This is a genomic window from Haladaptatus halobius (assembly GCF_020618475.1).
GTDB lineage: Archaea > Halobacteriota > Halobacteria > Halobacteriales > Haladaptataceae > Haladaptatus > Haladaptatus halobius.
On sequence record NZ_CP085335.1, the window covers coordinates 2134827 to 2189024 of the forward strand.

The 54198-nt window shown below is 63.3% G+C and carries 64 protein-coding genes, 2 tRNA genes and 2 pseudogenes (2 of these 68 running past the window's edge); 32 read left to right on the forward strand and 36 right to left on the reverse strand.

Features of this window, described 5'->3' with window-relative positions:
• The 3 genes in view from LIW51_RS12465 to trpG are tightly spaced (each overlapping or abutting the next) and all read left to right on the forward strand, a layout consistent with a single transcriptional unit that may run on beyond the window.
• Positions 1–576 carry the 3' portion of a phosphoribosylanthranilate isomerase gene (locus LIW51_RS12465; protein ID WP_227374444.1) on the forward strand. It extends 60 nt beyond the left edge of the window, so 576 of the gene's 636 nt are visible here — the last part of the coding sequence; its start codon lies off the left edge, out of view; its stop codon occupies positions 574–576.
• On the forward strand, positions 576–2135 hold the full coding sequence (gene trpE / locus LIW51_RS12470; protein WP_227374445.1) for an anthranilate synthase component I: 1560 nt from the start codon (positions 576–578) through the stop codon (positions 2133–2135). Before LIW51_RS12465 ends, trpE begins: the two co-directional genes overlap by 1 nt.
• Positions 2132–2776, forward strand: a complete 645-nt coding sequence (gene trpG, locus LIW51_RS12475) for an anthranilate synthase component II (RefSeq protein WP_227374446.1) — start codon at positions 2132–2134, stop codon at positions 2774–2776. Before trpE ends, trpG begins: the two co-directional genes overlap by 4 nt.
• Here the strand turns inward: trpG and LIW51_RS12480 are convergent.
• Positions 2752–2913 (reverse strand): hypothetical protein, encoded by a 162-nt coding sequence (locus tag LIW51_RS12480; protein ID WP_227374447.1) that lies wholly within the window; start codon positions 2911–2913, stop codon positions 2752–2754. The genes trpG and LIW51_RS12480 overlap by 25 nt on opposite strands.
• A 382-nt stretch (positions 2914–3295) precedes the next feature.
• Between LIW51_RS12480 and LIW51_RS12485 the strand changes: the two genes are divergently transcribed.
• The 3 genes from LIW51_RS12485 (at position 3296) to LIW51_RS38535 (ending at position 7892) form a co-directional block, all read left to right on the forward strand.
• Entirely contained in the window at positions 3296–6373 is a 3078-nt protein-coding gene (locus LIW51_RS12485) for an adenosylcobalamin-dependent ribonucleoside-diphosphate reductase (protein ID WP_227374448.1), read from the forward strand.
• 103 nt (positions 6374–6476) lie between these two features.
• Positions 6477–7724: an aryl-sulfate sulfotransferase gene (locus LIW51_RS12490; RefSeq protein ID WP_227374449.1), complete on the forward strand. Its 1248-nt coding sequence runs from the start codon at positions 6477–6479 to the stop codon at positions 7722–7724.
• A gap of 45 nt (positions 7725–7769) precedes the next feature.
• Complete coding sequence (locus LIW51_RS38535) at positions 7770–7892, forward strand: HVO_2523 family zinc finger protein (protein ID WP_255766667.1); 123 nt, start codon at positions 7770–7772, stop codon at positions 7890–7892.
• On the opposite strand, the gene LIW51_RS12495 is transcribed toward LIW51_RS38535, so the two are convergent.
• A complete protein-coding gene (locus tag LIW51_RS12495; protein WP_227374450.1) occupies positions 7893–8537 on the reverse strand; it encodes a TVP38/TMEM64 family protein in 645 nt (214 codons plus the stop codon).
• Between the two features lie 86 nt (positions 8538–8623).
• Between LIW51_RS12495 and LIW51_RS12500 the strand changes: the two genes are divergently transcribed.
• Positions 8624–8986 (forward strand): DUF5830 family protein, encoded by a 363-nt coding sequence (locus LIW51_RS12500; protein ID WP_227374451.1) that lies wholly within the window; start codon positions 8624–8626, stop codon positions 8984–8986.
• Here LIW51_RS12500 and LIW51_RS39915 read toward each other — a convergent pair.
• Positions 8970–10027: pseudogene (locus LIW51_RS39915) on the reverse strand (DUF7115 domain-containing protein). The gene LIW51_RS12500 and the pseudogene LIW51_RS39915 sit on opposite strands and share 17 nt — an antisense overlap.
• A 217-nt stretch (positions 10028–10244) precedes the next feature.
• Here LIW51_RS39915 and LIW51_RS12515 point away from each other — a divergent pair.
• From LIW51_RS12515 to LIW51_RS12560, 10 genes are all read left to right on the forward strand, one after another.
• A tRNA-Met gene (locus LIW51_RS12515) sits at positions 10245–10393 on the forward strand.
• A 556-nt stretch (positions 10394–10949) separates the two neighbouring features.
• Positions 10950–11036, forward strand: a complete 87-nt coding sequence (locus LIW51_RS40420) for a DUF8028 family protein (RefSeq protein ID WP_497007392.1) — start codon at positions 10950–10952, stop codon at positions 11034–11036.
• Positions 11037–11178: 142 nt separating this feature from the next.
• Positions 11179–11985 carry a ZIP family metal transporter gene (locus LIW51_RS12525; protein ID WP_227374455.1) on the forward strand — a complete coding sequence of 269 codons (807 nt, stop codon included), beginning with the start codon at positions 11179–11181 and terminating at the stop codon, positions 11983–11985.
• Between the two features lie 215 nt (positions 11986–12200).
• Positions 12201–12479, forward strand: coding sequence for a DUF8028 family protein (locus LIW51_RS12530; protein ID WP_227374456.1), 279 nt, complete (start codon positions 12201–12203; stop codon positions 12477–12479).
• A gap of 46 nt (positions 12480–12525) precedes the next feature.
• A complete protein-coding gene (locus tag LIW51_RS12535) occupies positions 12526–13491 on the forward strand; it encodes an aldo/keto reductase (RefSeq protein WP_227374457.1) in 966 nt (321 codons plus the stop codon).
• Positions 13492–13536: 45 nt separating this feature from the next.
• Positions 13537–13920, forward strand: coding sequence for a DUF7971 family protein (locus tag LIW51_RS12540; RefSeq protein WP_227374458.1), 384 nt, complete (start codon positions 13537–13539; stop codon positions 13918–13920).
• Positions 13917–14369, forward strand: a complete 453-nt coding sequence (locus LIW51_RS12545) for a hypothetical protein (RefSeq protein ID WP_227374459.1) — start codon at positions 13917–13919, stop codon at positions 14367–14369. Before LIW51_RS12540 ends, LIW51_RS12545 begins: the two co-directional genes overlap by 4 nt.
• A gap of 88 nt (positions 14370–14457) precedes the next feature.
• The gene (locus LIW51_RS12550; RefSeq protein ID WP_227374460.1) at positions 14458–14727 is read left to right on the forward strand and encodes a ubiquitin-like small modifier protein 1; all 270 of its coding nucleotides are present in this window, start codon (positions 14458–14460) and stop codon (positions 14725–14727) included.
• Positions 14728–14982: a MoaD-like domain-containing protein gene (locus LIW51_RS12555; protein ID WP_227374461.1), complete on the forward strand. Its 255-nt coding sequence runs from the start codon at positions 14728–14730 to the stop codon at positions 14980–14982.
• Positions 14983–15008: 26 nt separating this feature from the next.
• The gene (locus LIW51_RS12560; protein WP_227374462.1) at positions 15009–15383 is read left to right on the forward strand and encodes a DUF8048 family protein; all 375 of its coding nucleotides are present in this window, start codon (positions 15009–15011) and stop codon (positions 15381–15383) included.
• Between the two features lie 448 nt (positions 15384–15831).
• Here LIW51_RS12560 and LIW51_RS12565 read toward each other — a convergent pair whose 3' ends face one another.
• The 5 genes and pseudogenes from LIW51_RS12565 to LIW51_RS39165 all read right to left on the reverse strand — a co-directional run.
• Positions 15832–17064: a trans-sulfuration enzyme family protein gene (locus LIW51_RS12565; protein WP_368411737.1), complete on the reverse strand. Its 1233-nt coding sequence runs from the start codon at positions 17062–17064 to the stop codon at positions 15832–15834.
• Positions 17065–17369: 305 nt separating this feature from the next.
• Complete coding sequence (locus LIW51_RS12570; RefSeq protein ID WP_227374463.1) at positions 17370–19301, reverse strand: aldehyde ferredoxin oxidoreductase family protein; 1932 nt, start codon at positions 19299–19301, stop codon at positions 17370–17372.
• Positions 19302–19403: 102 nt separating this feature from the next.
• Positions 19404–19955 carry an outer membrane protein assembly factor BamB family protein gene (locus LIW51_RS39155; protein WP_438267339.1) on the reverse strand — a complete coding sequence of 184 codons (552 nt, stop codon included), beginning with the start codon at positions 19953–19955 and terminating at the stop codon, positions 19404–19406.
• Between the two features lie 135 nt (positions 19956–20090).
• Entirely contained in the window at positions 20091–20531 is a 441-nt protein-coding gene (locus LIW51_RS39160; protein WP_368411792.1) for an outer membrane protein assembly factor BamB family protein, read from the reverse strand.
• Positions 20525–21208, reverse strand: a pseudogene (locus tag LIW51_RS39165) (outer membrane protein assembly factor BamB family protein); the annotation flags it as partial. The gene LIW51_RS39160 and the pseudogene LIW51_RS39165, both read right to left, overlap by 7 nt.
• A gap of 113 nt (positions 21209–21321) precedes the next feature.
• Between LIW51_RS39165 and LIW51_RS12595 the strand changes: the two are divergent.
• The 4 genes from LIW51_RS12595 to LIW51_RS38545 all read left to right on the forward strand — a co-directional run bounded on the left by LIW51_RS12595 (position 21322) and on the right by LIW51_RS38545 (position 23642).
• Complete coding sequence (locus tag LIW51_RS12595; RefSeq protein WP_227374465.1) at positions 21322–21825, forward strand: VanZ family protein; 504 nt, start codon at positions 21322–21324, stop codon at positions 21823–21825.
• Between the two features lie 15 nt (positions 21826–21840).
• Complete coding sequence (locus LIW51_RS12600; RefSeq protein ID WP_227374466.1) at positions 21841–22911, forward strand: archaeosine biosynthesis radical SAM protein RaSEA; 1071 nt, start codon at positions 21841–21843, stop codon at positions 22909–22911.
• 76 nt (positions 22912–22987) lie between these two features.
• Positions 22988–23335, forward strand: coding sequence for a hypothetical protein (locus LIW51_RS12605; RefSeq protein ID WP_227374467.1), 348 nt, complete (start codon positions 22988–22990; stop codon positions 23333–23335).
• Positions 23336–23519: 184 nt separating this feature from the next.
• Positions 23520–23642, forward strand: coding sequence for a hypothetical protein (locus LIW51_RS38545; RefSeq protein ID WP_255766670.1), 123 nt, complete (start codon positions 23520–23522; stop codon positions 23640–23642).
• A 181-nt stretch (positions 23643–23823) separates the two neighbouring features.
• Here the strand turns inward: LIW51_RS38545 and LIW51_RS12610 are convergent, their stop codons facing one another.
• Together LIW51_RS12610 and arcS are read right to left on the reverse strand one after the other, a co-directional pair.
• The gene (locus LIW51_RS12610; protein WP_227374468.1) at positions 23824–24648 is read right to left on the reverse strand and encodes a GNAT family N-acetyltransferase; all 825 of its coding nucleotides are present in this window, start codon (positions 24646–24648) and stop codon (positions 23824–23826) included.
• A 64-nt stretch (positions 24649–24712) separates the two neighbouring features.
• Positions 24713–26464 (reverse strand): archaeosine synthase subunit alpha, encoded by a 1752-nt coding sequence (gene arcS / locus LIW51_RS12615; RefSeq protein WP_227374469.1) that lies wholly within the window; start codon positions 26462–26464, stop codon positions 24713–24715.
• 409 nt (positions 26465–26873) lie between these two features.
• Here arcS and LIW51_RS12620 point away from each other — a divergent pair, with 409 nt between their 5' ends.
• Both LIW51_RS12620 and LIW51_RS12625 read left to right on the forward strand, forming a co-directional pair.
• A complete protein-coding gene (locus LIW51_RS12620; protein ID WP_227374470.1) occupies positions 26874–27257 on the forward strand; it encodes an outer membrane protein assembly factor BamB family protein in 384 nt (127 codons plus the stop codon).
• 74 nt (positions 27258–27331) lie between these two features.
• A complete protein-coding gene (locus LIW51_RS12625; protein WP_227374471.1) occupies positions 27332–27745 on the forward strand; it encodes an outer membrane protein assembly factor BamB family protein in 414 nt (137 codons plus the stop codon).
• An 8-nt stretch (positions 27746–27753) separates the two neighbouring features.
• Here LIW51_RS12625 and LIW51_RS12630 read toward each other — a convergent pair whose 3' ends face one another.
• From LIW51_RS12630 to LIW51_RS12645, 4 genes are all read right to left on the reverse strand, one after another.
• Entirely contained in the window at positions 27754–27921 is a 168-nt protein-coding gene (locus LIW51_RS12630) for a hypothetical protein (protein ID WP_227374472.1), read from the reverse strand.
• On the reverse strand, positions 27911–29383 hold the full coding sequence (gene tgtA / locus LIW51_RS12635; RefSeq protein WP_227374473.1) for a tRNA guanosine(15) transglycosylase TgtA: 1473 nt from the start codon (positions 29381–29383) through the stop codon (positions 27911–27913). The genes LIW51_RS12630 and tgtA overlap by 11 nt, the downstream gene beginning before the upstream one ends.
• A 41-nt stretch (positions 29384–29424) precedes the next feature.
• Positions 29425–30840 (reverse strand): GntP family permease, encoded by a 1416-nt coding sequence (locus LIW51_RS12640; protein WP_227374474.1) that lies wholly within the window; start codon positions 30838–30840, stop codon positions 29425–29427.
• A gap of 138 nt (positions 30841–30978) precedes the next feature.
• Positions 30979–31530 (reverse strand): NUDIX hydrolase, encoded by a 552-nt coding sequence (locus LIW51_RS12645; RefSeq protein WP_227376803.1) that lies wholly within the window; start codon positions 31528–31530, stop codon positions 30979–30981.
• Positions 31531–31697: 167 nt separating this feature from the next.
• Here LIW51_RS12645 and LIW51_RS12650 point away from each other — a divergent pair, with 167 nt between their 5' ends.
• Positions 31698–33503 carry a hypothetical protein gene (locus tag LIW51_RS12650; protein WP_227374475.1) on the forward strand — a complete coding sequence of 602 codons (1806 nt, stop codon included), beginning with the start codon at positions 31698–31700 and terminating at the stop codon, positions 33501–33503.
• An 82-nt stretch (positions 33504–33585) separates the two neighbouring features.
• On the opposite strand, the gene LIW51_RS12655 is transcribed toward LIW51_RS12650, so the two are convergent.
• The 3 genes from LIW51_RS12655 to LIW51_RS12665 all read right to left on the reverse strand — a co-directional run bounded on the left by LIW51_RS12655 (position 33586) and on the right by LIW51_RS12665 (position 35338).
• Entirely contained in the window at positions 33586–33957 is a 372-nt protein-coding gene (locus LIW51_RS12655) for a VOC family protein (protein ID WP_227374476.1), read from the reverse strand.
• Between the two features lie 142 nt (positions 33958–34099).
• On the reverse strand, positions 34100–34552 hold the full coding sequence (locus tag LIW51_RS12660; protein ID WP_227374477.1) for a DUF2243 domain-containing protein: 453 nt from the start codon (positions 34550–34552) through the stop codon (positions 34100–34102).
• Between the two features lie 63 nt (positions 34553–34615).
• On the reverse strand, positions 34616–35338 hold the full coding sequence (locus LIW51_RS12665; protein ID WP_227374478.1) for a profilin-fold protein: 723 nt from the start codon (positions 35336–35338) through the stop codon (positions 34616–34618).
• A gap of 123 nt (positions 35339–35461) precedes the next feature.
• Between LIW51_RS12665 and LIW51_RS12670 the strand changes: the two genes are divergently transcribed.
• The gene (locus LIW51_RS12670; protein WP_227374479.1) at positions 35462–35689 is read left to right on the forward strand and encodes a hypothetical protein; all 228 of its coding nucleotides are present in this window, start codon (positions 35462–35464) and stop codon (positions 35687–35689) included.
• Between the two features lie 140 nt (positions 35690–35829).
• Positions 35830–36546 carry a class I SAM-dependent methyltransferase gene (locus LIW51_RS12675; protein WP_227374480.1) on the forward strand — a complete coding sequence of 239 codons (717 nt, stop codon included), beginning with the start codon at positions 35830–35832 and terminating at the stop codon, positions 36544–36546.
• Between the two features lie 147 nt (positions 36547–36693).
• On the opposite strand, the gene LIW51_RS12680 is transcribed toward LIW51_RS12675, so the two are convergent.
• Both LIW51_RS12680 and trmY read right to left on the reverse strand, forming a co-directional pair.
• A tRNA-Pro gene (locus tag LIW51_RS12680) sits at positions 36694–36766 on the reverse strand.
• Between the two features lie 50 nt (positions 36767–36816).
• Positions 36817–37413 carry a tRNA (pseudouridine(54)-N(1))-methyltransferase TrmY gene (gene trmY / locus LIW51_RS12685; RefSeq protein WP_227374481.1) on the reverse strand — a complete coding sequence of 199 codons (597 nt, stop codon included), beginning with the start codon at positions 37411–37413 and terminating at the stop codon, positions 36817–36819.
• A 122-nt stretch (positions 37414–37535) separates the two neighbouring features.
• Here trmY and LIW51_RS12690 point away from each other — a divergent pair, with 122 nt between their 5' ends.
• A complete protein-coding gene (locus tag LIW51_RS12690; RefSeq protein WP_227374482.1) occupies positions 37536–38120 on the forward strand; it encodes a hypothetical protein in 585 nt (194 codons plus the stop codon).
• Here LIW51_RS12690 and LIW51_RS12695 read toward each other — a convergent pair whose 3' ends face one another.
• On the reverse strand, positions 38121–39032 hold the full coding sequence (locus tag LIW51_RS12695) for a glycosyltransferase family 2 protein (protein WP_227374483.1): 912 nt from the start codon (positions 39030–39032) through the stop codon (positions 38121–38123).
• A gap of 292 nt (positions 39033–39324) precedes the next feature.
• Positions 39325–40536: a sugar phosphate nucleotidyltransferase gene (locus LIW51_RS12700; RefSeq protein WP_227374484.1), complete on the reverse strand. Its 1212-nt coding sequence runs from the start codon at positions 40534–40536 to the stop codon at positions 39325–39327.
• A gap of 59 nt (positions 40537–40595) precedes the next feature.
• On the opposite strand from LIW51_RS12700, the gene LIW51_RS12705 reads away from it, so the two are divergent.
• The 3 genes from LIW51_RS12705 to LIW51_RS12715 all read left to right on the forward strand — a co-directional run bounded on the left by LIW51_RS12705 (position 40596) and on the right by LIW51_RS12715 (position 43304).
• Positions 40596–40796 (forward strand): hypothetical protein, encoded by a 201-nt coding sequence (locus LIW51_RS12705; RefSeq protein ID WP_227374485.1) that lies wholly within the window; start codon positions 40596–40598, stop codon positions 40794–40796.
• Between the two features lie 429 nt (positions 40797–41225).
• On the forward strand, positions 41226–41942 hold the full coding sequence (locus LIW51_RS12710) for an outer membrane protein assembly factor BamB family protein (RefSeq protein ID WP_368411738.1): 717 nt from the start codon (positions 41226–41228) through the stop codon (positions 41940–41942).
• A 66-nt stretch (positions 41943–42008) separates the two neighbouring features.
• Entirely contained in the window at positions 42009–43304 is a 1296-nt protein-coding gene (locus LIW51_RS12715) for a tRNA pseudouridine(54/55) synthase Pus10 (RefSeq protein WP_227374486.1), read from the forward strand.
• A gap of 20 nt (positions 43305–43324) precedes the next feature.
• Here LIW51_RS12715 and LIW51_RS12720 read toward each other — a convergent pair whose 3' ends face one another.
• From LIW51_RS12720 to LIW51_RS12730, 3 genes are all read right to left on the reverse strand, one after another.
• Complete coding sequence (locus LIW51_RS12720) at positions 43325–43888, reverse strand: YciE/YciF ferroxidase family protein (RefSeq protein WP_227374487.1); 564 nt, start codon at positions 43886–43888, stop codon at positions 43325–43327.
• Between the two features lie 113 nt (positions 43889–44001).
• Positions 44002–44328, reverse strand: a complete 327-nt coding sequence (locus tag LIW51_RS12725) for a DUF5789 family protein (protein ID WP_227374488.1) — start codon at positions 44326–44328, stop codon at positions 44002–44004.
• Positions 44329–44466: 138 nt separating this feature from the next.
• A complete protein-coding gene (locus tag LIW51_RS12730; RefSeq protein ID WP_227374489.1) occupies positions 44467–44670 on the reverse strand; it encodes a hypothetical protein in 204 nt (67 codons plus the stop codon).
• A gap of 47 nt (positions 44671–44717) precedes the next feature.
• On the opposite strand from LIW51_RS12730, the gene LIW51_RS12735 reads away from it, so the two are divergent.
• The gene (locus tag LIW51_RS12735) at positions 44718–45482 is read left to right on the forward strand and encodes a WD40/YVTN/BNR-like repeat-containing protein (protein WP_227374490.1); all 765 of its coding nucleotides are present in this window, start codon (positions 44718–44720) and stop codon (positions 45480–45482) included.
• A 76-nt stretch (positions 45483–45558) separates the two neighbouring features.
• Here LIW51_RS12735 and LIW51_RS12740 read toward each other — a convergent pair whose 3' ends face one another.
• Positions 45559–46221: a helix-hairpin-helix domain-containing protein gene (locus tag LIW51_RS12740; protein WP_227374491.1), complete on the reverse strand. Its 663-nt coding sequence runs from the start codon at positions 46219–46221 to the stop codon at positions 45559–45561.
• 39 nt (positions 46222–46260) lie between these two features.
• On the opposite strand from LIW51_RS12740, the gene rnhB reads away from it, so the two are divergent.
• Entirely contained in the window at positions 46261–46926 is a 666-nt protein-coding gene (gene rnhB, locus LIW51_RS12745) for a ribonuclease HII (RefSeq protein WP_227374492.1), read from the forward strand.
• A 213-nt stretch (positions 46927–47139) separates the two neighbouring features.
• On the opposite strand, the gene LIW51_RS12750 is transcribed toward rnhB, so the two are convergent.
• The 11 genes from LIW51_RS12750 to LIW51_RS12800 all read right to left on the reverse strand — a co-directional run.
• Positions 47140–47334 (reverse strand): hypothetical protein, encoded by a 195-nt coding sequence (locus LIW51_RS12750; RefSeq protein WP_227374493.1) that lies wholly within the window; start codon positions 47332–47334, stop codon positions 47140–47142.
• A 21-nt stretch (positions 47335–47355) separates the two neighbouring features.
• Complete coding sequence (locus LIW51_RS12755; RefSeq protein ID WP_227374494.1) at positions 47356–47859, reverse strand: hypothetical protein; 504 nt, start codon at positions 47857–47859, stop codon at positions 47356–47358.
• A 5-nt stretch (positions 47860–47864) separates the two neighbouring features.
• The gene (locus LIW51_RS12760; protein ID WP_227374495.1) at positions 47865–48632 is read right to left on the reverse strand and encodes a methyltransferase domain-containing protein; all 768 of its coding nucleotides are present in this window, start codon (positions 48630–48632) and stop codon (positions 47865–47867) included.
• Positions 48633–48646: 14 nt separating this feature from the next.
• Positions 48647–49252 (reverse strand): OsmC family protein, encoded by a 606-nt coding sequence (locus LIW51_RS12765; protein ID WP_227374496.1) that lies wholly within the window; start codon positions 49250–49252, stop codon positions 48647–48649.
• 3 nt (positions 49253–49255) lie between these two features.
• Complete coding sequence (locus LIW51_RS12770; RefSeq protein ID WP_227374497.1) at positions 49256–49429, reverse strand: DUF1059 domain-containing protein; 174 nt, start codon at positions 49427–49429, stop codon at positions 49256–49258.
• A 281-nt stretch (positions 49430–49710) separates the two neighbouring features.
• Entirely contained in the window at positions 49711–50517 is an 807-nt protein-coding gene (locus LIW51_RS12775) for a helix-turn-helix transcriptional regulator (protein WP_227374498.1), read from the reverse strand.
• 208 nt (positions 50518–50725) lie between these two features.
• Positions 50726–51919 (reverse strand): carboxylate--amine ligase, encoded by a 1194-nt coding sequence (locus tag LIW51_RS12780; protein WP_227374499.1) that lies wholly within the window; start codon positions 51917–51919, stop codon positions 50726–50728.
• Complete coding sequence (locus tag LIW51_RS12785) at positions 51916–52488, reverse strand: arsenate reductase/protein-tyrosine-phosphatase family protein (RefSeq protein ID WP_227374500.1); 573 nt, start codon at positions 52486–52488, stop codon at positions 51916–51918. The genes LIW51_RS12780 and LIW51_RS12785 overlap by 4 nt, the downstream gene beginning before the upstream one ends.
• Positions 52489–52665: 177 nt before the next feature.
• Positions 52666–53037: a TrkA C-terminal domain-containing protein gene (locus tag LIW51_RS12790; RefSeq protein WP_368411793.1), complete on the reverse strand. Its 372-nt coding sequence runs from the start codon at positions 53035–53037 to the stop codon at positions 52666–52668.
• A gap of 24 nt (positions 53038–53061) precedes the next feature.
• Positions 53062–53493, reverse strand: coding sequence for a hypothetical protein (locus tag LIW51_RS12795; protein ID WP_227374501.1), 432 nt, complete (start codon positions 53491–53493; stop codon positions 53062–53064).
• A 64-nt stretch (positions 53494–53557) separates the two neighbouring features.
• On the reverse strand, positions 53558–54198 hold the end of the coding sequence (locus LIW51_RS12800; protein WP_227374502.1) for a preprotein translocase subunit SecD. 922 nt of this gene lie beyond the right edge of the window; 641 of the gene's 1563 nt are visible here — the last part of the coding sequence; the start codon falls outside the window, past its right edge — the gene reads right to left on this strand; it ends in the stop codon at positions 53558–53560.

The following is a 54198-nucleotide window of genomic DNA, read 5'->3' on the forward strand; positions in this document are numbered from 1 at the left end:
GCTGGAGCCGATGCGGTCGGCCTCCTCGTGGACGTACCGGTCGATTCGCCGCGCGAGATCGACCGGAACCGGGCCGCCGAACTCGCCCGAAAAGTGCCGCCGTTCGTGACCACCGTGCTGGTGACGATGCCTGAACGACCCGAGCGTGCCGTCGACCTCGCTCGAACCGTCGAACCCGATGCAGTACAGGTTCACGGGATGAGCGTCGGCGACCTCGCCTATCTCACGGCGAACGTGGACGCGAACGTCGTCCGAGCCATCGACGCGACGAGGGAACAACCGGAACGCTACGACGGCGTCGCCGACGCACTCCTGCTCGACGCCGGTAAGGCGGGCGGGACGGGACAGACCCACGACTGGGAACGCGCCCGGCGAGTCGTCGACTCGCTTGAAACGCCGGTCGTGCTCGCCGGCGGGCTGACGCCGGAGAACGTCTCGGAGGCGGTCGGGACGGTCGAACCGTTCGCCGTCGACGTGGCGAGCGGCGTCGAATCGAACGGCGGGGAGAAAGACGCCGCCGCCGTCGAGTCGTTCGTCGGAAATGCGAAGTCAGCGCGGAGACCGGTCGTGCAATGATGAACCGCGACGAGTTCGAGACGCTCGCCGAGAGCGACCGGTCCGTCGTCGTCCACGCGGCGACCGACCTCGACGTGTCGGTCGATCCGCTGGCGGCGTACTCGGCGCTCAGCGGTGACGAGTACGACTTCCTGCTCGAAAGCGCGGAGAAGGTTGCATCCAGCGACCCGGACGGCGCGTTCGACTCGGAGGCGACGGACGATCGTCGGGCGCGCTACTCGTTCGTCGGATACGACCCCAAGGCGGTCGTCGCGGTCGGGCCGGACGAAACCGACGTTCGGACGCTGGACGACAGGTGGAGCGACGACCGCGTGTCACCTATCCCCGCAACCCCCGAGGAAGGGGACGTACTCAACCGACTCCGGGGGGTGTTCCCCAACGTTCCGCGCCGAGGATTTCCGGACGATGGGGCGTTCTCCGGCGGTCTGGTCGGCTTTCTCGCCTACGACGCGGTGTACGACCTCTGGCTGGAAGAGCAGGGGATAGAGCGCCCCGAGACGCGACTGCCGGACGCACAGTTCGTCCTGAACACGAAGACGCTCGTCTTCGACCACGTCGCGGGAACGCTCTCGCTCGCGTTCACCCCCCTCGTTTCGCCGGCCGACGATCCCGGCGAACTGTACGACGAACTGGTCGCCGAAGCGGAGCGAGTCGCCGACGCGCTCGAATCGGCCGACGACCCCGAGTTCGGGGAGTACGTACCGAGAGACGAGACGGCGGAGCCGCGAGCAGCGTACGAGGACGCGGTCGAGCGGGCGAAAGAACACGTCGAAGCGGGCGACATCTATCAGGGCGTCGTCTCGCGCAAGCGGGAGATAGACGCCGAGATCGATTCGCTCGGATTTTACGCCGCCCTGCGCGAGGTGAACCCCTCGCCGTACATGTACCTCCTCGGCTACGACGACCTGACCGTCGTCGGCGCGAGTCCGGAGACACTGGTCTCGGTTCACGACGACCAGATCGTCTCGAATCCCATCGCCGGAACGTGTTCGCGCGGCGGAAGTCCGATGGAAGATCGGCGACTCGCCGGCGAACTGCTGGCGGACGAAAAGGAGCGGTCGGAACACGCGATGCTCGTCGACCTTGCCCGGAACGACGTGCGCCGGGTCGCCGAATCGGGGAGCGTGCGCGTCAAGGAGTTCATGAACGTCATCAAGTACAGCCATGTCCAGCACATCGAGAGCACCGTGACGGGGACGCTGGCCGAGGACAGCGACGCTTTCGACGCAGTGCGCGCCACCTTCCCCGCCGGGACGCTGACGGGCGCGCCGAAGATTCGAGCGATGGAGATACTCCACGACCTCGAAGGGAGTCCTCGCGGCGTCTACGGCGGCGGCGTCGGCTACGTCTCGTGGACGGGCGACGCTGACTTCGCCATCGTCATCCGGACGGCGACGGTGAAGTCGAACGATTCGGAGGAAATCACGGTGCAGGCCGGCGCGGGAATCGTCGCAGACAGCGACCCGACCGCCGAGTTCGAGGAGACCGAACAGAAGATGGGCGGCGTGCTGGCGGCGCTGGAGGCGATGGAACGCGAACTCGCGGAGGTGCCGCGATGACCCGCGTGCTGTTCGTGGACAACTTCGACTCGTTCACGTACAACCTCGTGGAGTACACCGAGGAGGCGCTTCGGGTCGCGGCCGAGCACTCGGCCGTGACCGCACCCGAAGCGACGTTCGACACCGTTGTCGTGAAGAACACCGCGTCGCTGGCCGATATCCGCGACGCGGAACCGGACGCCATCGTCATCAGCCCCGGCCCGGGCCATCCCGAGAACGAGCGGGACGTGGGCGTTACGAGCAGGGTGTTCAGCGAACTCTCGCCCGAGATTCCGACACTCGGCGTCTGTCTCGGGTTGGAGGCGGCGGTACACGTGTACGGCGGCGAGATCGGTCGCGCTCCGGAGCCGGTTCACGGGAAGGCGTTTCCGGTCAAACACGACGGAATCGGTGTGTTCGGCGGGCTGGAACAGGGGTTCCGCGCGGGGCGGTATCACTCGCTCGTCTCGACGACGGTGCCCGACTGCTTCGACGTGAGCGCGACGACCACCCACCGAGGCGAAGAACTCGTGATGGGAGTCCGCCACCGCGAGCATCCCATCGAATGCGTTCAGTTCCACCCTGAAAGCGTGCTCACGGCGCGAGGGCGGGAAGTAATCGAAAATTTCCTCGTGTGCTACACCAACACGCCAGCCGCGTAGAGCGCGGCCACGATGAGGACGCCGACGATGGCGACTCGCCAGATGAGTTTGAGGGCGAACCGCACGGCGAGGACGAGCAACACGATCGCGATGACGACTGCAAACGCGCCGACAGGTTCGATGGCCAAGGGGACCATAGGAGAAATGACGCAATACCGAATGGTAAACGTATCGGTGGTGTCGGTTTTCGTTCGAGCGAAAACCGGAAGATAATGGGCGCGGTATGGGGTCGATACCGCGAGAAATATCTTCGTACAGGTCACTTTCGCCCCGGACTGAACACTCTTATAATCCCCGCCGTATTACTCTGAGTAGGTCGAAACCAGTCGCCAGTCGGGGGACTGTCAATCAAAGAGAATAAACCAGAGGCGTCGCTATACAACTGTACTTGCGGTAAAGAAAGCAAACTTAATTTGGGATGGGTCAGATGGATTCTTCGTCACGAATGAAACGGGTCGACATGCACATCGAAGGGCGAATCGGTACACAGAGAACCGCTGAAGCGGTGGTGACGCTCGAATGAGCGGCGCGCACGAGACGGACGCCGACGAGGTCACCCTCCCGGTCAAGCGCACCGAGGGGGCGACCCTCGAAGACCGGATGACGGGCAACGCGTACCACAACATCCTCCCGGCGCGGTATCTTCGGAAGGACGCGGACGGGAACCTAGTCGAGACGCAGGAGAGCCTGTTCCCGCGCGTCGCCGAGAACATCGCGCTCGCGGAAGCCGTCTACGAAGCCGAAAAGCGGGGCGTCGAGATCACGGTGACGCCCGACCAGTTGAAACCCGACCACCCTCGACGGGACGAACTCGCCGCCGAAGTGTTCGGAAAGGGAACTGCGGCGGACGACGAGGCGGAGACGACGCTCACGGTCTACAACGTCAACAAGTTCGCCTACGACACCGTCGTCCCCGAGCTCCCCGAGGACATCCGCGAACACGTCGCATCGGTTCGGGACGAGTTCGGCGACCTGATGGGGCAGTTGTCGTTCGTCCCGAACTCGCCGACGCTGATGAACGCGGGCGACGAACTCCAACAGCTCTCCGCGTGTTTCGTCGATTCGCCCGACGACGACATCACGGATATCCACCAGACCGCGAAGGAGGCCGCCGAAGTGTTCCAATCCGGCGGCGGCATGGGCTACGCTTTCTGGCGACTCCGACCGTACGGCGACGCCGTGGGTTCGACGGGCGGCATCGCGTCCGGCCCCATCACGTTCATGCGAACATACGACCAGATGTGCGAGACCATCGCGCAGGGCGGTGCGCGGCGCGGCGCACAGATGGGCGTCATGCGCGTCTCGCACCCGGATATCATCCAGTTTATCCACGCGAAGAACAAGGACGTGAGTCTCGCAAACACGCTCCGGCTGAACGACCCCGACGACTACACGCACACATCGTTCAAGGAGGCGCTCGAAGAGGCCCGCGAACTCATCGACGAGGAAGGTCGCGTTCCGAAACACCTCCGGAACGCCGCCGAGGGGCACCTCTCGAACTTCAACATCTCCGTGGGCGTCACGGACGGCTTCATGGAGGCGCTGTACGAGGACGAGGAGTTCGTCTTCACCAACCCACGCACCGAAGAACCGCACGTCGCCACCGAGCACACGAAGGAACTCTACGACATGTTCGGCCTCGGCGAGTACGTCGAGGCTGGCGAAGTGCTCTCGATTCCGGCGAAGGTCATCTGGAACCGCATCGTGGAAGGCGCGTGGGAGAACGGCGAACCCGGCGTCATCTACCTCGAGCGGGTGAATAAGGAACACTCCTTCGACGTGGAGAAACACCCCGACCACCGGATTCTGGCGACGAATCCGTGCGGCGAACAGCCACTCGAAGAGTACGAAGCCTGCAATCTCGGCCACATCAACCTCTCGACGGTCGCCGACTTGGACGCCCCCGACTGGCGCGTCTGGTACGAGGAGAACGGCGACAGTTACGGGTCGCTCTCCGAAGCCGTCGATGCGTTCCTCCGGGACGCCATCGACTGGGACGAGTTCGACCACCGCATTGAGTGGGGGACGCGGTTCCTGGAGAACGTCGTCACGATGTCCGACTTCCCGGTCGAGAAGATCGAGCAGAAGGTTCGGGACATGCGGAAGATCGGACTCGGCATCATGGGACTGGCCCAGTTGTACATCCAACTCGGCGTCCGCTACGGCAGCGATGAGGGCAACGAGATCGCCCAGCAGTTGATGACTCACATCAACCACGAGTCGAAGTGGGCGTCCCACGAACTCGCCGAAGCGCGAGGGTCGTTCAACGACTGGTCGGACTCGAAGTACGCGAACCCCACCGACTACCCCGAGTGGTTCGAACACCAGACCGGACTTGACCCCGAGAAGTGGGAGGAAGGCTTCTCCATCCGCAACCATAACACGACGACCATCGCGCCGACGGGAACCACTTCGATGGTCGGCAACACCACGGGCGGTTGCGAACCCATCTACAACGTCGCCTACTACAAGAACGTCTCCGACGACGTGCAGGGCGACGAGATGCTTGTGGAGTTCGACGACTACTTCCTCCGCACGCTAGAGGCGAACGACATCGACGTGGAAGCGGTCAAGGAAGAAGCTCAAGAACAGATGGCGAAAAACGAGTTCTCCGGCGTCGAAGGGCTGGAGAGCGTCCCGGACGCCATCGGCGAACTGTTCGTCGTGACGGGCGACCTGACCGGTAAGCAACACGCCGCGGTGCAGTGCGCCTGCCAGCAGGGCGTCGATTCGGCCATCTCGAAGACCTGCAACTTCCCGAACTCCGCGAACAAGGAGGATATGGACGAAGTGTACCGCTACATCTACGACCACGGCGGGAAGGGCGTCACGGTCTACCGCGACGGCACGCGCTCGAAGCAGGTGCTCACCACGCGCGCCGACAACGCCGAGTTCGCGGACGAAGAGGAGGCCGCGGCGACCATCGTGGAGCAGATCGAGGACGTGTTCGGCGGTATCGAGGGCTTCATCGCCAACGAGGAGGTGCAAGCGGCTCTCGACGACGAACTGGAAAATCTCCTCGGCGACGGCGTCACGGGCGGCGCGTACGCCCAGGAGCGCCCGCGCCCCGATGTGCTCCACGGAGTCACGCAGCGCATCGACACCGGCTACGGCAAGATGTACGTCAACATCAACGAGGACGAGAACGGCGAGCCGTTCGAACTGTTCGCCACCATCGGCAACTCCGGCGGGTTCACCAACTCCTTCACCGAGGCGCTGGCGAAGGTCATCAGCTACGCGCTCCGGTCGGGCGTCGACCCGAAAGAGATCGCCGCCGACCTACAGGGAATCCGCAGCCCGAAAGTCGCGTGGGACAAGGGCGAGCAGATAAATTCCATCCCGGACGCAATCGGCGTGGCGATGCGGCGCTACCTCGACGGGGAAATCGAGAAGGCCGCCTACCCGCAGCAGGTGACACTCGAAGAGACGACGGACGACACAGAGACGGACGGCGGGGCGATCGAGACGAAAGACGCCTCCCAATCGCTCATCGACGCCGGCGAGAGTCCCGAGTGTCCCACCTGTGGGTCGCTCTCGCTGTACTTCTCGGAGGGCTGCAAGACCTGCGAGTCCTGCGGCTGGAGCGAGTGCTCGTAACGCTATCATAGCGTCCCATTTTTTCGGGTGTGACGGCCAGAAGTGACAAGTATAGTCACATCTTCTGACTGAGAGATTAGCTAAATCGGAGGACAAGGGAGGGATGGAATCACGGAGTAATACGTCACGAGGGGTCGTACTCATTCTCGCGGGCTTACTACTCGTCGGACTGACCTTCGGCGCTGGTTGGGCGCTCGCACCGAACACGGACAAGATACCGACGCGCACGGACAACAACACCACGATGCTGGTCGGCGTGCAGGGGCCGGGGTGGGGTGGGAACGTGACCGCGCTCGACAGCGACGGAAGCCTACTGTGGACGGTCGGGAGCGCCATCAGCTATCAGGGCGTGTCGAAACTCGAAAACGGAACCGTGTTGGCGACCTTTGCCGACGGCCTGTACAGGCGATGCGGCAAGTTCGATTCGCCCTGTAAGCGAACGGGAGTCAGATTTATCGATGCGAAGGGGGAACCGAAAATAGTCGGGCAGTGGAGCTATCCGGTTCGAACCCGAGAGGACAGCGAGGTTCACGACGCGGAGATGCTCTCTTCCGGCGAGTTGCTGGTCGCAGACATGGAGTACGAGAGCATCTACACACTTAATCTGACCTCCGAGGAACAGACATGGGTCTGGAACGCGAGCGAGTTCTACGACGCGCCGCCCGACCCCACGAAGACCGACTGGCTCCACATCAACGACGTGGATAGAATCGGCGAGGGACGCTACCTCGTCAGCGTCAGAAACGCAAACCAGCTCGTCGTCGTCGAGCGCGGAAAGGGCGTCGTAGAGGTGATAAACGAGAACCGCGACCCTTCGCTTCTCAACAAGCAACACAATCCCCATTGGCTCGGCGACGGAGCGGTACTCGTCGCCGACTCCGAGAACCATCGGGTCGTCGAACTCCACCGAAACGAATCGACGGGCCGATGGGAGGAGGCGTGGACTGTGTACGAGGTGGACGGAATCGCACTCGATTGGCCACGGGACGCCGACCGCCTGCCCAACGGCAACACGCTCATCACCGACAGCCGAAATAACCGCGTGGTCGAGATAACGAGAAATGGAAGCCTGGTGAGTAGCTATCGAGTTCCGAATCTGCCGTACGAGGCCGACCGCGTTCCGTACGGCGAATCATTCGGAAAACCCTACGATTCCACTAGCGAGTACGACGTGCTCGGAGACCGGAAGGTGGATATCCCCGTCCTGTCCACGCTCCTCACCGGGGCTCGCCACGTTGTCTCGCTCCCGTTCTGGATCTCGGAACTCCACATCTTTGCCGTCATCCTCGCGGTCGTCCTCTGGATCGCAGGAGGACTCCTGCTGATAAGAGACCGGTGGATGTCGCCCTGATCGGGGGTGGAAACAGTCAAGCGACTCGCACACGGTAGCGTACGCATGACCGAGGAACCGAGAGGGCGACCCTGTCCGCTCTGCGAGGAGTCGATGTACCGCCGTCACTGCAAGTACATCTGTCCCCGCCACGGCGTCGTCTACGACTGCTCGGACAACTTCTGGTGACTACGCGCGTCGTAGCGCCTCTCGGGCCGGTTTCACGACAAGCAGCAGCGCCGCGACTCCTGCGGCGACGACGAGCCACCAGTTCTTGCTCAGTCGGCCGACCGAGAGCACATCGAGCGACCCGCCTGCCAGCACCGCCGCGGCCATCCACGGTATCTCGCCGATCGCGGTGCCGAGCACGAACGCGCGCCACGGGACGCCGGAGAGTCCCGCCGCCGCCGAGACGGGGTCCGATGGGGCCGGTGCGAGGCGCGAGGCGACCATCCCGCGCAGGTCGCCGGTCGCGTCGAAGAACCGCTCGCCGGAAGCGCCGAGACGACCGAACAGCCCAGTGACGATTCGAAAGTATCGAGCCGCGGCGAACGGAAGACAGGCGCTCGCGACCGTTCCGGCGAGCGCAACCGGAAATCCGACGACCGGACCGTAGACGTAGCCGACGGCGACCGCGACCGCCGAGGTCGGCCACGCGAACAGCGGGCGGACGAGATAGACGAAGCAAAAGAACCCGGCGGCGAGGAGCGGGTTCGCGGTCACGCGCTCGACCTGCCGGAAGACGAATCCCGGAGAGAGCACGAGACTGGCGACGACGACCAGCGCGACCACCGCGAGGCCGACGACTTGCCGTCGAATCTGCGCACGCGCCATTCCTCCGAGGGTAGCCGGCGGGAGGGTTAAGTTCTTTCCACCCAAGCGCGCAACGTTTAATCCGCTCCGGGTGGGAGTCGAACCCGATGGACGCGGACGACGACCTCGTGGCTCTCGGGGTCGAACTGCTGAGTAAGCTCGAACGGTCAGAGCTGTCGGTCGCGGAGGCGGTAGACCGTATCGAGACCATCACGACCGACCCGACGACGACACGAACTATCTTGGACGAGGCCGAAAAGCGGGGCGTCATCGAGCGTGAAAACGGTATCGTCCGACCGACCGGAGGCGGATTCGTCCGATTCGAGAGCGAAGTAGTGACGAAAGAGGGCGACTTCACCTGCCGACGCTGCGGGACGGGAATATCGACGGGTTACTTCATGAAACTCGACGCGGGCGAACACGGTCCGTTCGGCTCGTCCTGTATCCGGAAGGTCACCGGGCGCGAGTGAGTTCCTCGACGAGTCGTTCGATGGTGCGCTGTTGTCGTTCGAGCCGTTCGTTCTGTCGCTCGACGGCTTCGGTGAGCGCCGCGAGTTGCACCTCCGTGGAGTCGTCCAAAGTCTCGCTGGCGAATTCGAATCCGGAGTCGGCGAATCCGGTCGTCTCCTCGACGTCTGAAGCGTCGTCCGAAACCTCGGAATCCGGCGCGCCGTCCGCGCCGCCGGTCTCCGGTTTCGACTTGGCGACGCGTTCGACGAGGACGAACACTTCGCCGGGCAATTCCTCAATTATCAGTCCTTCCTCGTCCAATTCGGGCGGGTTCGCATCGAGCGGGTCGACGCCGCTTCCGAACACCTCGTCGTCCTCGGCGAACGAGACGTTTCGGTCGGGGTCGGATTCCGGCTCTTCGTCGGGGGCGACGGCTTGCTCGAACTCCGCGTACGAGCCGACGTCGTGATAGGAGAGAAGCGCCTGCTCGATGCGTACGCGGACTTCGCGCGTCCGGTCGCTCGGCGTTTTGATTCGTTGCGGACGCCCGTCGATTTCGATGATGATCTGCGAAGAGACGTTGCCTTCCTCCACGTCGAGGCGCGTAACGTTCGCGTAGTGGAACTGCTCGAAGTCCTCGTCCTAGATCGCTTCGCCGACGTGTTTCACGACGCGCGCACTGGTGAGCACGAGCGTGAGTTCGCTGAACGGGTACGTCTGAAGAACCTGCTCGTTCGCATCGGTGATCCCGCCGAGTTCAACACGCCGGCGATGACCGGATGGAGGGCGTCGTGGAGGCGTTTGGTCGGTACTTTGAACTGGTCGGTGCCGTCGATGCCGTAGTCGAGTGCGACAGTGGATTTCCGCCGCCCTTCGGATATGTCGATATGTTCCGCGTCGTGCGGATACTCTTTGACGGACTCGTCGCTCAGCAGACCGTCGGCTCGATAAATCAGCGTCCGCGTCGGCGTCACGTAGAGGACGTCCTCACCGCCGAGTGACACTTCTGTGGCAACGTTTTCGTTTCCGAGACTGGACTGTACGATTTCCGGAACGCTCATGCAGGGAACGATCATCCACTTATCTTAAAACCGCCAGATGGACACGACACAATCATGATCAGTAAGATATCTGATAAGAGTCGGTGGACGCCTCGACGACCGGCGGACGGTACGCCGATAGCCGCACGATGCCGAACGGTACCGACGCACGCCACCGGCACCCTCCATCGGTGGAGATGGGAACTTTAAAGAGTGGCAGTTGCCTACCGGTAATCGAGCCCGGGTGGCTTAGCTGGACATAGCGCCGCACTCATAGGGTTCTGAGATTTGGCGCTCAGGCCTTGGAAACCTCCCATGCCCGTGAGGCCCGCCACGCCTCGAACCTGGGTCATGCGGAGATCGAGGGTTCGGAGCCCTCCCCGGGCATTCTAACGAAAACGAAGATTCTCGGTAGTGACGATGTCGAGATGGATTTCGGCTCACGTCGCTCGCCGAGGCGACGAAGAGTCCTCTCCCGCGGGGTTGGTCACCAGGCAAGAATTTCCATCCGGCTGCCTCGAGATACAATACACCATTCGATTGAAATTATCCGTTCGGAAATTCCGATCTGATACGCAATACGATACGTCGTCAGAATCAGATCGTCGAAATCAACTCAAAATGCGTTTTTAAAACGTCTAAAGAATTCTCAGACGTTTGTGAAACGTCGGCAAAGAAGCACTATCCGAAAAATAGCGCGAATTTCCCGTACGCTCACTCCGTTATATGACCCCACCAGTCGTAGGGATAGATACATTCGAGAAAACTAATGTCAAATCATTCGATCATACAGAACGACCGCGCATCGAATTGCGAACTCCCAGTCCCTCGTAGCGCCGCCCAGACCGTAGCACGAAAGCTCTTTGCACCGGTTCAGTGTCTGAGTTTCTAGACCGCTGTCGCGCTTCCATTCGGCTATCTCCTGCTTCTCTATCGCGGGAACCTGTCGCCAACCGCCGAGCTGTTCGCCGTGCTTCTCGCGCTCAATCTCGTCGCCGTGGTCATCGGTCACGGCTACAACCGCGACTGAGCGGTTCCCCTTTCTTGAATCTCTTCGAAGAATGCTTTCAAATTTTGAAAATAATCCGTCCAGTTAAGACACTCGTTTTTAGGCTGACCAAAAACATAATTTCTTTGATAAGTATTATCCGGATGGAGTCCCAACAGTGGCTATGGACGTACTGGGTAAACTCGTCCTAGTGTTCTTCGCGGGCCTCATAACAGCACTAGCGACCGGCATCGGCGCGCTTCCGTTTTTCCTCGTGGAAGATGTGAGCGACCGCTGGAACGTCGCGCTCTGGGGACTCGCCTCGGGGATAATGGTCTCCGCGTCCGTCTTCGGGCTGATATTCGAAGGTCTGTCGAGCGCGAACGGCGGCAGTCTCACCGGGGTCGTCGTCGGTCTCGCGGTCGGCGTCGCCCTCGTCGTCGTGAGCCACCGCATCATCTCCGGCGCGGAGGTGAATCCGAAGCAGTACGAGGAGGCGAACTTCAAGAAACTCGTGCTTATCCTCGGCATCCTCACAGTACACAGTTTCCCCGAAGGCGTCGCTATCGGCGTCTCATTCGCCGATCTTGGATTCGAAGGCGCTCCCGAAATCGCGGGTTTCGCGGTACCGCTACTGGCGATCTTCATGACCGTCGCCATCTCCATCCACAACGTCCCGGAAGGCGTTGCCATCTCCATCCCACTCCACGCGATGGGTGTGAGCAAGTGGCGAATGGTCTGGTGGTCCGTCTTCTCCAGCCTCCCACAACCCGTCGGGGCCGTCATCGCGTACTACTTCGTCCGCACTGCGCGGGAGTTCCTGCCGATGGGGTTTGGCTTCGCCGCGGGGGCGATGATATACCTCGTCGCATCCGAGTTCATCCCGGAAGCACTCGAAGTAGGTGAAGGGTTACCGGGTGGCGGGCACCGCGAACTCCTTTCGGGACTCACCGCAGGCGTCCTCTTGATGGTCCCGCTCGCATTCATCTAAGTAGTATTCTATTCTCTTCACCATACAATTTATCCGTCGTCTATCGAATCCGTCTCAGCGATATCGACGCAAAAACGATTTTGAATCGTATCGGACGTTCTCCACACGCGAGAGCGAGAGAGACGCCCTCGGTAAACGGTGTGAACTCGCCCCAACGCTCGTTCCGTTATAAGGACGCTCCCGTCCATCGTTCATCCGGGTTCGGTGTGTCAACCATGACGGGAACAACTCGGTTCGAGAACGGCGGCGATTCCATCGTCAATCGAGTCGCCGACGGTCGCCGGAAGCTTACAACACTGCGCGCGAGGTACGACGAGCATTCGCTGACGACGCCGATCCAGTTCGTCGGCTTCTGGGCTGCGGTCGCACTGCCGTTCCTTTACGTCCCGCTCTTTCTGAATGGTCTCGCTGGCGCTGAACTGACGGTCTTTTCCGCCCTGCTGGCATGCAACGTCTTGGCGTTGTTCGCAGGCCACTCCTACGGCCAAGAGTGACCCGCCTTCGGTCGATTTAACCGTTCTCTCTCGAAACCGTCGAGACATGGGACTCGAAACCGTGTCGCTGGGAAGCACCGGCACCAAGGTGAGCGAAATCGCGTTCGGAACGTGGCGATTCGGTCGCGAGAACGACGACGGCGAGGTCGAAATCGACGAAGAACGCGCCCACGAACTGCTCGACGCCTACGCCGACGCCGGCGGGAACTTCGTCGACACCGCCGACATGTACGGCGACGGTGAGAGCGAGCGATACATCGGCAACTGGCTCGCAGACCGCGACCGCGAGGATTTCGTTATCGCCTCGAAGATATACTGGCCGACCCGGAAAGACGACCCGAACGGCCGCGGCCTCTCGCGCAAGCACCTGCGCCGGCAGACCGACCGCATCCTCGACCGCCTCGGGACGGAGTACATCGACCTGCTCTACATCCACCGCTGGGACGCCGATACGCCCGCCGAGGAGTTCATGCGGACGCTCGACGAGTTCGTCCGCGACGGCAAGGTGAACTATCTCGGCACCTCGACGCTCGAACCGAACGCGTGGAAGGTTGCGAAGGCGAACGAGATGGAGTACGAACCGTTCCGGCTCGCACAACCGCGCTACAACCTCGTCAACCGCGAGATAGAACCGAACTACCTGCCGATGTGCGAGGACTACGACATCGGCATCATCCCGTGGTCGCCGCTGGCCGGCGGCTTCCTGACGGGGAAGTACTCGCGGGACGAGGAGCCGCCGGAAGGAAGCCGCGGCGCGACCGACCAGCAGTTCCGCGACTCCTATCTCACCGAGAAGAACTTCGACGCGCTGGAGGTCGTCGAAGCGGTCGCCGAGGAGGTCGGGACGACCCCCGCCACGGTCAGCCTCGCGTGGTTGCTCGAACACGACGCCGTCACCGCACCAATCGTCGGCGCGCGGACGGTTGAACAGTTGGAGGAGAACCTCTCCGCGACCGACGCGTCGCTCACGGACGAGCAGTTCGAGCGGCTGGCGAACGCGAAATCGGCCTGAGCGGCGAGCCAAGCGTTTTTGACGGATTACGAACAACCTCACGCCATGGACGAGATTTCGCTATCGGTTCCGGACGCCATCGTCGACTCGCTCCCCGAAGACGGCGACGCTGCGGCCCGCGACATGCAGGAGGCCGTCGCGGGGTGGGAAGCCCGTCTCAACCGACTCGCCGAGGAGACCGACTCCGACGAGGACGTCGCGAGCGTGGCCGTGGACGTGGTCGAACGTTTCGAGACGCGGTGGGAGCAGTACGACGACTTCGTCGCCGAACTCCGCGCGTGGGGCCAGTCACCCATCTACGCGATGGCGTGGCGAGATCTGCAAGCCGCCCTCATCCGACAACTGTACGACCACGACGACCTCTCGACGCACATCGACCGAGAGCGGAACGCCCGCATCGTTAGCGACGGCATCCGCCCCGGACGATGACGGACGACGATTCGCCGCTGGCTCGCGTCCGCAGAGCGAAGAGCCGACGGTCCATCCCGCGCCGCGTTGACGGGGGTGCGGTTGCGGTCGGGATGCTCGTCGCTCTCGGCGCGCACCTCGTCCCGGCCGCGTTCCTGCTCCTAGGAACGTCGAACGTCCTCCTCCGGGTCACGACCCTCGCCAGCACGGTCGCCATCCCGGTCGGGAGCTACGTCGCCGGAAACTACGCGGGCGGTGACCAGATACGTCGCGGGGTGCACGGTGCGCTCACGACGATTGCGTCGCTCGGCGTTCTGTGCGGTGCCGCCGTCCGGCTCTCGGGTTCCGACGGGGCGCTCGCCGCGTTCGGGCGGGTACTCGGCGTCGGAACGGAAACGCCCGTGCTCGCGGGAGGGGTCGCCCTGCTCTTCCTCGCCGGAGTCGCCGCCGGAGCGGTCGGTTCCGACTGAAGCCGCGAACGCGTCGAACCGGCGAACCGAGAGGCTTCGGCTCGATTCGAACTGAGCGTTTATTACTCGGGGCGTTCCAACATCGGGCATGGAACTCATCCTCCGGTTTTTCGCCAACTTCCGCGAGGCGGTCGGCCAGAAGACGCTCGAACGGGAGTATCCGGACGACGCGACGGTCGGGGAGGTGCTCGAATCGCTGACCGAGGAGTACGGGCTCGACCTGTTCGAGGACGGCGAGATGCGACCCCAACTCTCCATCATGCGAAACGGGAAAGACGTCGTCCACATTGACGGTCGGGAAACATCGCTTTCGGACGGCGATAGACTGAGCATTTTCCCGCCCGTCGCAGGAGGATAGATGCGACGCGAGAAATCCTTCCGGGGTATCAACGAGAATCTCGCTCGCACGTACCTCGAAAATCTCGGCGGCGAAACGCGAGAGGACGGCGACGTTACAGGCGACGGCTGGCGGGCGTCGCTCTCGTCGGAGACGGTGAGCATCGGCCCGACCGTCGAGTTGACGGAGGTGACGGTCGTGTTCGAAGGCGACGAGGAAACGCTGGACTCGCTGGTCGAACGCTTCTCGCAGAAGGCGATGCGTGCGGGTGGATAGCTGGCGATTAGAACCGAGAAAGAGAAATGACGACCGACGAACCGACCCATCCAATCGACGGCCAAATCGTGCTCTTGGCGGGCACGAAAGCCAGCGTCCCGCTGGAACGGCTCTCCGAACTCGTCGAAGCGACACAGGCCGACCTAGGGCCGCGACTGGACGAGTACCGGCGGGAGTACGAGTGCATCCACGAGACGCCGGAGCGGAGTGTCTTCCTCGTGGACGAGGAGCACTGGCGGGCGGTCGGCGAGCGACTCGGGTTCGGACGGCGCGAGTGGGACGGGGTTCGTCGGGCGCACGAGGAACAGTTACGCCGAATCGGGCGGCGCGAAAATCGGGCGGAAGAGTTCGAGACCGCGCTGGAGGTTCGGACTGCCGTGCTGATCGCTCGGCGTGGGTGACGTTTTCGGGGAGAACGAGTTACTTCCGGGGTAACGCTTCGGAAAGCCCTCTGGCACATTCACTGCGGCCGTGAGTTACCGCAGTAGCGTTGTCCTCGAAAGCCCCCGATTGCTCGACGTGTGCGTCTCCGCGCGCCGCAGTGTGCATGACCGACCAGCCGCCGAGCGTACACATCGGTCAATCACGGAAGCGCGCCAGCCCATTCGAGTACTTCCTGGTGGATTGAAATGGCGAAGTCGCTACGCGAAGCACGACCCTGCAAGCACCACAAGGAGCAAGTGAAATGAGCGACTGAGGCGCACAGCGCGGGGCGCGCGAGCGTAGCGGCTGAGGGCTTTCGAGGATACCATCATAGCGTCGGTAGCGCCACCTCAGTGGAATCGGCCGAGAACGTTCAAGAAGAATGTGACACGGGAACTCGGTTCGCTGAAAGAATCCGCGAATCCTCTATTCCAATACTTCGAACGCCGATTCCAAATCGGCGATGAGGTCTTTCGGATGCTCCACGCCGACCGAAACACGAAGCAGCGAATCGGTGATTCCGAGTTCTTCGCGCTCTTCGGGCGTCAGGGGCGAGTGGGTCATGCTCGCGGGGTGCTCGACGAGCGATTCGACTCCGCCGAGGCTGACCGCCAGCGCGAACTCGTCCAGTTCGGCGACGAACCGCTCCACGTCTTCGAGGTCGCCGTCGAGTTCGAACGAGAGGACGCCACCGCCGCCGTCCATCTGTCGCTCGGCGAGGTCGTATTGCGGGTGCGACCGGAGGCCGGGGTAGTACACCGTCGAGACCCCGTCGTGTTCGTCCAGATACGCCGCGATCTCGGCGGCGTTCGTCTCGTGCTGGCGCATCCGCAGGGGGAGCGTCTTCAGCCCGCGAAGGGTGAGGAAGGCGTCGAACGGCGCGAGTATATTGCCCATACCGACCCGCTGGAGGAAGCCGATCTCGTCGGCCAGTTCGTCGTCGCTGGTGACGGCGACGCCGCCGATGGAGTCGCTATGGCCGTTCAGGTACTTCGTCGTGCTGTGGACGACCACGTCCGCGCCGAGTTTGAGCGGGCGCTGGAAGTACGGTGACAGGAAAGTGTTGTCCACGCCGAGGGTCGCGCCGACCGACTCGGCGACCGAGGCGATGGCTTCGATGTCACAGAGCCGGAGGAGGGGGTTCGTCGGCGTCTCCATCCAGATGAGGGCGGTGTCATCGCGCACCGCGTCCGAGACGGCGTCGGTGTCGCGGGCGTCCACGAAATCGACCGCCACGTCGAGGCGGTCGCGGAACAGTTCCTTGAGCATCGTCTTCGTCCCGCCGTAGAGGTCGTCGAACGCGACGATATGGTCGCCGGGCGAGACGGACGCCGTGACGGTGGCGACGATGGCCGAGGTGCCGGAGGCAAACGCCATCCCGTGGTCGCCGCCTTCGAGGGCCGCCAGTCGCTTCTCCAAGGCGTGACGGGTCGGGTTCGAGAGGCGCGAGTAGAGATACTGGTTCTCGTCCGGATTTAAATCTTCGAGGGCGACGTCGGGGTCGATGCCGCCGACCTCGTACGTCGACGCGAGGTGGATCGGCATCGTCACGTCGCCCGCTCGTTCGTCGTGCGACGGTTGTTCCGCGTGGGTTACCGCCATCGTTTCGAACTTCGGGGAGTCCTTCTGAGCGCCGTAGCCGTTGGAACGGTCGGTCATGCCACCGTCCCGTTCGGTAGCCGTACTTAGAAACTTTCGATGTGGCAGATGTTGCCATGCGCTCGGAGAATGACGCTCGCCAGTAAATTAGTGCAGAACATCCGGATGGGATTTTACTGACGTTTTCTTACTAAGCTCAGAGGGAAACGAGGCGTATCAAGGGCGATTTCGCTCGCGCGCGGCGAACGCACCCCGCGGACACCGACGTTAATCCTCGCCGACTCCTGAGCGAACCGATGCATGCCGAGGCTATCGCTCCAAGGAACTGACCGCCAAAAATTCGAACCTGAAATCGGCTTCTCGACTCAGTCGTCGCCGGAGGCCGCCGCGCCGCCGCGACTGACGCCCGTTCCCGGCCCGAGGTCGATGCCGAGGTCGTCCAACTTCTCGTCCGGCACGACGCCGTCTTCCCAGTCGCGCACGTCGTAGTACTCCGCTTTCAGCTCGTCGAGTTCGGCGAGCGAGCCTTCCGAACCGCCTTCGCCGGGGATGGCGTCGGGGTGTCCCTCGACGAACCGAGCGGGCAAGTCGTCGTCGTCGCCGTCGAAACCGGCGAGGTTGTTGTAGTAACGTTCCAGGTTGTAGATGCGCTCGCCCGTCTCCATCAATTCGTCCTCGGTCACGTCGAGGCCCGTGATGCCGTTGTACTGCAGGACGTACTCCTCGACGCCCTCCGCGAAGGCGTTGAACTTGCAGATGTCGAACGAGTCGCTGATGGCGTGCATGTCCTGGAAGGTGGCGCAGAGTTCGCCCTTCCCTTCCCACTCGGTCGGCTCGACCTTCTCCGGAATGCCGAGAATCTCGGCGGCGGGCGTGTAGCCACGCAGATGGCACGCGCCGCGGTTGCTGGTCGCGTAGCCGATGGCCATCCCCTTCATGCTTCGCGGGTCGTAGGCGGCCATCGTCTGGCCTTTCACGTCGAGCGCCATCTCGGGGTCGCCGAGTTCGGTGGCGGCGCGAGCTGCCCCCTCGGCCAGCAGATCCGCGAGTTCGTCCTCGCGGTGGGCCACGCGGTCGATCATCTCGACCATCGTGTCCACGTCGCCCCACGCCAACCCTTCGTCCAGCCGACCTTCCTCGGTGGCCTCCATCGCCATCGCCATCGTGTTCCCCATCTCGATGGTGTCCACCGCCATATCGTTGCAGCGATCCATCATCAGGGCAGTCTTGTCGCGGTCGTCGTTCATCGAGTTCGGGCCGAGTGCCCACGCCGACTCGTACTCGTAGGACTCCATCCGGACGTTCATATCCTCGCCCTTGTGGTTGACCTGCACCTCGACTTCCTTCTTGCAGGCGACCGGACAGGAGTGGCAGGTCGGCTCGTCGACGAGGATGTTCTCGCGGACGTTCTCGCCGGAGACGTTCTCGGCGTCGATGCTCCGTTCGTCGGAGTCGGAGTCCGCCTCGCTGCTCGTGCTGGTGAATTTCGCGTTCCGGGTCGGCAGGCCGTCCATCTCCTCCGTGACGTTCATCAGAACGTTCGTCCCGAACATCGAGAGACCGCCCTCGTTCGGTGCGGTCACGTCGGACTCCTGGATGGCCTGCATCGCCTGTTGGTGACCCTTCTGGAACGTCTCCGGGTCGGCGGGTTTCGGCATCTTCGTCGTGGATTTGACGACCACGGCCTTGAGACCCTTCGACCCCATCACCGCGCCAGTGCCGCCGCGACCGCTGGCCCGGTCGTCCTCGTTGATGATGCAGGCGAACCGAACCGTATTCTCGCCCGCCGGCCCGATAGCCATCATCGAGAGGTTCTTGCCGTACGCGCCTTCGACCTCCTCTTCCAAGGTATCGCGCGTCTCGTGAACGCCCTTGCCCCAGAGGTGCGAGGCGTCGCGGAGTTCGACTTCCTCGTCCTCGACGACGGCGTACACCGGGTTGTCGGACGCGCCTTCGAACAGCAGGCCGTCGAATCCGGCCCACTTCAAGCGCGCACCGCTCCAACCGCCGTGGTGACTGTCGGTTACGGTGTTCGTCAACGGCGACTTGGTGCAGACCGCGATTCGACCGCTCATCACGGTCTGCGTACCAGTCAGCGGCCCGTTCATGAACGCCAACAGGTTGTTCGGGCCGAGCGGGTCGACGTCCGGTCCTTGGTCGAACACGTACTTTACCCCCAGCCCGCGCGCGCCGATGTACTTTCTCGCGTCGTCGTCGTCGACGCCCTCGTAGTTCACCGCTCCGTCGGAGAGGTCGACGCGGGCCACGTGGTCGTGAAAACCGCCTAAGTCGGTCATAGTAAGTTCCAACGTTTATATTGGATCGCTATCGTGTTAGTCGTTGCCAACCACTCGTAACCGATTTCGGTTACGAGGAAAAGAGGAGGCGCTATTACCGCGTCACCGGGTCGCTCCGAACGAGTACAGGTAAGCGCCGTTAGCGACGTAAACGGTGTTGCTCTCGACCGCGGAGCATCGACAACTCGACCGAACGTCTCGTACCGGGTCCGCACGTCGCCGGTCTCCTCGTCGAGGACGTACACCCGCCGGTCGTCGCTGCCGACGTAGACGCGACCGTCTTCCACGGCGGGGAGGAGTCAGCGCGTGCGAATCGTCCAGGAAATACGGCGTGCCGCGGTGTGTGTCGAACAGCCATTGCTCGGAGCCGTCTGCCGGGTTCAGCGCGACCACGTCCGCGTTGTAGTCGAAGTTTTCGCCGACGAAGACGAGACCGTCGGCCGTTCCGACGGTTCGCGTATCGCCGTCGTACGTCCATCGCTGCGACCCGTCGTCAGCATCGAAGGCGAGTAGTCCGTCCTCGGTTGCAACGAGAACCGTGCCGTCGGCGAGCGCGACCGGCGCTGTGACGTTCGGCGTCGACGCGTCGTCGGGGGTCGCGTCGGTCGTGCTCGACCACCGCTCCTCGCCGGTCGTCGCGTCGAGGGCGTACACGTGCGGTGTCCCGTAACGGAGGTTCTCGTCGATGAAGTAGACAACTCCGTCGCGGATAAGGGGTTTTCCGACGCCGTGGTCGGTGCGGTAACGCCACAGTTCCTCGCCGCTGTTGGTGTCGATGGCCTGGAAGTACTAGCTCTCGGAAGCGTACCTGCCGACGGCACAGTAGACGGTGTTGTCGTGGACGACCGGGTCGTAGACGGGGTCGTAGCTTCGGTCTCCGTCCCCGCCGAGGGGAGTGCGCCACAGTTCTTTTCCGGACGCGCGGTTGATGGCGCGGAGGTCGTCGTCGCCGTCGATGACGTAGACGTTGGCGTCGTCGATGGCGGGGACGTTTCGAGACCACTGGCGGACGCGAACGAGCGCCGCCAGTTCGTCGCTTTCGTCGGGCCGGAAAGCGAGTAGAGGTAGCTGGCGTTGTCGGTGACGTACGCCCGGTCGCCCGTCACCGCGCAATGGCTCGGTGCTCGCGGTCTTCCGCACAGTAGTACGTTCCAGAGTTCGGTTCCGCCGTCCGCGATGACTGGAGACGTGAGCGAGGGGCCGGGATATCCGTCGATGGTACCCTGCCACTGAACGCTCCCGTCGTCGGGAGCGAGTGCCGAAAGATGGCCGACGGAGTCGTAGTCCCAATCGTAGCGACCCGTGACGTAGACGGTCTCGCCGACGATGGTCGGAGACGCCGCCCGAACGTACGGCGCGTCACACTTGCTTTCCGGCGCATCATACGGCGTCTGGAACGTCCATGCTTCGCTTCCGTCGCCCGCGTCGAGTGCGTGCACTCGCGTTCCGCTGGCGACGAAGACCAACCCATCCACGATCGTCGGTGCGGCGTCGAACGGTCGCGAGTCGAAGAGCGCGTCGGAGACCCACTTCGTCTCGCGAGTGTCGACGTCGTAGGCGAGGACCGACTGGCTCGGCTCGTCGGTGATAAGGTAGGCGACGCCGTCGACGACGACCGGTGCCGAGAGTTCGGGGATGTGTCCTTGGAGGAGTAGTTCGCTCCACTCTATCCACGGCGTCTCGTTCACGCCACCGGTGTCTTCGGCGTGTCCGGTGTTCGCGGCGTCGTGCTGAAACGTCGACCAGTTCGTCGGCGGCGTCTCGGCGGGAGCCGAGCCGTCGAGCGTCGCGTCGCTCGTCGTCTTCGGTACGTCGGCGGACTCGAACGAGTTCGCACCGGCGATGCTCGCGGTACCGACCGCGACGCCGACCGTCTTCAGAAACGTTCGTCGGGTATTCTCGGGCATACTACGGCCAGACGTTGCGAGAGGGCGAAGTTTGCTATCGGGTCGGTAAATTAATTTGCGTCGTTTCGCCTCGTTTTATCTATCAGTTCGGGAACTCACCGACGACGCCCTGCTTGCACGTCGATGAAACGATTAGTTATTCGATAACGGAGAACATTCGGACGACGGCTTTTTCAGGACGCTCGCCAATCGAACGGAACGTGTATCGAGTTCCGTCACGCGCTCGCTGGGTCGTCTTCCTCGTCGTCGCGGCCGTCATCTGCTACTTTTCGGTGTTCACGACGCCCGACGGCGGCATCACACCGACCGGGGCGCTCGGACTCGTCGGTACGGACAAGTGGGTTCACGCGGTCGGCTACGGGGGTCTGGGTGCCGCGCTGGCGGGCAGGCGCACTCACGGTCGCGTGGGGGGCGAGCGCGAGGCGCTCGTGTTCGCGGTCGCGGGCGCGACCGGCTACGGCGTGGTGATGGAGATAGCGCAGTTGACCGTTCCGCTTCGACACGCCTCGGTCGCGGACGCCGTCGCCGACGCAGTGGGGGCGACGGTGGCCGTCGCGGTCTGGTGGACGGTTTCGCGGACGGTCGCCCGGCGAGACGAAGCCGATTTACGCTCGTAGCCGTTCTTCCCGACAATGAGCAAGCCGAGTCCCGAAGGGTACGAACAGGGCAAGGGTATGGACGCCCACAACGCGGTGATGCGCGATATTCGCGCGAAAAAAGAGAAACATTACGACCCTCACGAGCCGACGCGGGTGTGGCTGGACGAGGACAACACGCCGGACGGCGTCTACCAGAGCCTCACCATAATCCTCAACACGGGTGGCTGTCGCTGGGCGCGCGCCGGGGGCTGCACGATGTGCGGCTACGTCGCCGAATCGGTCGAAGGTGGGAGCGTCGCCCACGAGGCGCTGATGGATCAGATCGAGGTCTGTCTCGAACACGAGCGCGAGGAGGCCGACGAGAAGAGCGGTCTCATCAAGATATACACCTCCGGGTCATTTCTGGACGAGCGCGAGGTCGGCGCTGAGACGCGCCGGGCCATCGCGGAGACGTTCGCCGACCGCGACCGAATCGTGGTCGAGAGCCTGCCCGATTTCGTGAAGCGAGAGAAGTTGGAGGACTTCACGGGCGTCGGTCTGGAGACCGACGTGGCCATCGGGCTGGAGACGGCGAACGACCGCGTGCGCCACGACTGCGTGAACAAGTACTTCGACTTCGAGCAGTTCGTCGAGGCGAGTGAACACGCCGAGTCGGTCGGCGCGGGCATCAAGGCATATCTGCTGATGAAACCGCCCTTCCTCTCGGAGCGCGAGGCGGTACGGGATATGAAAGAGTCCGTCCGCAGATGCGCCGAGTACGCCCACACCGTCTCGATGAACCCGACCAACGTCCAGCGGTACACGATGGTCGACGAGTTGTACTTCCGGGACGGCTACCGCCCACCTTGGCTCTGGAGCGTCTGCGAGGTGCTACGGGACACCGCCGCCGCGCCCGCCATCGTCGTCTCCGACCCCGTCGGACACGGGAGCGACCGCGGCCCGCACAACTGCGGCGAGTGCGACGACCTCGTGCAGAAAGCCATCAAGGACTTCGACTTGCGCCAAGTCCCCTCCGTGTTCGACGAAGTAACCTGCGAGTGCGAACACACGTGGGAGGCGGTCGTGGAGCGCGAGAAGAGCTACAACCTCCCGCTGGCCCGATAAACGGGCATCTCCTACTCCGTCTTCGGTCGTCGTCTCGCTCGTCGTCAACGCGAACTCGACCGTTCGGGTCTTGTCGGTGGCGTTCCGACCCAAAGGGTGTGCGAGGCGTCGTCCGATTCGGACGACGCCTCGCCGACCGCGAACGCGCGGAACTGTTACGTCAGGCCACCGGAAATCCGGCAAAGCCATCGGCACGCCGCGTTCGACATCGCCGACGCTCACCTCGCGCGCTTCCGGCGGGGACGGACTGGTCGTCGGGTCGGCGGTCGAATCGGTGGTCGAGTCGTCGACCGAACCGTCGGTTCCCGTCCGGTCGATGTCGGACGAGAGACAACCGGCGACCGAGAGGGTCAGTGTGGCACCGCACGCTCGGAGCGCGTCGCGTCTGGAGGGCATCGAGTCCCTCTCGTTTGACTACCGATAAATGTCTTCTGTCACGTACACCCGTCGAACTGCAGTTCGACGGGCGTAAGCGGTGCCTACCGTCGTAATACTCGCCGAATAACAAAATCCTCGTCCGTCTTCCGTGTCTCAGGGGACGGTACGTCGATGCCCACGACGAACCGTGCGATCGCGTCTCGATCACCGACCCCGACGTGGAGCCGAGCATGTCAGATAACCTATCAGAATGGGAAACCGTCTTCTGCTCGAACGGCTGGGTCGAGATTCGGAACCCGGAGCGCGTAGAGCAGTGGATAGCGACCGACTCTCCGACCGAGGTGCGACGATGACGGTCGCCGGGCCGGTCGTCCTCTGGCCGCTTCTGGTGGTGTTCGTGTGGGGGCTTCTCGTGGGCGCAGTGTGGATGCTCCTCGTCGCACACGGGCGACGAAACGAGGAGTAACACACCGTCAAGACGGGTTTTCTGACCGTTCCGGCGGGAGTAGATGATCACCGACCGCCGAAATCGAGTTACAGTTCCCGTGCAGTCATCACTTCATCCACGAATTCGTCGCCGACGAGGTAGTGATCCGCCCGAACCGCCTCGGTCTCCCAGCCGTGTTCCTCCAGTAACTCGATCGCCGTTTCGTTCGTCGCCGGAACGCTCTGGTACACCTTCTGGTAACCCGCGTCGCGCGCCCAGCCCATCGCCCGCTCCAGCAGGTGGCCGCCGACGCCGCGTTCGCGGTAGGGTTCTCGAACGCCGACCGTCAGTTCGGCGATGTGTCGCAGTTTGTCGAGTTCCGGGGCGTCCACGTGCACCCAACCGACGATTTCGCCGTCGTCATCGCTTTCGGCACCCTCGTCGCCCACCTCGTTCAGGGTCGCCACATAGAACATCCGTGACTGGCGGTCGTTGTGGCGCAACAGCGCGCCTTCGTCGTCGATGTCCGCTGCGACCTGTTCCGCGGATATCGACGCGCCTTCGTCCGCGACCTCCCGAATCGCGGTTTCGATGCCTTTCCAATCTGACTGGCGAGCCGGGCGAACTCGGTACGAGAGGTCGCCCTCCTCGTACGCCTCGGCACCTTCGTCCAGCACGAGGTGGAGCGTATCGTCGCGCTCCTCGAGGTGTCCGGCGTCCACCATCTCGGTGACGTGTTCGCGGAACTCCTCGGGCGGAATGCGCGTCTTCGGCTCCGTCGTTCCCGAGCGCGCCGGTTTCGATCCGGTCGGCGAGTCAATCCGCACCGCGTCGCGGGCTTCCTCGACGGTGACGGCACCGCGCTGTTCGACCTGCTCGTAGATGCGTCGGTGAACGGTGTCTTCGAATTCGATGTCGGCAGGCGCTCCCATACGAGAGTGTACCCACGCGCAGAAGGTTATTATTTTTCGCCCGATTCGGACTACTCTCGCTCGATCACTTCTCTTCGATGTGGCGCACGTCCGTCGCGACGCCGCGCGTCGATTCTACCATCTCCGACCCCGCCATCTCCGCGCGTCCGACGGCGAACGCCTTCGGCCCTTCGACGACCACCTCGTCGCCGACGCGGATGTCGTCGTCCGCGTCCACGACGCCCGGTGCGAGGACACTCCCGTGGGGCGCGAAGGCGTCTATCTCGACCCGCTTTTCCGGCGCGTCGCTCTCGACCCACCGGCGAGCGCCCGCCAGCGTGAACGAGAGCGTGCCGTACTGGGGAACCATCGCCGCGAGCTGTTCGCCCTCCGCGTCGTGAACGCGGAGTTTGGGGTAGCGACTCTGCATGGTGATGTCCGAGAAGAGGTCGTCGCCCGCCCCGTCACCGAACTGGTAGTCCGCGATGGCCCGGACTGTGTTGTGCTGGCGCTCGCGCTTGCCGTACTTCAACTCGCCCGATAGCTCGCTGGCGAGGTTGCCGAGCGATTCGGTGCTCGTCGGGTGGCCCTCCACGGTGTACTCGAACGACAGGTCGAGCGCATCCTCGACTCGTTCGCACACGTCGCGGTAGCCCTCGTCGGGGACGTGGGCGACGACCTTCGGGTATTCGTTTCGCTCCAGATAGCGTCGCAGGACTTCGGCGACGAACCGCTTTTCGTCCTCGCTCCAGCGCCCGGTCACCACCGAGTCGTAGTGTTGGGCTGGATAGGTGAGTTCGAGTTCTTGGGGCACGACGCCGATGGGACTCGTCATCGACACCTTGTGCGCCTTGAACTGGATGGCGTCGTGGTACTGGCCGTGGCTCTGGGATTCACTGTAGGGTTTTTTCGCCGAGCAGGGGACGAGCACCAGCGGATTCCGGAATCGGTTGCGGTAGCGCGTCGTCACGCGGTCGGCGAATCGCTGGATCTCGACTCGGCGCAGGGAATCTTCCGTCGCCGCCGCGAGTTCCGTATTTCGAACGAGGGGCGTCCGCCGTTCGAGGTAGTCCCACTGCTGGTCAAACTCCCGGAACGCGGCGGTGAGCCACTGGTCGTGGCGGGCCTGTCCTTCGATGTAATCCCGGAGCCGCCCCGCCCGGATGCGCTCGCGGACGACCGCCAACTCGGCCCGGAGCGCGTCGACGTTGTGTTCGACGCAGTGCTCGCGGGTGAACTCCTCCACCGTGCGCCGGCAGGCCGGACAGGAACAGGGGAGTTCCCGCAGTTCGTCAAGATGGTACTCGCCTTCCGTCGTCAGGTACTTCCCCTGCGTTCCCTTCACCACGGCCCGATCCACGTCCACGAGGTCGACCCCGGCGTAGACCAGCGTCGCCACGTTCCGCGGCGTGGCGACCCCGGAGAGCAAGAGTGCGCTGTCCGACGGAATCGCCTCGCGCGTCTCGATGACGGCGTCCTTGAACCCGACGCCGTGGCCGACGAACCCGCGGGCACCCGAGAGCACGTAGGCGTCCGTCCCGAAGTTCCCCGCCGTCTCCGGCGCGACCACCGCCGCGCTCGGGTACTCCACGTCCGGGTAGTCCACCGCGAACGACTCCATCACTTCCTCGTCGGTGCCGCTCGGGAAGGCGCGGTGGGGCAGGACGGTCAGTTTCGACTCGTCGCCCTCCGGCAGTTCGCGCTCCTCGAACCAGAGGCTCCCTGCGTCGTCCAGAACGCCGTCAGCGAGTCCCGGCGTCGTCACGGACTCGGTGAGGCGGAGTTCCCCGATGCGGGCCGCCCCGTCCCTGTCGTGAACCTCGAAGTAGTCGGTCATGCCCGAATCTCGGGGAAGCGGATTGAACTATCTTGCGTAACTCCGCGGGACGACGCGGCTCGCGGAGTTCGGCGTCGGCCGCACGTTTCAAAATTTGAATATTTATTGCGAAACGGAGAAGCGTCGAACACGATGCCCTCCATCCCCTCCGACCGCGAGGCCGGTATCTCGCGGCGGCGACTGCTCAGACTCTGCACCGCGAGCGTCAGCGTCGGTGCGGCCGGAAGTTACGCGGCGGCGACGAAGCCGTGGAAATCGAAACCAGAACCGACCTGCGACGCGCTTCCGCTCGTGACCGACCCGACCGACTGGCCGGTTCCCGACTACGACAGCGCCGGGACGAATCACGCTCCGGCGCGGAGCGCTCTGCGCGGGAAACTAGGCCGAGCGTGGCGAACCGAGTGGGATATTGAGAACTTCGGCCGGCCCGTCGTCGCGGATGGGGCAAGTGTACGTCACGGGCTACGAGGGTTTCCGCGGGAGAGATGTCGTCACCGCGTTCGGTCTCGCGGACGGAACCCAACGGTGGCGAGCCGAGATGGAGCAAGAACAGACGACCGAACTGTCCGTCGTCGGCGACTACCTCCTCTACGAAGGCAGCAGCCGAAAGTACGGACAGGGCGTGGTCGCGTTCACTGCAGCGGACGGAACCCCGCGCTGGAGCGCCGCGACCGACCGAGTTTGGCACTCGTGGCCGGTCGTCGGCGGCGGCTATCTCTACTTCTGCGAGCACTCCGTGCGACACGACGAGACGGTGCTCGCGGCCTACTCGGTCGGCGGGAGGGAGTGCTGAACGCGGCGTCTCGCCCTGAAAGAGGGTCGAACCCTGGTCACGGACGGTCGTCGCCTCTACCTCGGCGGGGACGGGTGTTCGCGGTCAACCGCGAGAACGGCGAACATCGCTGGCGCGCGGACGCGAAGGATTTCACCATTGCGAGGGCGGTTCGGGACGGTCGCCTGTTCGTCACGTCGCTCGACGGGTGGCTGGCCGAGTTCGATGCGAAAACCGGCGAACGACTGTGGCAGAAGGAGTCGGAGAACGATTCCGCGGGCGGAACGGACTACGAAAGCGTCGTAATCACGCCGACCGCGCTCCTCGTCCGTGAGCGAGTGCGCAGCGCTTATCCGGATCGCGTCAGGGCCTTCGACCCGAAGATGGGCGACGTACTGTGGACTCTCAGCCCCGACGAAGGGGGACCGCTTCTCGACCGCTTCTGGTACACCGGGCCGGTCGCCGCGGGCGACGACGCGTTTGTCTGCGAGAACTGGCGCGATGGCTAATCGTCCCTTCACAGACTCGACGTCGAAACCGGCGAGAAGCGAGAAACCGTCCTGCTCGCTTCGTACGCGCTCACGACGCCCGTCGTCAGTCGAGGGGTTCTCGTCGTCGGTTGCGACGACGAACTCGTCGCGTACTCCGACGAGACGTAAGGTGTCGGTTGCGAACTACGCGTCACTCAATTCCACGACGCGAACCGACTCGGGAACCAGCGCCAGCGCCGATTCGGGCCAGTCGTAGTGAGCCAGCGTGAACTCGCACTCCTGATTCTCCGCGACCAGTCGCGCCACCCCGCGGGCCGCCGACTCGTACCCGGCGCCGTCCATGCGCTCGGGAATCTCCGCGGTCAGAGGGTAGGTCTCCGAGAGCGCGCGGGGGAACGGACCGAAAGGTGGAACCACCCGCCACGATTCGTCGTAGTTCTTGCTCGGGTTGCCTTCCGTCAGGAGCACACGACCCTCCGGATTCAGCCGGAAGAGTCGCTCGCGGTGGCGGAGCACTTCGGGTCTGGCGGCGCTCTCGCCGGAGAGGTAGAAGAAAGCCCCTTTCGAGGCGGGGTCGGCGCGTTCGAGCTGCGCGGCGTGCGCCCCGAGCGCGCGATACCCGTCGAGCATGGCGGGGTGGGCGCGGGCGCGGTTCTCCACCAACTCGAAGAGGTCGCCCGAGCGAATCGCCTGCTTGATGGTGCGGATCTCCTCGAACGTGACGTGGAGATTGTGCTCGGCCAGCAGTTCCTCGCGCTCCCAATCGTCGAACTCCCGAAGTTCGTCGGGGGTGTAATTCGCACAGATGGGACAGGAGCAAGGGAAGTATTCGAGGTCGTCCAACTGCTTCGTGCCGCGAACAGTTAGGTAGCGGTCGTCGCGGGCGTACAGCGCGTAGGCAGCCGAATCGAACAAGTCACAGCCCATGGCGACCGCCAGCGCGAACATCATCGGGTGGCCCGCGCCGAACAGGTGAACCGGGGCGTCCGCGCCCAGTCCGCGCTTCGCGGCGGCGACGACGTCCACCATGTCGTCGTACCGGTACTCGTTCATCAGCGGAACGACCGCGCCGACGGGGAACACGTCAAGCTCCGTGTCGTAGGCGTGTCGACCGGCCTTCTCGCGGAGGTCGGCGTAGGTCGACCCCTGTACCGGCGCGTTGACGAGCATCTCGCCGACGTCGACGGTCGCCGCGAGTTCGAGGCGCTCCTGCGTCGTTTCGAGTTCCGATTCGGCCCGCTCGCGGTCGACGTCGGGTGGCGTCGGGATGTCCACCGGCGTCCCGATGTCCGAACCGACGTCGTGCTGGAACCGGAGAATCTCTTCGGTCGTCACGCTGATCTCGCCGTACTCGGCGAGTTGGAACGACCCGGAGTCGGTCATGATGGCCCCGTCGAAATCGAGGAGTTCGTGGAGGCCTCCGTCGAGCGCGTCGTCGCGGAAATCCTCGCTCTTGTAGAGGATGTAGGAGTTCGTGATGAGGATCTCCGCGCCGAACTCCGATTCGAGCCGGGACGGGTCGACCGTCACCACGTGGGGGTTGACGACCGGCAGGAGGGCCGGCGTCTCGACCGTCACGCCGGCCCGTGGGACGGTGAGTTCCCCGATTCGACCCCCTCCGTCCTGCGCGCGAACCTCGAAGATGTCTCGTTCCATTACCGCGGCGTACCCGCGGCGGTGGCGTAAGAGTTCCGCTGTCAGGCCAGCGGAACGACCGACGACAGCAGAAGGACGGTGACGAGCCCCGTCACCGAGATGATGGTCGTCAGGACGGTCCACGTCTTCAGCGTCTCGACCTGCGTCAGGCCGCCGATCTCCTTGACCAGCCAGAAACCGCTGTCGTTGTACCACGAGAAGATATTTCCGCCCGCGCCGATGGCCATGACGAGATATGCCGGATTCACCGTGAGCTGGCCGGTCAAGGGGGCGACGATGCCGGCAGTGGTGAGCATGGCGACCGTCGCCGACCCCTGTGCGACGCGAACTGCGGCGGCGATGACCCACGCGGTCACGAGTAGACCGAGTCCGAGGTCTTTCAGCCCGGCAGAGATGTAGTTGCCGACGCCCGCGGCTGCAAGCATCGCGCCGAAGGCGCCGCCGGTCGCGGTGATGGCGGCGATGTTGCCGCCGTTCTTCAGCGCCTCGGTGAGTTCGTCCGACCACGCGGGTTGCGAGATATCCCTCGTCCGCAAGTAGGTCAGCGCCGCGACGACCGCAGCCGCCGTCAGCGCGAAGGTCGAATCGCCGAGGAGCGATGTCGCGGGGGAGATTCCGTTCAGCGTCGACCTCGAGACGGTGGACGTGAACCAGACCGGTAGATCGCCGTACGAGTCGCGCAGCGTCGACGTCGCCGTGTTCGCCGCGACGAGGAAAACCGCGAGCAGTATCGGAAGGAGCGACTCGAATAGCCCCGGAAGCGCGCTCGTCGGGCGCTCCGAAAGCTCCTCCATCTCCTCGCCGGACGTGTCCATTGAGTCGCGCAGCGGGATGTCCAGCCGCTTGTTGATCCAGTGGCCGTAGAGGATGCCCGCCACCAGCGCCGCCGGGAGGGCGACGGCGAGACCGATGAGGATGGTCGTTCCGAGGTTGACGCCGATCTGGGCCGCGACGGCGAGCGGTCCGGGGGTCGGCGGGACGAACACGTGCGTCGTCGCGCCGCCCGCGCCGACGACGACGATGAAGAGCGTGTAGTTCTTCCCGATGCGACTTCGCATCGAGCGCGCGAGCGGAGCCATGAGGTAGAAGACGTTGTCGAAAAACACGGGTATCGACAGCAGGGAACTACTCCCCCAGAGGGCGTACTCGGCGTTGTCGCGGCCGGTCAGCGACGTCGATGCGCGGACGATCCGATTCGCCGCACCGCTCGCCATCATCGACTTTCCGATGACGGCCGCCATCAGGATGGGAATACCGATACCGGCCATCTCCTCTCCGAACGCGCTCGCTATCTTCACGGGTACTTTGCCCGCGGGAACTTGCGGCGCGATGAGACCGACTATCAGCGCGGCGATCATGAGCCCGATGAACGCAGGAAGATCCCAATACACGAGTAAGAGTACGACGGCTACGACGCCGACGATGAATGCTACCAATGGACTGTGCGGATACGCCATACACTCCGAGGGTGAGTCACGACTCCCCATTATAATTTATGGTTATCGAAGGTTGTTTTATTATTATAAATTATAAATTATAGTGTGTGACTAGTTCCTGCGGTGGAAGAACGGTCTCCGGTAGCGTCACCGAGGATCTCAACCGAATACTTCGTAGTAGAGCACGCCGAGCGCGGTTCGACCGTCGAACACCTCGTCAGCCGCGATTTCCTTACGAAGCGCGTCCAACGTAGTCGTCTCCGGACGGATGCTCTCGTTGTGGTCGAGTTCCTGTACGCCCGTCGGCGTGCAGTCGTCAGCCACGAAGTAGTGATGAACCGTATTTGCGATTCCGTTCGCCGGTTCGACGGTGGTGAGATGGGTCACCCGCGCCGCCTCGTAGCCCGTCTCCTCGGCGAGTTCGCGGCGGGCCGCGGAGGCGAGGTCGTCGTCCCCGGGTTCGACGCCGCCGACTGGAAGCCCCCGCGAGACGCGCGACACCGCCTGTCGCCACTCCTCGATGACGACCACGTCGCCGTCCTCGGTGAAAGGGAGCACGACCACGCTCTCGGGTTCCGAGAGATAATCAAAGTCGGTCTCCGTCCCGTCGGGCAGGCGAACATCCTCATGGCGCACGTCAAAACCGGGGCAGGCGTACGCCACGTCCGAATCGAGCGTCTCCCACGCGAGGGGGTCGTCTTCGTCGGCCATACTCGGGTCTTCTCGGGGATGGAAAAAGACGCTCCGGTCTTCCGCGACGGGATAGGCGAATCCTACGCGACGAACGGTCTCGGGAAAGCCGACGTTTCCTGTCGCCACACCGGAAAACGGTTATCGTGATTTATCGCAAAGACCGTTGAATCCACTGTAATCCAGCTATGCAACCGAATCGCGTCAGCCGACGGAGCCTTCTCGCAGCGACGGCGGGGGTGGTCGGTGTGGGGGGAATCCGTACAGAAGGGAAACAGGAGACGAACCACATCGTCATCTTCGGCGGCAGTTCCGACACCATCATCGAGTACGGACTCACGGTGAGCGGACGCCTGCGAAAGAGCGGGCGAAGCGGCGGCGCACCCATCGCCGACCGGCACGTCACCGAGGATAGCGAAGACACGATTTCGGACGGGGGTACCCACGCCAGCGGGACGATCGCCGGAGGAGGGGACGCCTATCGGTACTCCGGTCGGATCATTCGATTCCGGGTTTCGCCGTCCTCAGGTCGGGCGGGCGAAACCAACGTCTATCGCAACGGCCGGCGAGTCCGGTCGGACGAACTCGGCGAAAATCCTGCCGCGGACGCGCCCATCGAATTCGTGAACTGCGACACGGCGCGAGTGACCGGTAGTTTCCGGAGCGTCCGGATGCACACAAGTTTCTGGGACGAGTCCGGCCTCGGGACGAACATCCTGTTCGAGGGGCCCGTCAGCGGAACGACCACCATCCACCCGACGGCGGCGCACGACCCCTATCCCTTCGCCATCGACACCGTGAGCGTCGACATCCGAGAACTCCAGACGCCGGGACAGCCCGCGAAGTTCACGGCCGACAACCCTTACGCCGGTCCGTGGTGTCGGGAACGAGGACTGCCGAATCACCTCGTCGTCTTCGGCGGGAGTCCTCAGAACGTCGTTCGCTACCGGTTCGCCGTGAGCGGACAGATACGAAAGAGCCGGGAGAACGGCGGTGCGCCCATCACAAACCGACATGTCACCATCGACGACGAGGACCACATCTCCGGCAAGCGCGTCCGCGGTGCGGTCGCTGGGGGTGGCGACGCCTATCGCTTCTCCGGCGAACTGACGCGGTTTCGGATGGACGGCGACGCGACCGTCTACCTCAACGGGCGGCAGATTGAGCCGGACGGTGGAGGAGGGGGCGACAAACCGGGTGACGGAGAAGAACCGACGAAGCGAATCGAGTTCCTCAACTGCGACCGAGCGCGGGTGACCGGCGAGTTCGAGCGAGTCGCCATCAGCACGACGTGGTATGCGTCGGACGGACTGGCGACCTCCTACAGCGAAATCGGTCCCGTGAGCGGACGGACGAGAATCGACGAGACGAACGTGGGCGACGTGGCTGGAGTCACGGGATTCGCCATCACGGACATCGCCACCTTCGAATCGGGAGCCGCGGAACCGACGATTTCGAAGCGCCACCCGAATCTGAACGCCTGTCTTCGGCAGGTTCGCCCGGCGAAGGTGTCGGCGTCCGTGGAAGGCTGTGCCGCGACCGGCGGCAGGGGCGACGTAACCTTCGGCTACGAGAATCCGAACGACGAGGCGCTCCTCGTCCAAAGCGAACTCGTCGGCGCGAGTTCGACCGCGCCGCCCGACACGCTGAATCCGGGGCGGCACACCTTCACGGCGCGCTGGAACCCGTCGAGTCCCGACGACCGACTCCGCTGGCGACTCGATATGCGCCCGTTCGGCTACGAGAGGCAGATTACCGCGACCGGCCAGACCGCCGCCGAGTGCGGTGTGATGACCGATACGGCGACGACCGACCGAACGACGAAGGAGACGACGGCAGAGGGAGAGGCGACCGAACGGTCGGATCCCACGACGGAAAAACCCGAGACGACCGCGAAACCGGCGACTGAGGAATCCGAGACGACGACCGGAAACTCCGAGCCGTCGACCGAAAATCCCACCTCGGCGACCGAGCCATCGTCGGAACCCACGTAATTCGTCGTCTGGTGGAAAATGAGCAGGGATAAGCACTGAAGGGAGTCGAAGACGAAAGTCGGTAGGGTGAAAAACAAGTCGCTCAGTTCCGCTGGCAGGCCATCAATCGGTTTCCATCGGGGTCTTCGAGGGTGACGAACGTGACAGTCCCGATGTTCTCCGGCCCCATCACGACCGGAATCTCTCGCTCTTCGAGGAACTCGTGGGTCGCATCGATGTCGTCCGTCCAGAAGTAACACAGCGATTGCGAGGAGTTCTCGACGGGTCGGTTGGCGTCGAGAAGGAGTCCCACGTCGCCTTTCATCTCCACGTCGTAGATGGTTCCTTCGTGGCTCGCCTCGTCCCCGTCCGTCGGCAGGTCGAAGAGGTCGGAGTACCACTCGATCGCTCGCGGCATGTCGGAGACTGGGACGAATACGGTTCCGATTCGGTTCTCGATTGGGGATTTCGGCATCGCCCGTCGATTCGCAGGACGGTGACATAACTGTGCGCGAAGCGGAGAGTGAAAGTGAAGGAGGACGCAAAATCCGTCGAGTCCGTCGAAACGCTGGCGGTCGATTCGCGGCGAACCGACCGCGGCGTTCGCGGTTGCGCGTCTACCTCGTCAGTACGAGGATTCCGAGACCGAGAAGGAGGAAGCTGGCCCCCACCCAGTGGGGGTTCAGCGCACGAGTTCCGTGGACGGCGTCGTGGACGTGGAGGAGGTAGTGGTCGACGATTCCGTCGAAGACGTTGAAAGCGCCTACGCCGACGAGAACACTTCCGAACAACCGCACCGTCGAGTGCGCTTCGTCGGAGCGGTTGAGCGCTCGCCAGATCATCCCACCGCCGAGGGACATCACGCCGAGCATGGCGAGCGAGAAGATGCCGTCGAAATACACGTTCGTCCGCAGACCGGCGACCGTCGAGGGCGCGTAGATACTCGATAGAAGGTGGTGCCACTGAAGGATGAGGTGGAACACGATGACGTCGAGGAGCGCTCCGAACCCAACGCCGAGTATTCCACCGCCGAGCAGTACGGCGTTCCGGCGCTTGCTTTCGGAATCCATACCCGAAACAGGGGACTCAAACCGAAAATCGCCGCGGCCGACGTGCGATGTTGTTCGACCTGCTCAGAGCGAAATCTTCGAGAGATCCGCTTCCAAGTCATCGACGTGTTCGTTGAACGCCTCCACGAATCGACCGAACTCCGGCGCGAGTTCCCGGAGGTCGGGTGCCGACGGCGGTTCGTACTGCGAGACGAGATACGTTCCGCCCTGCCCGCCGATACGGAGGTAGGACGCCCTTCCTTCCTCCCATTTCAACTCCCATCGCTTTCCATCCACCCGTGTCGAGTACGTCCCGTAATCGACGCCCTCGTAGCGGTGTAGTTCGACCGATATCGCGTCGGCCACCTCGCGGATGCGTCCGACAACGCGGTCGCGCTCGGCGACGACCGTATCGGTCGAGGCGACCGCGGGGAACTCGACGGACACGTCGTCCAGCACGCCTTCTTTCGATTTGACGTGCCGGTTGTACGCCTCCACGAATGCGTCGTAATCTCGCATCGTGGTGGCGAGGTCGTCCGGTTCCGGCGGCTGTTTGGACGAGACGACGTAGGTTTCGCCGCCCGGCTTGCCCTCGAATCGGAGGTACTGGATGTCGCCAGCCTCGTACTTGAGCGTCCACTCTCCGGCGTCCGTCCGAAACGTCGATTGGCCGTAGTCTCCACCTTGGAGGAGCGCGAGTTCGCGCGCGATTTGCCCCGCGTGCTCCGTGACCGCCGCGACGACCTCGTCCCGGTGCTCGGCGACGCTGGCGGTTTCGGAGATGTCGAATCGGATACCCTCGGTCATCTCTGGCGCTAGGGTCGTGGCAGGGATAACGGTAGTGACTCGGGTTGGGGACGGAGAAGAGGGAGCGTTTCTCGCACTCGACCGAACCTTCATCGTAGATACATTTATGCTTCGGTGAACCTATTGGTAGGGATAGATTTCTCACCGAGCGACCGAGAAGTACGGTTGGGGGTCATCGTCGGGTCGACCGCCGTCTTCCTCCTCTACGTCGCGGTCACGTGGTTCACGTCCGACGGCAGACTATCCCCGGTGGACTTCCTGCCGGGAATTCTGTTGATACTTCCCATCGTCATCGTGCTCTGGGACGTCTATCGCGGCGATGACGGCGAGTCGGAGTCGGCAGCGCAGTAGAATCGTTCTGTTCGTCTTTCGGCTCGCGACACCGACGACTCGCCGTCGGTCGGCGTTCGTTGGGTGCGGAAAAGTAGCAGGTCGGGATGGAAACGTCGGAACCGGTACAATTAACGTGTGAAAAGGCACACAAGTACGTTATGCCACCCGACGAGAGACCCGTCACGGAGGACGCCTATGACGAACTGTCGGGAACGTACAGAGCACACGAAGACGATGCCTTCTGTGCGGAGTTGGAGTTTCCCGCGATGACGGAGCTCGTTCCGGACGTGGACGGAAAACGAATCCTCGATGCGGGCTGCGGATGCGGTCGGTACGCAGAGTGGTTGCTCGACCGAGGGGCGGAGGTCGTCGCAGTCGACGCGAGCGAGGGGATGGTCGAACAGACCGCGAAACGGGTGGGCGACCAAGCGGACGTTCGTCGAGCCGATCTGGAACAGTCGCTCGACTTCGCGGAGAACGACGAGTTCGACGGCGTCGTCAGCGGTCTTTCACTCCACTACGTGGAAGACTGGCGGCGGGTTTTCGCGGAGTTCGCTCGCATCCTCCGACCGCGCGGATTCCTCGCGTTTTCGACCCATCATCCGCTGGACGACTATCTCGCTTTCGAAGACGTGAACTACTTCGAAACCGGGCGGGAGTGCATGACGTGGTCAGTCTCCGGCGAGCCGGTCGACGTTCCGTTCTACCGCCGACCGTTCTCGGAGGTCGTCAATCCGCTCGTCGAAACGGGGTTTCGACTGGACGAACTGGTGGAACCCAAGCCCACGGCGGCGTTCGAGAAGAAAAACCCGGAATCGTACGAGAAGCGACTACGACGACCGATATTTCTGTGCGTTCGAGCGTCGAGACAGTGAAAGCGGTTCGGCGTAGATTCGAACTCGCCGAGACGTGCTCGCTTCGTTGTGCGTGTCTTCCTTGCCCGAATCTGCTTGGCGTCATTCACCGTGCTCCTCCGCGACGCCTCGCTGTCGCTCGGCGTTCGTCGAATGCGGGAAAGGTAGTGGGCCGGCGCAGATTCGAACTGCGGTTACGGCCACCCGAAGGCCGAAGGATACCAGGCTACCCCACCGGCCCGCAAATCGAACATGGCGACACCTGCCTTTAACGGTTCCGGAACTGCGGCGTCAGTAGTCGGTGTAGCCCCGCGTATCCAGATAGTTATGCGCCACCGTCATCGCGTGATTTCCGTGCAGGAGCGACGGCCCCAACCGAACGCGCTCGTCAGACGCCTCGGCCAGCAGGCCGGCCTCGCTGTCGGTGAAATCGCCGTGGTCGGAGAGCACGAAAAGCGGATTTTCTGGTGGTTCGACGTCGACCACCGGCGTTCCGTCTTCGTGGAGTTCTATCACGGTCGCGTCCTCGCTCGCGTCGGTCAGCACCGCCTCGAAGTCGCGCTTCGAGACGTGGACGCCGGGCGTGCTCTCGGCTTCCATGTGACCGATGGCTTCCGATTTAACTTCGAGGGCCTTGCGGATCAGTGCCGCCGTGCTTCGCTCGTCGGGGTTGAGCCTGCGGAGTTCGCTCCCTTCGAATCGGATGGTCAGTTCGTCCTGCAGGACGAGAAAGAGGCGAACGTCGCTCCGGAAATCGTGCGAGAGGAAGAAGGCGCTGTTGACGCATCGGCAGAGGGCGTCGAGTCGCCCCGCTCCGCCCGCGAGGTCGTCGAGCGAGAAATCGGGCGTCGTCGGAGCATCGTGGCCGATGACGATAAACTGTCGCATACTCAGCGGGTCGGGGCGGGTGCGTAAGTCGCTTTTCTTCCGGGTCGCCACAGTTCTTATCCGACTTCCGTACGTGGATTCGATAGCTCGGAGACGCCGACGAGAGAGCGAGGAGAACCACGATGTCCGAAGGAAAACACACGCGACGCGCCTTCCTCGCGGGGGTCGGTGGTGTGGTCGGCACCGCCCTCGCGTCGAAGGCCACGATGGCACAGAAGCGAACGACCAGACAGATGCTCGTCCCGAAGTCACAGCCCTTCGAAGGGAACTACGTCGGACAGTTCGTCATCGTCGCGGACGCCAAGAAAAAGCAGGTGAGTCCCGACGTGGTGACGAACTGTCAATTTCCGAACTGGAAGCCGGAGAAGACGCAGGTGTACGACGCCACGCTCGTCGACCGACTGAGCGATTCGCCGCAGTCCGTGCGAACCGAGATATTCATGAACGGGACGAAGCGGACGATTCGAGTCGGACAGCCGTTCATCATCAGCAATGCCGTCTCGTGCTCGAACGAGTACGTCGGCCTTGAAGCGCAGTCGGTTCCCACGTCCGCCGCCGACGGCGGGTCGATGGGACCGACGGTGCCAGGAACGAACGAAGGAAGCGGTGAGACGACGAATCGATCCGGGCAGTCCGGATTCGGCGTGCTCGCCGCCGTCGCGGGAGTCGGTGGCGCGGGATTACTGCGCGCGGTTCGGTCGGAGTGACTACTTCTCTCCCTCGCCGAAGTGCTCGTATGCCCAGCCCGCCGTCGCGGAGAGGCGTTTCAGATACGCGATGAGAAAGAGTAGGACGACCTCGTGTCGCGTCAGCGACGCCGCCTCGGTCACGCGCTTGTAGAATCGAATCGGATGCGGCGGCAGGTAGTTTCGCGGGTTCAGGACGCTCGGCTTCTCGACGCGCTCGGGGTGATATCGCTGCATCTGCGCCCGACCGCGACCCAGTCGAAAATGCTTCTTCAGGAGCGACGGGAGCGACGACCGGGCGGGATGGTACATCGTGATGGCGGGCTGGTAATGTTGGTCGAAACCCGCGTCGTACACCCGATTGCCGAACTCCTGGTCTTCGCCCGAGAAGAGGCGCTCGTCGAAGTTCCCCACTTCGTCGAACACCTCGCGCCGAACGACGAGACAGCCAGTTCCGGAGAACTGCTGTTCTTCGATGTACTTTCGGATCGGAAACCCGAATATCTGGTTGTACTTGGCGGTGAGCGTGTCCTTGCCGTCTTCGATGTATATCTCAACGTCACAGCCCATGTAGTCCCACTCGTTGGTCTCCATCGACGCGACGGCGTCTTCGAGCCACGTCTCCTCGACGGTCATATCGGCGTCGATGAACGCCAACAGGGAACCGTTCGCGTGGTCTATCGCTTCGTTCCGCGCGGCGGCAGGTCCCTGTACCTCGTCTTCGACAAGCAGTTTCACGAGGTCGGGGAACCGGTCGCAGTACCTCCGGATGACGTCTCGGGTATTGTCGGTCGAACCGTTGTCGACGACGAGTACCTCGTACGCCTCGTGCGGACACGTCTGATCCGTGACAGCATTGAGAGTCATCCGAATGCCTCTGGGGTCGTTGTAAACTGGAATGATGACAGAGACAAACGACCGCTCGGAAGCCATATCGTCACACTGTTCTAGCACGCTTATAGCCCCTTCGATTCCGCAGACGCCGCTCCTACGACGCGTAGAACGCGCCTCTGTAGCGTCCACTCGTTCCGACGCTTCACGCCGGCAGAACTGTCACGTCCTTGTCGTTCGTCGTCGATACCCTGCCCGCCGGTTCTTTCGTCTAGTCTTCGTGTCATCTGAGACGCTACTTCTACGCAGTCGCTCGTTGTCGCCTGATTTCTGAGAGAGTCGTGGGCGATGCTACTCCGGAACTGCGCATAAAAATTATGGCAGGATAGGTGGGTCAGCGAACTATCGTCGCGCCCTCTTCGACCGTTCCGCCGACTGACACGCCCGGGCCGATGCGCGCCTCCGGGCCGACGAGCGTTCCCGGAGCGAAGCTCACGTTACCCGCGACCTGAACGCGGTCCGCGAGTAGGGCGCCGAGCTGCTGGTCTTCGAAAATCGAACCGTTCACGCGCACGTCCGCGGGGCCGCCCGGAATCGTGGTTCCGGGGCCGAGAGAGACGCTCTGGCCGGTGACGCAGTTGACGAGTGTGGCGGACGCGCCGACTCGGGTGTCGCTGTCGAGGACGGTTCGCTCGACGACCGCGTTCGAACCGACGGTCGCTCCTCGCCCGAGTGCGGTGTAGGGGCCGACGACCGCACCGGGGTGGATGTCGCAGTCCGGCCCGACGACGACGGGCGGTTGGAGCACTGCCGAATCGTGGACGCGGGCGGAGTCTGCGATCCAAAGTCGGTCGTCGCGCCGAGGTTCGGAGACACGACCGCGGACGAGCAGTTCGTGAGCCACGTCGAGCAAATCCCACGGATAAGTCGCGTCCACCCAGAGACCGTCCGTGACGACGCCCCGAACCGCGGCGTCGGTGGCGAGGAGCCGGCCGAGTGTGTCGGTCAGCGCCAGTTCACCCTCTGCGCTCGGCGTCGCCTCGATGGCGTCGAAGATCCGCTCGTCGAAGGCGTAGACGCCCGCGTTGAGGAGGCGGTACTCGTCTGACGTGGGTTTCTCGACGATTTGGCGCACGCGGTCACCGTCCATCACGACCGCGCCGTACTCCGCCACGTCGGCGCGTTCGATGACGGCCAACGCCGCGGCGAAATGGTCGCGTTCCGCCGCGTGCTCGCCGAACGCCTCGCGCACGTCGGCGACCATCTCGGCCTCGATTATCTGGTCACCGTTGACGACGAGAAACGCGTCGTCCACGTCGTCGCGGGCCGCGAGCAAGGCGTGCCCGCTTCCGAGCTGTTTGTCCTGTTCGGCGTAGGAGATGGCCACCCCGCGATAGTTCGAACCGAAGTGGTCGCGCACGCGGTCGCCTCGATACCCCACGACGAGATGGATTCGGTCGACGCCCGCGTCCACGAGCGCGTCGAGGACGTATTCGAGGATGGGCCGCGTCGTCGCGGGAAGCATTGGTTTCGGGCGGTTGCGAGTGAGCGGACGGAGTCGCATCCCCTCACCGGCGGTCAACACGACAGCTGAACTGACGGTCATGGAGTCCCTGTCAACGACCTCCGATTTCAGCGTTCGGGACGGTAGTGCGGGGGCAGGAGATGCTTAATTCGGCAGCGGGAGCGTTCGTCCGCGGATTTCGTCCGATTCGCTCGATTCTTCTATGGCTACCGATTCCGGTCGCGTTTGGCGTTCGAACCCCCGTCGGAATCTCCACCGATGGTTCCACCGACTCGACGAACGTTCATCTTCGGACACAGTTGATTTATCGAACACTTAACGCGGCCTCGGAGCGAGCGTAACAGTCTCCGTTATTGGATAATAAACTGATATTAATGTTGTGAATTAAACTATCGTGAGTTGCGTCAGTCGGATGAGTCCGAAATCGGCACAGGCACGCGAACCACACCATGACTACGACACTGAATGATCGGAGAGGAACGGAATGAATCGCAAGCGAGCAGACGTCGGCGTGTTCTTGACCCTGCTCGTCGTCTCGTCCGCGTCGTTCGTCGGGGCGACGGCACAGGACTGAAACACGAGTTTCGGCGCGCGCGCCGAATCGGTTCCGGCCGTCGCTAACAGGACGGCCTACACGTCAGTAATGACCGACGCCGACCTGCCCGCGACCGGTCGAATCGTCGCCTACGACACGGCGAACGGCGAGCGGCGCTGGACGAGCAAGAAGGTCGGGCGCAGCGACCGGGTCACCCGCCATCAGCAACGGCACGGTGTACGTCTCGACGCGCGGCACGCACCACGATGGTTACGAGGATTACGGCGGTCTGTACGCGCTCGACGCCGACATCGGCGACGAGAAGTGGAAGTACGAGACCCCGGCAATACACCTGTCGGCACCCACGGCGGGTAACGACACGGTCTACGTCGCCGGGAAGTTCTTCAGCAAACTGGAGGACACCGACGACATTGTCCGACCGGCGGTGCCCGCCGTCTACGCCCTCGATGCGAACGACGGCGACGAACGCTGGAACTACTCTATTCGGGAAGCCGGGTATCTCACTCCGTACTCCCCCGTCGTCGCCGACGGGAAGGCGTACGTGACCGTCCGCGAGTGGAAGAGCGTCTACTCCGACGAGAGCGAACTGTACGCGCTCGAATCGAGCGACGAGAAGCCGCTGCGCGACCATCAGGTCGCCGAAGAAGAGCCGGAAAACCCGCGAGTGACCATCGAAACTGCCCCGAAGGACGCTGAGAACCGCACCTTCGAGGAGAACCAAACCGTCGTCCTGCGGGCGAACGCGTCGACGGCCGAGAACGACGAGATCCTTCGGTACGAGTGGGACGTGGACGGCGACGGCGAGTTCGAGAGAAGCGGAAAGAAGATCACGGTCGGCACCGACTTCTGCGGCGAGCGAACCGTCACCGTGCGCGTCGTGGACGACGACAGGTTCACCGGAGAGGATTCGATGACACTGACTCGCGGCTGACATCGCACCGCACCTTTTTTCGACCGAATCGGAAACCGGTTTACCGCCCGACTCCCACGGATGGATATGGACGTACTTTCCGCGGCGCGGCGGGTCATCGAGGAAGACCCGGTGTGCGACGCCTGCCTCGGTCGCCAGTTCGCCGACCGGAGCTTCGGGCTGACGAACGCCGAACGAGGTCGCGCACTCCGTATCGCGGTCGCGGTCGAAGACGACGAGGATTTCGAGGAGCCGGACGAGGAGTGTTGGATCTGCGAAGGTCTCACCGACGAATTCGAGGCGTACGCCGAGCGGGTCGCCGACGCCCTCTCCGGCGTCCAGTTCGAGACGTATCAGGTCGGGACGCGCACACCGCCGCTCATCGAGGAGAACGAAGCGCTCCTCCGCGAGTTGGCCGAACTACCCGAGGACGCGGGCGAACCGTTCAAGTCCGAGTACAACCGCGAGGTCGGCAAGCGGGTCGGGAGGCTCACCGATACCGAGGTCGATTTCGAGCGCCCGGACGTGCTCGCGCTCCTGAATATCGAACGGGGAGACGTGGACGTGCAGATAAATCCGGCGTTCGTCTTCGGCCGCTACCGGAAACTAGAGCGCGACATCCCGCAGACGAAGTGGCCCTGCCGGGAATGCGGGGGCTCCGGCAAGCAGCTCGCCGAGGGCGGCGGCGAAGAACCCTGCGACTACTGCGGCGGCAGCGGTTACCTCTACGACGAGAGCGTCGAACAGCTCACCGCGCCGCCCGTCCTCGAAGCGATGGACGGCGAGGAGGCCGTCTTCCACGGCGCGGGCCGCGAAGACGTGGACGCCCTGATGCTCGGGACGGGGCGACCCTTCGTCGTCGAAGTGAAAAATCCGAAACGGCGCACCCCCGATACGACCGCCCTCGAACGGGAGGTCAACGATTTCGCGGACGGGAAGGCCGAAGTCGAAGCCCTCCGCCTCGCCACCCACGGGATGGTCGAGCGCGTGAAGGAACTCGACGCGAGCAAGACCTACCGAGCGCAGGTCGAGTTCGACGAATCCGTCGCGGAAACCGACCTCGCCGCCGCAATCGAGGACCTCGACGGTGCGACCGTCGAACAGTTCACGCCGAACCGAGTCGACCACCGGCGGGCGAGTCGCACCCGCGTCCGCCAGGTATACGACGTCGACGGCCATCTCGAAGACCCGACCCACGCCGAGGTCGAAATCCACGGCGGCGGCGGCCTCTACATCAAGGAACTCGTCAGCGGCGACGAAGGACGAACCAAGCCGAGTTTGGCCGGCGTGCTCGGCGTCGGAGCCGAAGTGACCACGCTGGACGTCGTCGCGGTGGAGGGCGAAGACGAGGCGTTCGACCCGCCCGAGTATCTACTGGAGTGACCGCCGCGGCGTGCTCGAAATCAGACCATCGAATCTTCGTCGCCGAGTTCGTCCAGTATCGACTCCATCTGCTCTCCCGTGGCGAGTTCTTCGAGGGTCGCTAACGCGTCTCGCTCCTCGTCCGCGTTCTCCTCCAGCGGGTCGACCGTCTCGTTCGGGAGGTCGAGCGCGCCGGCCAGTTGGAGCAGACTCTCGTACCCCTGTATCTCCAGCCGTTCCACTTTCGTCGCCGCGTCGAGGTAGAACGGGTTCCGGAGTGCGTCGTTCAGGATGATGTGGTCGAACTGCTCGACCTCCCGGAGGAGTCCGTCCAGCGCCGAAACCTCGCGCTCCCTGGAGTCCGGCCGAGTCGGAAGCGCGTCGAAGACGCCGTCGAGGCGTTCGACCTGCGCTTCGGTCTCCGCCGCGTGTTCCGAGAAGGCGTCGCTAACCGACTCGATGAACTCGGTCGGCGTCGTGTCGTCCAGCGAATCGACCATCGCGTTGTCCGCCAACGCCGGCAGTTCGTCGACGAGTCGCGTTTCGACGTAGTACATTCCCCGCAGTTCGTGTACGAACAGGTCGTACAGTGTTTCGATGTTCACGGTTCCCCACCGTATCTTCGCTCACTGCCAGCATCTATAACCGTTCCGTCCGACCGCCTTCCGTTTCGAGCGGACTCCGCGGTTCGGTTCGTCGGGCGGTTTCGGTCTCACCCTCAGAACGATACTTTCGGGTTGCGCTCCTCGCCCATCACCGGCGGGTCGCGGTCGCTGTACCGAGGTCGTCCGACGGCGCTCCGCCGAACCCCGTTGAGGATGGCGAGTTGGAGGTCATCCGCGTTCCGGTACGTCTCCTTGCCGGAGGTGTTGAGGATGCTCTCCAAGCTCTCGGTGCCGCCGCCGGAGTACTCGACCACCACGTCGCCGTACAGGTCGACTATTTCGTCTGTCGTCGCGGGAAGCTCGTCCCCGTCGAACAGGTCGTAGACGCGGTTCATCGAAAACGGGCGAAGCTCGTCGGTCGCGTTCGGTTCGGAGTTCATCGTGAACTCACATCGCCGTCGACGTGGATAGGCGTTCGGGCTAAACGACCTATCGCTCCTAGCAGAGTTGCGGCTCCGAGAATTACCGTCTATCGGCATCGATGAACTACTAAACGACGGCAGAATGAACAGTCAGATTTATGAACTAACAAGGTACGAGCCAGGCGAACGACGCTCATGCTCGTTGTAGGAAGCGACGACGGCGTCTACAGGATCGCCGGCGTCCGCGAACGGGGAGGGACGGCGGCCGAAAAAGTGCTCGACGCCGAACAGGTGTTTCGCATCCGCCAGTTCGACGCGCTGGAGGGGCTGTTCGTGACCGCGAAGTCGGGGCTGTACCACTCGCCGACGGAAGCGAGTGGACGGCTCTCCCGTTTCCGGAGGAGCAGGTGTACGCGGTCACCGCCGACCCATCGGGCGATGGGCTGTACGCCGGGACGCGACCCGCCCGGCTGTTCGTCGCCGAGTGCGACTCGGCCGTCCCGTCCGACGCGCAGGTCTGGGAGGTGGTCTCCGGGTTCCGGGAGTTGCGGGAGCGGATCGACTGGGGCCTCCCCCGCCACGACGGCCTGGCTCAGGTTCGGAGCCTCCGGACGCATCGGGGAGCACCCGACCGAATCGTCGCCGGTATCGAGGTGGGTGGAATTCACGTCAGCGACGACCGCGGAAAGATCTGGACGACCAGATGCATCGACGGATTCGACGCGCCCCACACGGACGACATTCATCACGTCACGATGGAGGATGGCGAGACCCTGGTCGCCTCGACGGGCAGCGGACTTTACCGCTCGACTGACGCCGGGCGGACGTGGGCGCGGCTGGACAAGAACCACCGCCAGCGATACTTCCGCGAGGCGTTCGTTCACGACGGCAGTATCTACGCCGGCGGCGCGCTCGGCTCCTCCTCGTCCTGGGAAGAGGGTGACCACGCGCTGTTCGAGTGTCACGATGACGGAGCCCTCGAAGAGGTGCCATCGCCGATCCCGGACGAGGTAGCCGTCGGGTGGTGTGCGGTCGACGACGACGTCCTAGCCGCGACCCACCGAGGGACGCTGCTTCAGCGCCAACCCTCGGGCTGGCGAGCGGTCGGGACGGTACCGACTCCCGGGAGCGTACGAGGCCGGTACCTCCCCCTGTCGTGGTACGCGCCTTGACCACTACCGGAGGTCGCCGAACGTGTGCGTTGGATTCATCGTTCGTTTCAACCGCTGCGGATTCCGACGGAGTCGGCTACGTCTCATTTCCGGTAGAATCGACGGTGTCTTGTATCGTCTCCCGAATCGTCCGCGCCCGTTTCTCGCCGATACCCTCGATGGCGAGCAGTTCCTCGTGCGACGCCGTCGCCAGCGCCGCCATCGTCGGAAACGCTTCGTAGAGCGCGTCGGCTGTTTCGGGACCGATACCGTCGATACAGCCGTACATCCGCTTCGTCGTCGGCGTGGTTCGTCCGGTCACGGTTCCGGCGGGGAGCGGGCGCGCGCTCGGGTCGGTCGCGTGCTTGCGTCCGAGTCGCACCGCCACGTCGACGAGTCGTTCGAGATCCGAGCAGGGGATGACGGGGGTGCCAAGCCGCGCGGTTATCGACGCCATCGACCCGTGGAAGACGGCGGGGCGGATTCCCAGTTCGGGAACGTCCGTCAGATTTCCCTCGAGCAGAACGTACGCCTGCCGGTACCCATCTACCATCCTCGTCGCTTGGTCGCGCAAGTCCACCCCCGTCTCGCCGAGGACAGAGCCGACGAAGTCCGAGAGGGTCTTGCGCTCGAAGGCAGTTTCGCCGACCACGATGTCGCCCGCGGTGAGGCGCACGATATCGAGGTCGGTCACGTCTGGATGGTTCCGCAGTTCTCGCACGACCGACGCAGGTTCGCGGTCGTCGACGACGACGTGCATACCCTCCCTTCGTTCCCGAGACGCGAATGAGTAACGACCATGTACGATGGGTGCGTGGGACAGAGCGTGTTCGGCGCAGACGAAGCGGGTAGAGGTCCGGTGCTGGGGTCGATGTTCGCCGCCGCGATCGTAATCGAAGACCCGACGATCCTTCCCGAGGGCATCGACGATTCGAAGAATCTCTCCCCGGAACGCCGCGAGGAACTCGCCGCGATGCTCCGAGGAGACGACGCCATCGCCGTCGGCGTCGCGGAGATTCCGACGACGCACATCGACCACCCCGAGACGGATATGAACACCCTGACCGTCGCGGCCCACGCCGAGGCCATCTCGCGGGTCGCCCGGGACGGAATGCGCGGAGTCGTGGACGCGTGCGACACCAGCGAAGCCAGATTCGCTCGTCGCGTCGCGGAGTGCGTCGAATCGACGGTCGATATCGCGGCGGAGCACGGCGCGGACGAAACGCACGCCGTCGTCGGCGCGGCGAGCATCGTCGCCAAGGTCGAACGGGACGCCCACGTCGCCCGTCTCGCCGAGACGCACGGTTCGGTGGGAAGCGGCTACCCGAGCGACCCGAAAACCCGGCGATTCCTCCGCGAGTACGTCGAGGAACACGGCGACCTACCGGACTGCGCCCGCGCCTCGTGGCGGACGAGCAGGGACGTGCTGGCGGCCCGAGAGCAGTCCGCGCTCGACCAGTTCTGATTTCGAATTCTCGTATTTCGCCGAATGGTTCTTTATCGATGGTTTATAGCGGGCGTGCTGAATGGGAGGCGCGTTCCACGTAAGCGAATCCGGAAGTGACCTAAGCCGCGTAGATATCGAACCCTCGCGAACGTACGTTCAATAATTGATAAAAATAGTGTGCGGAAAAGGGTTGAGGAATATCCTCGGTAATCAGACAAGACTGACCTACGATCACGGGTCGTTCTTTCCACCCCGTTTTTCCGAGACCGCGGAATGAATGGCACTGATAACTCCGAGTCCCCAGAAAATGATGGCAGCAATACCACCGAAGGCAAACAGGTAGAGAACAACGCGGAACAGGTATTCAAACACTGTAATCTCGAGGACCGGGCCGCCGTGCAAAATGACGAAGGATGCAGAGGCCATTCGTGATTCGGGTGGCGTACACTACCGTTCGGCCGCGTTCAAGCCGCGATACGCCATCACGACGCCAACGACGAAGACGATCGTCGCCACGTAGATGGGGCCTAGATGGGTTACCCAGTCGTGGGTGAACGCATCCGCCGTATAGTGCATCGGTAACGCGAGCGCCAGGCCGGTGACGGCAGCGACGACTGCGGTCGCCCACGCCCAGGTGAGCTGCTGGCGCACACCGTACCACGATAAGACTGTGACCGCGACTCCCGTCGAGATGATGAACGCGGCGGTGGCAACGTGCAGGTGGCTGATGTAGTACGCGACTGTTGGGTTCAGTTCGGCTTTCGTCATCCCGTCTAAGGTACTGACTCCCAGTTCGAAGCCGCTTCCCACGAAGTTCAAGACGAGGAATACGATCCCGTATCCGATGAACGCGACGCCCGCGAGCGCCATCAATAGAGAACCGTTCCGAAGCTGTGACCCGAGTTCGACCTGTTCTTCCCGTTCGTCTACGACCGATTGTTTTGTTGCCATTGTGATCACTTCTGGGCGCCGAGCGAGATGCTCTTCACGCCGTACTTCTGACATGCGTTCGCCGCCTGCTCCGAGATGAACTCGTACTGCGTGTTGTCTCGGACTTCCATTACCTCGAAGCCAGCCGTTTCGATGAGTGCCGTGTAGCGGTCGACCTGCTCGGCTCCACCGATACAGGCCGCCCACAGATCCTCGTTGTTCTTGATGCTCTCGGGCATCAGTTTCTCGCTGATGATGTCGGAGATAGCGAGCCGTCCATCCGACGCGAGGACTCGATTCGCCTCCTCGAACACCTGCTCTTTGTCCGGCGAGAGGTTGATAACCCCGTTCGAGACCACGACGTCGAACGCTCCGTCATCGAAGGGAACGTCCTCGATGTATCCCCGCTCGAAGGAGACGTTGTCCATTCCCGCCTCGTCGCGCATCTGCCGTGCCTTCGCGAGCTGTTGGTCGGTCATGTCTAACCCGGTCACACTCCCGGGGTTCTCGACCTGTAACGCTGCGACAAACACGTCCGTCCCGGAGCCGCTACCCAGGTCGAGTACGTTGTCCCCTTCCCGCAGGTTGGAGAGATCGAAGTGGTACCCCACGCCCGCGAAGGACTCTAGGACCCGTGCGGGAATCCGGTCGAGATCGCTTGCCGGGTATCCGAGCCGTTCTGCCAACGTGCGACCCATCTCGAAGTGATACTCCTCGTTCGGCGCCTCTGCGACGTCTTGATAGACGCTCTTGACTGCCCGTTCGAGGCGTTCGACGTTGAGTGAATTTGTCATTCATCGTCACCTCGTTAGTCGTCGGCCGTCACTTCTGCCGGGGTGTTCACCGTGAGTTGGATGTCCTGGGCGAGTGAGACGAGCGTATAGACCGGTGCGCGCCGTGCCCACTCGTCGATTTGATCCTTATCGAGATCCGGGCTCTCGATTTCGACTTCGGCGGTCATGTTCTCGAAGACAGCGTCGGCGTCTCCGAGATCTCTGAGGCTAAAGAGGACGCTCGGATCACAATCAGTTCCGACACGCGTCCGGAGATGCTCGATGTCGACGCCGTTGGCGACGGCATTGATGGTGATGCCGACGTTGATGCACGAGGCGAGCGCGGAGAGCGCGACTTCGATCGGTTCCGTCCGGTCGGTCGCGCCGACCCAGCCGCCTGCGTCTAGTACTTCCTTCCAACCTCCGTACGGGATGGTGTACTCCCGGGTTTCGCGCGCGATTGTCTTGCCACCGAGCGTGTAGCTGTCAATCTTCGCCAAACTGTGGGCGCACGTCCCCTCGTACGTCGATCGAGCACCGAGTCTGAGCTGTACCTCGTGGGGATTTTCAGCCGCGTAATCAGCGAATTCCCCGAGTTGTTCGACGTCAACACCGTGGTTGACTTGCTGGTCGGTAGCCATAGTTTAAACGACCTGGAGGTGTTCCTCTCGGAGTTCTCCGTCTGTGTAGTCCTGACCGTGAACTTCTTTCATGTGTCTCTTGGCCAATTCGATCGCTTCGGCTTCGTTCTCTGATTGAATAATGAACCGGCAATCGGATGCTGCCGCTTCACAATCGAGTTTGTGTGCTGATGCCATGGTGGTTTCACTTGCCTCCCCGCGAAAGACGGTTCGGGTTCGAGTGTTAGATAGCTAACTCGTGACACACCGGTGGCGGCTGACGCCATGCCCAGGTAGTGACTATCCTGCAGCGACTGACGCTCGTGCAGACGATGAACGATTGTCACCGATTGAAGGAGGGAGTACCACACGCTAGATGAATCCCCTCCTCGCTACATTCGTCCGTGAACGGCCGGTGATGCGGCAACTAGGTACAACCGACCGTGTTATGCTCGATCGACCTCGACGCGTCCGTCTCGTCAGTCAATGACCGTTTCGAGCGGAACCATCGGGGTCTGGCGCCGGTAGAACGAGTACTCCGACTCCGCCCACTCGCGTGCTTCCTGCGAGTCGGTGTCGATCAACACGCGAACCGTTACGCTGTCGGGGTCGTGGCCGCATATCGCGATCCGGTGGTCGAAGATACCGATTCCATACGGCGGTAGATCGTCGTGTAACCGGATGGTGAGATTACCGCTCGCGAGGGTTTCAGCGGACAGCTCCGGGTAAGTTGAGCGGATGTACTTGGCGACGCTCGGTGGGTCGATGATCTCCGTTTGCATGCCATCGATGACCCGTCGACAAAACTCGTCCCGACACGGCTCGAGGAGGGCGAGGTCGGATCCGACGAACCGGAACTGGTCGGTCTCCCTTATCAACGCAAGGAATCGATGTACGGGGCCGTACGGGTTGTCGGCTTCGGCGACCGTCACGACCGCATCGGAGCACATCTCGATCGTGAACCCGCTCTCCTCGTCCGGGAGCCATTGCCAGACGTTACGGAGAGTCCGCTCGATTTCGACCCGCTCGATCAGCTCCGCCACCGCGGACGCGATGAATGCGCCCAGCGGTGTCGTCTCATACTGGTACTCGTTCCGACGAATCCAATTGCGTTCTTCGAACTCGCTCAGCGTCCGTCGGATCGTAGACGACGAGACTCCGGTCATCTCCCAGAGTTCGGATCGGCTACGGGGACGGACAGTCAGAGCGACAAGCGTTGGTGCACGGTGTTCGGATCGTGCGAGGTACGCGATGTCGTCGATTGGTGATCCCGTGGTCGATCCCATGCTACCTATACACATGGTTCTGTAATAACTATTCGCTCTCCCGGGCGACGGTAACGTTCGACGGTACGCAAGAGGGTATTGTCCCAACCAACTACCCCTTCGATTTCCGAAGAAGTCGTTGAGCTATCAGCGTTCGATTATCGCGGAAATCGTTAGCGATTCATTCAACGCACCGACCAATCGGAGACGAGTCAACGCGAACCAGTCGCTACTTCCCAACCAGCGCCGAGACGGCGCGCTTCAAGGGTGTCGATGTCGCGGGAGCGACCCCGTCGACGGTGTTCGCCACGTCCCGAACGAACGGTCTCGGGTCATCCAGCGAGAGGTAATCGAAGTTCCGGTCGGTGAGGAGCGAGGCGAGCACTCGACCCGCTGCGGCGGGTATCGACGGCCGCTCGACGTGGTCGTAGTCGTCCCGGAGCAGACTGACGAGGTAGACGACTTCACCCCGTAGTACGTGGCTCCCGACACCTGTGGGGTAGCCGTCGTCTGGTTCTCGGACGCCGCGCGCGAGTTGGTAGTATCGGTAGGGGAAATCGACGCCCGCGTGGACGGCGAGTTGGAGCGACCCCCAGAATCGCGGGTTCACTTCGAGCAGTTTGAACGCCCCGTCGCGGGGATCGCGCCGGAACTCCACCATCGCCGGACCGTGCCAGTCGAGCGCCGACAGCAGACGGATGCCCTGTTCGCGGAGTTGCGGGTGGGCCACCGACTCGCGGAAGACGCTCGCGCCGCCGGAGTAGGTGTAGCTCCGGATTCGACGGTGCTGGAAGGTGACGATCGGGTCGCCGCGGTCGAAGAGGGCGAAGAAGCCGTACTCCGAACCGTCCGGAATGCACTCCTGAACGATGGGTTCGTGGCCCATCCGGTCGGCGAGTCGAGCGCGGTCGGGTTCGCCGGAGACGAACCTCACGCCGGGGTACGCGGTTCGGTTCTCCCGCACGAGCACGGTGTAGCGCGATTTAACGACCGTCTCGCGGCTCCAGTCGTCCCACTCCGAGAGCAGTCGCGTCTTCGGCGCGGGGATTCCCACCTCCCGCGCTCGTTCGAACAGGCGGTGGCGATCGCGGGCCGACTCCATCGTCTCGAAGTCAGGCCACGGCGCGGCGACGTGCTCCGCGAACTCCTCGCGATGTTTCGCGAGGACGTAGCTTTCGGGTTCCCGAAGGGGGACGACTGTCTCCACATCCGGGCGCTCCGCGAGCACCAGCAGACCGTCGCGGTAGCCGGCGATGTCGTCCGTGGGAGCGGGGAGGCGCGCGGTTTCGGTGACGTACTTCGAAGCGAACGCCGGCGGGGCGTCCGACTCGGAGGCCGCGATGACCGGAATCCCGCGTCGCCCGAGCGACCGCGCGCAGGCGAGACTGCTGCCGGCCGAGATGGCGGGGACGACGACGCTCATCCGTCCTCCAGCGCGGCGACGAGCACGTCCACCGCGTCGGTCACCTCGCCGTAGACGCGGCGGAACGTCGCCGCGTCGGCGCTGTAGGGGTCTTCTATCTCGAACTCGTCGTCGGTGACGAACGATTTGAGGAAGTACGCTTTGTCGAGTTCGTCGGGGTAATGCCCCTTCAGGTGCCGGTAGTTCCACGCGTCCATGAGCAAGACGAGGTCGCTCTCGCGCAGGAGGTCGCCGTCGACGCACTGCGACCGATGGTCGGTCAGGTCGACGCCGAACTCGCCGGCGACCGACACCGCCGCGTCGGGACTCGACCGCCCCTCCTTCTCGATGAAGCCCGCCGACCGAACCGTCGCGCAGTCGTACTCGACGGTCGACAGCCGCGCTTCGAAGTATCGCTCCGCCAGCGGACTGCGGCAGATGTTCCCCAGACAGAGAAAAGTCACTGCCGGTTCGGGCGGAAGGGTGCGAACCGCAGCTCGAGCGTCCCGAGCGGGGGCGTCGGAGCGCAACCGGAGGCGCTCCATCTCCACGGCGAGTCGCCGTCTGCCCTGTCGGAAGTGGTGTAGCATCGTCCGCGATTCGACGCAGGCGTTGTTATAGGCCGACCATCGTTGCGGGAGTAAACGCTACTTACGGGGGTCGTAGGCTACGGATACCGGTAATCGAGACGCGGGAAGAAACACCGTCGAAACCCTCTATTTCGGGCGATGGTCCGGATGAAACAGCCGTTGGAGTTGTCCTACATATCATTCTGTGAGTTGCTTTTGCTCTTCGAGAACTTCGTCGTGGTCTTCGACGGCGTTCTCGTGCGCACGCTTATCCCCCGATTCGCGGCCCGACAGCTCTCGTAATCGGTCTTCGGCTCCGTAGAGTACGACCGTATCTCCCGGTTCGATCTCCGTATCGGATTCCGGCGCTCCGATGTACGAATCATCGCGCCTGATGCCGAGGAGGAGCACGCCTTCGTCGCCGAGTCGCAGATCGCGAGGCATATCGTTGGCGAGCCAGTCGCCCGCTTCGACACCGATATCGGCGACGCGATATTCGCTCTGGAGGCCGAGCAGCTTCGAGTAGTCCGTGATGTCGAGCTCCGTCGTTCGACGAAGCGCTCGTTCGATGAACGGTGTGACGAGCTTGTTGAGCTAGCGACTGCGTGCGGCGAGGACGAGGAGACCGGAGCCGCCGAGGATGTACGCGAGGGTGATGGTGTTGTTCGTGTTGGTTTTGGTGAACGAGAGGGTGAGGGATGCGAGCGCGCCGACGAGGCCGATGCTGCCGAGTCGGATGAGGGCTTTCACCGTTTTTCGTCGCCCCGGTGTCGAAACGGTCTGTTCCGCCTCTTCGGTGGTGTATCCGGCCCCAGAGAACGCCGACACGGACTGAAACGAAGCGACGTTCGGTGAGAGGCCGGTCATTTGGAGGGCGATCGATCCGATTCGGACGATGAGCAACGAGGTGGCGAAAATCAGCAAGACCGATAGTATTCGATAGATGGCGATCATGGCGTGGAAATCACGCTCGGAATACAAAGCGACGAGGATTTGCTGGACGAGCGACACGTCCGTCTCCCGCATCCATATCGGCGGACTCTACCCCGTCGCATCGTACGGGTTTCGACAGAACCGAGAAGAAAGTCGATTATCTGTCGGTCAGCAGGTAGCGCAGGATGTCACCGTAGGCAGGACGCGTCACCAGTACGCCGATGAGCACGCCGAGGATGGTGATGATGGCGAACCCTCGGAGGTCGCCGAGCGAGAGCACCGCCAGCGGACTCATGGCGATGATGGTCGTCGCGGCGGCGGCCCCGATGACCCAGAACGCCTTGCGGAAGCGCGATTGGAAGACGCGCGAGGAGTTCACGTCGCCCTCGCTCATCACCTCGTCGGCGATGATGATGAGATCGTCCACGCCGGTCCCGATGACCGCGATGAATCCCGCGATGTGCGAGAGGTCGAGGGGTAGCTGCACCGCCGCGGCGAAGCCGAGCAGGATGACAACTTCGGAGAGCGCGGTCACGATCATCGGCAGCGCGACCTCTGGTTTGCCGTACCGGATGAAGACGGTGCCGCTCACCGCGAACACCGCCGCGATGCCCGCGACGAGGGAGTAGAGTTTGAACTCGGTGGCGAGGCTCGGTGCGAGGTAGGTCGTCGTTCCCTTCTGCATGTCGAGCGGCGCCGGAAGCGCGCCCGCGCGGAGGTTGATCTGGAGGCGGCGGGCTTCGGAGATGTTCGTCGTCAGCATCCGGAACGTGGGTTGCTGTTTGAACTCGCCGCTCT

Excerpts from the sequence above, each read along its gene's own strand:
- trpE (WP_227374445.1), top strand. The coding sequence starts at position 576 with ATGAACCGCGACGAGTTCGAGACGCTCGCCGAGAGCGACCGGTCCGTC.
- trpG (WP_227374446.1), top strand. The coding sequence starts at position 2,132 with ATGACCCGCGTGCTGTTCGTGGACAACTTCGACTCGTTCACGTACAAC.
- LIW51_RS12480 (WP_227374447.1), bottom strand. The coding sequence starts at position 2,913 with ATGGTCCCCTTGGCCATCGAACCTGTCGGCGCGTTTGCAGTCGTCATC.
- LIW51_RS12485 (WP_227374448.1), top strand. The coding sequence starts at position 3,296 with ATGAGCGGCGCGCACGAGACGGACGCCGACGAGGTCACCCTCCCGGTC.
- LIW51_RS12490 (WP_227374449.1), top strand. The coding sequence starts at position 6,477 with ATGGAATCACGGAGTAATACGTCACGAGGGGTCGTACTCATTCTCGCG.
- LIW51_RS38535 (WP_255766667.1), top strand. The coding sequence starts at position 7,770 with ATGACCGAGGAACCGAGAGGGCGACCCTGTCCGCTCTGCGAGGAGTCG.
- LIW51_RS12495 (WP_227374450.1), bottom strand. The coding sequence starts at position 8,537 with ATGGCGCGTGCGCAGATTCGACGGCAAGTCGTCGGCCTCGCGGTGGTC.
- LIW51_RS12500 (WP_227374451.1), top strand. The coding sequence starts at position 8,624 with ATGGACGCGGACGACGACCTCGTGGCTCTCGGGGTCGAACTGCTGAGT.
- LIW51_RS12525 (WP_227374455.1), top strand. The coding sequence starts at position 11,179 with ATGGACGTACTGGGTAAACTCGTCCTAGTGTTCTTCGCGGGCCTCATA.
- LIW51_RS12530 (WP_227374456.1), top strand. The coding sequence starts at position 12,201 with ATGACGGGAACAACTCGGTTCGAGAACGGCGGCGATTCCATCGTCAAT.
- LIW51_RS12535 (WP_227374457.1), top strand. The coding sequence starts at position 12,526 with ATGGGACTCGAAACCGTGTCGCTGGGAAGCACCGGCACCAAGGTGAGC.
- LIW51_RS12540 (WP_227374458.1), top strand. The coding sequence starts at position 13,537 with ATGGACGAGATTTCGCTATCGGTTCCGGACGCCATCGTCGACTCGCTC.
- LIW51_RS12545 (WP_227374459.1), top strand. The coding sequence starts at position 13,917 with ATGACGGACGACGATTCGCCGCTGGCTCGCGTCCGCAGAGCGAAGAGC.
- LIW51_RS12550 (WP_227374460.1), top strand. The coding sequence starts at position 14,458 with ATGGAACTCATCCTCCGGTTTTTCGCCAACTTCCGCGAGGCGGTCGGC.
- LIW51_RS12555 (WP_227374461.1), top strand. The coding sequence starts at position 14,728 with ATGCGACGCGAGAAATCCTTCCGGGGTATCAACGAGAATCTCGCTCGC.
- LIW51_RS12560 (WP_227374462.1), top strand. The coding sequence starts at position 15,009 with ATGACGACCGACGAACCGACCCATCCAATCGACGGCCAAATCGTGCTC.
- LIW51_RS12565 (WP_368411737.1), bottom strand. The coding sequence starts at position 17,064 with ATGACCGACCGTTCCAACGGCTACGGCGCTCAGAAGGACTCCCCGAAG.
- LIW51_RS12570 (WP_227374463.1), bottom strand. The coding sequence starts at position 19,301 with ATGACCGACTTAGGCGGTTTTCACGACCACGTGGCCCGCGTCGACCTC.
- LIW51_RS12600 (WP_227374466.1), top strand. The coding sequence starts at position 21,841 with ATGAGCAAGCCGAGTCCCGAAGGGTACGAACAGGGCAAGGGTATGGAC.
- LIW51_RS38545 (WP_255766670.1), top strand. The coding sequence starts at position 23,520 with ATGTCAGATAACCTATCAGAATGGGAAACCGTCTTCTGCTCGAACGGC.
- LIW51_RS12610 (WP_227374468.1), bottom strand. The coding sequence starts at position 24,648 with ATGGGAGCGCCTGCCGACATCGAATTCGAAGACACCGTTCACCGACGC.
- arcS (WP_227374469.1), bottom strand. The coding sequence starts at position 26,464 with ATGACCGACTACTTCGAGGTTCACGACAGGGACGGGGCGGCCCGCATC.
- tgtA (WP_227374473.1), bottom strand. The coding sequence starts at position 29,383 with ATGGAACGAGACATCTTCGAGGTTCGCGCGCAGGACGGAGGGGGTCGA.
- LIW51_RS12640 (WP_227374474.1), bottom strand. The coding sequence starts at position 30,840 with ATGGCGTATCCGCACAGTCCATTGGTAGCATTCATCGTCGGCGTCGTA.
- LIW51_RS12645 (WP_227376803.1), bottom strand. The coding sequence starts at position 31,530 with ATGGCCGACGAAGACGACCCCCTCGCGTGGGAGACGCTCGATTCGGAC.
- LIW51_RS12650 (WP_227374475.1), top strand. The coding sequence starts at position 31,698 with ATGCAACCGAATCGCGTCAGCCGACGGAGCCTTCTCGCAGCGACGGCG.
- LIW51_RS12655 (WP_227374476.1), bottom strand. The coding sequence starts at position 33,957 with ATGCCGAAATCCCCAATCGAGAACCGAATCGGAACCGTATTCGTCCCA.
- LIW51_RS12660 (WP_227374477.1), bottom strand. The coding sequence starts at position 34,552 with ATGGATTCCGAAAGCAAGCGCCGGAACGCCGTACTGCTCGGCGGTGGA.
- LIW51_RS12665 (WP_227374478.1), bottom strand. The coding sequence starts at position 35,338 with ATGACCGAGGGTATCCGATTCGACATCTCCGAAACCGCCAGCGTCGCC.
- LIW51_RS12675 (WP_227374480.1), top strand. The coding sequence starts at position 35,830 with ATGCCACCCGACGAGAGACCCGTCACGGAGGACGCCTATGACGAACTG.
- trmY (WP_227374481.1), bottom strand. The coding sequence starts at position 37,413 with ATGCGACAGTTTATCGTCATCGGCCACGATGCTCCGACGACGCCCGAT.
- LIW51_RS12690 (WP_227374482.1), top strand. The coding sequence starts at position 37,536 with ATGTCCGAAGGAAAACACACGCGACGCGCCTTCCTCGCGGGGGTCGGT.
- LIW51_RS12695 (WP_227374483.1), bottom strand. The coding sequence starts at position 39,032 with ATGGCTTCCGAGCGGTCGTTTGTCTCTGTCATCATTCCAGTTTACAAC.
- LIW51_RS12700 (WP_227374484.1), bottom strand. The coding sequence starts at position 40,536 with ATGACCGTCAGTTCAGCTGTCGTGTTGACCGCCGGTGAGGGGATGCGA.
- LIW51_RS12705 (WP_227374485.1), top strand. The coding sequence starts at position 40,596 with ATGCTTAATTCGGCAGCGGGAGCGTTCGTCCGCGGATTTCGTCCGATT.
- LIW51_RS12715 (WP_227374486.1), top strand. The coding sequence starts at position 42,009 with ATGGACGTACTTTCCGCGGCGCGGCGGGTCATCGAGGAAGACCCGGTG.
- LIW51_RS12725 (WP_227374488.1), bottom strand. The coding sequence starts at position 44,328 with ATGAACTCCGAACCGAACGCGACCGACGAGCTTCGCCCGTTTTCGATG.
- LIW51_RS12740 (WP_227374491.1), bottom strand. The coding sequence starts at position 46,221 with ATGCACGTCGTCGTCGACGACCGCGAACCTGCGTCGGTCGTGCGAGAA.
- rnhB (WP_227374492.1), top strand. The coding sequence starts at position 46,261 with ATGTACGATGGGTGCGTGGGACAGAGCGTGTTCGGCGCAGACGAAGCG.
- LIW51_RS12750 (WP_227374493.1), bottom strand. The coding sequence starts at position 47,334 with ATGGCCTCTGCATCCTTCGTCATTTTGCACGGCGGCCCGGTCCTCGAG.
- LIW51_RS12755 (WP_227374494.1), bottom strand. The coding sequence starts at position 47,859 with ATGGCAACAAAACAATCGGTCGTAGACGAACGGGAAGAACAGGTCGAA.
- LIW51_RS12760 (WP_227374495.1), bottom strand. The coding sequence starts at position 48,632 with ATGACAAATTCACTCAACGTCGAACGCCTCGAACGGGCAGTCAAGAGC.
- LIW51_RS12765 (WP_227374496.1), bottom strand. The coding sequence starts at position 49,252 with ATGGCTACCGACCAGCAAGTCAACCACGGTGTTGACGTCGAACAACTC.
- LIW51_RS12770 (WP_227374497.1), bottom strand. The coding sequence starts at position 49,429 with ATGGCATCAGCACACAAACTCGATTGTGAAGCGGCAGCATCCGATTGC.
- LIW51_RS12775 (WP_227374498.1), bottom strand. The coding sequence starts at position 50,517 with ATGGGATCGACCACGGGATCACCAATCGACGACATCGCGTACCTCGCA.
- LIW51_RS12780 (WP_227374499.1), bottom strand. The coding sequence starts at position 51,919 with ATGAGCGTCGTCGTCCCCGCCATCTCGGCCGGCAGCAGTCTCGCCTGC.
- LIW51_RS12785 (WP_227374500.1), bottom strand. The coding sequence starts at position 52,488 with ATGCTACACCACTTCCGACAGGGCAGACGGCGACTCGCCGTGGAGATG.
- LIW51_RS12795 (WP_227374501.1), bottom strand. The coding sequence starts at position 53,493 with ATGCGGGAGACGGACGTGTCGCTCGTCCAGCAAATCCTCGTCGCTTTG.